The following is a 45,359-nucleotide window of genomic DNA, read 5'->3' on the forward strand; positions in this document are numbered from 1 at the left end:
GTGCAGCTTGAGCAGCCGGATCAGCGGCGTCAGGGTCAGGCCCTGCACGACCAGCGTCGCCAGCACCACGCCGAAGGCGGCGAGCAGGATCATGTCGCGCGCCGGAAAATCGGCGGGCAGGGCGAAGGCGGTCGCCATCGTCACCAGCCCACGCATGCCGCACCAGCCGATCACGATGCTCTGCGCCAGGCTCGGCGCCTTCAGGGGGCCGCGGATCGCCGCAAAATGTCGCGCGAGCCGGTTGTAGAGCACTACCCACGCGATACGGGTCACGACGACGCCCGCGACGACCAGCCCCGCGAACTTCAGCGCCTCCTGCAATCGCTCCGGCCGCATGTCGCCGACGATCTCGCGGACCTGCATGCCCATCAGCAGGAAGGCGAGCACGTTGAGCAGGAACACCACGCCGCCCCACACCGCGAAGGACTGGATGCGGTTGCGCGCGCTGGCGCGCACGATCGGGGAACTGGCGAGGTACATCGCCATCGCGACCACGCACAGCACGGCGGACAGGCCGAGCCGGTCGGCGATGATCCACACCAGGAAGGTGTTGACGAACTCGAGCAGGTTTCCGCCGAGCGTTCCGCGCGTGTACGGCACGACAAAGCGATGGACCCAGCCGCAGGCGATGCCGAGCGCGATGCCGCCCGGCACCGCCAGGCCCAGGCGCAGCGCCACGCCGCCGTCGATCCCGCCATGGCTCTGGACCGCGAGCGCGGCACTGAACAGCAGCAGCGCGGTCGCATCGTTGAGCAGGCTTTCGCCGGTCAGCACCTCGACCGTGCGGCGCGGCAGCTTGGCGGATCGCAGCACCGTGGTCGCGGCCGCGGCATCGGGCGGCGCGACGATCGCGCCCAGCGTGATCGCCGCCGCGATCGGCAATCCGGCGAAGGTCCAGCCGATCCAGGCGACCACCGCGGTGGTCAACAGCACCGCGCCGACCGCCAGCGCGAGCAGCGGGCGCCACAAGGTGCGGATCGCGGCGAGCGGAAAATCGAACGCGGCGTCGACCAGCACCGGCGCGATGAACAGCGCCAGCGCGGTATGTCCGTCGAGGCGAATCACCGGGCTGCCCGGAATCAGCGCGACGATCACCCCCGCGGCGGCCAGCATGGTCGGATAGGGAATCCAGGTGCGCCGCGCCACCTGCAGGAGCAGGATCGCCATCAGCAGCAGCGCGATCAGGCTTTCGAAAAAGGTCACGGCGCAATCCTAACCCGCTCGAGGCGCTATCGTCCAACCCTGGATTGGTTCCAGTTCGGGTGTGGGAAAATCCTTGTCTGCGCTGTCCCGATATCGGACTCGGGTTCACCAAATTCGGGGCTGGCGCGAATCGTAAACGCGGCGTTAACTGTTCCGCATGGCCCAGCATCTCGCCCTTGCGGCTACCGCCGCCCGTCACCCGTTCCGCCGCCGGCTCGTCTCGGCACAGCCGGCGAGTCCGTCGCGACCGCGCAACGACGATCAGGATCTGAAGCTGTTCGCGCTGAGCTTCACGGCCTTCTTCATCTGTATCTACACCTTCATCTTCTGAAGGCCGGCGCGGCACGATCACGCATCGATTCAAAGAAGACGGCGATCGTCGCAGCATGATGGTGGATCGCGCTCGTGGCGCCAACCCGCTGTTTCTCATCGCTGGCGAAGACGGATTTCGCTGTTATGCGCGGATGAATTCCCTGTTATCGGGTAACAGGGAATTGGCATTAACGCTCTGAAAAAAATAGAAAATGTCGAAGAAAGCCGGCTAAAACGGTCGAGAAAAATGAAAATTCCCTGTTAATTCCCTGTTACCGGGCAGTAACAGGGAATTTCGGCGATCCGGGAACGACCGGCCTAGTCGCAGGCCAGATGGAGCTTCTGCGCCAGCCAGGCCGAGACCAGGCACATGCCGGCGACCACGAACAGCATGTTGTCGGGCGTGACGCCGAGCGCCGACGCGCCCAGCACCAGCAGCGTCCCGACCACCATCGCGCCTGAATTGACGACATTGTTGGCAGCGACGGTGCGCGCCGTCTGGTCCTTGGTCACCGTGGTGGTGAGGAAGGTGTAGAGCGGAACCACGAACATGCCACCAGTGATCGCGATGCCCATCAACACCAGTACGAGCGGGATCGCGCGGGGGATCTGGAAGAAGGCGACCCAGTCGTACAGCGTGCCCGCCGGCGCGGCCGGCCAGGCGCGGATCATCAGCGAGAAGACGACCACCATTCCCCCCATCGCGATCACGGAGGCCGGGGCGTATTTTGCCGATACCCGCCCCTTGAGCAGGGTATTGATGACGATCGATCCGATCGCGATCCCGATCGAGAACAGCGCGATGACGATGCTGGAGACCTGCGGATCGGCGGTAAGGACGTTCTTCACCAGCGGCGGGAAAGTGACGATCAGCACCGCACCGATCGTCCAGAAGAAACTGATCGCGCAGATCGCGAGGAACAGGCGCGGGATGTGCATTGTGGCGTTGATCAGCCGCCAGGAGGCAGTGAAGGGATTGTAGTTGATCGAGAGGACCGCGCCCGCGCGCGGTGCCGCGGGGATCATTCGCGCCGTGAACCAGCCGACCAGCGCGACGCAGATGCCCATGATCGCCGCGCCCTCGACGGACAGCACGCCGGCGAAGATCGTGCCCAGCAGGATGGCGAGATAGGTGGCCGCCTCGACCAGGCCGGTACCGCCCAGCACTTCGTCCGACTTCAGATGCTGCGGCAGGATCGCGTATTTGATCGGCCCGAAAAAGGTCGAGTGCGCGCCGAGGCAGAGCACGGCACCAAGCATCAGCCCGAGTCCGAGTGTCCAGAATCCGGCCCGCGCCACCATCAACCCGGCCGCGCCGAGGAGCATGATGGCGATTTCCGCGGTCTTCACGATCCGGATGATCTTCGCCTTGTCGGTCGTGTCGGCGAGCTGCCCCGCCAGGGCGGACAATATGAAGAAGGGCAGGATCGCCAGCCCGGTGGCGAGCGCATTGAAGCTCTGTTCGACCTTGGGGTCGTTGAAGACCTGGTAGGTCGCGAACAGCACCATCGAAGTCTTGAAGAGATTGTCGTTGAAGGCACCGAGGAACTGGGTGACGAAAAGCGGCATGAACCGGCGCTCTTTCAGCAAGCCGAGCGCATTGAGCATGATGGGAAACGGCCTCACATGTGGCGAAATAGGGGCATCGCATAGCCGACCCGGAGACGAGGCGGCAACCGAATAGTCGGTAACCGCCGTGCCGGCCCCTGGCTGTGGCCCTTTCTCGAGGCCCGACTCCAGCTTGCGGGGGAGGGCGCCGGCTCCTAGGGTCGGTGGCGATGCTGACCCTGCCCAATATCCTCACCCTCTCGCGGATTCTCGCGGTGCCGCTGCTCGTCGGCTTCCTGTGGTGGCCGGCTTGGCCGGCGGGCTATGCGATCGCCTTCGCGCTCTATTGCTTGATGGGCATCACCGATTATTTCGACGGCTATCTCGCCCGGTCGAAGGGCACCGTCTCGAAGCTCGGCATCTTTCTCGATCCGATCGCCGACAAGATCATGATCGCGTCGGTGGTGCTGATGCTGGTCGCGACGCGCGACATCGCGGGCTGGTCGCTGATCGCCGGCATCATCATCCTGCTGCGCGAGATCGCCATTTCGGGCCTGCGGGAGTTCCTGGCCCAGCTACAGGTCTCGGTGCCGGTGTCGAAGCTGGCCAAATGGAAGACGACCTTGCAGCTCGTCTCGCTCGGCGGGCTGATCCTCGCCGGCGCCTTGCCCGCCTTTCCCTGGATCCAGACCTTCAGCATCGCCGCCCTCTGGGGCGCCGCGGTACTGACCCTGGTCACTGGCTGGGACTATCTGCGGGTCGGCCTGAAGCACATGGACTGAACGCCGTCATGGCGATCGACCTGCTCTATTTCTCCTGGGTGCGCGAAGCGATCGGCACCGGCAGCGAAACGGTGAACCCACCCGAAGGACTGGCGCGGGTCACGGATCTGATCGACTGGCTGGCGACGCGCAGCGACGGCCATGCCCAAGCCCTGGCCGATCGCGGCCGGCTGCGCGCCGCCGTGGACCAGGTTTTTGTCGGCCTCGATTCCCCGCTCGGGACTCCGCGCGAAGTGGCGATCTTCCCGCCGGTGACCGGGGGATGATCCGCGTCGCCGTCCAGCACGAGCCGATCGACCAGTCCGCCGAATTCGCTGCGATCACCGCGGCGGGCGTCGGCGGGATCGCCACCTTTGCCGGCGTGGTGCGCGCCGATGACGGCGTCACCACGCTGGAGCTCGAACATTATCCCGGGGCGACCGAAGCCGCGCTGCGCAGTCTCGCGGAGGAAGCGGCCGGCCGATGGGGCCTTGCCGCGGCAAGCGTGGTGCACCGGGTGGGCGTGATGCGACCGGGCGAGCTGGTGGTGTTCGTCGGCACGGCGGCGGCGCATCGCGGCGCGGCGCTCGAATCCTGCGCCTTCCTGATCGATCGCCTGAAGACCGAGGCGCCCTTCTGGAAGCGCGAGACGCGCGGTGACGAAGCGCGTTGGGTGGAACCGCGCGACGGCGACACGCATGCCGCCGCGCGATGGGACAAGCCCTAGCCCAGCTCAGCCCAGCTTGGGCAGCAGCACGCCGTTGACGACATGCACCACGCCGTTCGACTGGCGGACATCGGGCACTTCGACATAGCTCTTGTTGCCGTTGACGTCGGTGATCTGGATCGCGCCATTGAGATCGGTGACGGTCAGGGGCTCGCCCTCGACGGTGGTCAGCTTCGCGGTGCCGCCGCCGGCGGTCATCTGCTGCTTGAGCTGCTCGAGCGTGATCGCGCCGGGCACGACATGATAGCTGAGCACCTTGACCAGCGTGGCCTTGTTCTCGGGCTTCATCAGCGTGTCGACGGTGCCGGGCGCGAGCCGGCCGAACGCGTCATTGGTCGGCGCGAACACGGTGAAGGGGCCGGGGCCGGCCAGAGTCGCGTCGAGGCCCGCTGCCTTTGTGGCGCTGACCAGGGTGGTCAGGTTCGGCGCGGCAGCGGCGTTTTCCGGGATCGGCTTGGCTGCGTCCATCGCGGCGCCGCCGACGGCGGGGTTCGGAGCCGCCTCGGCCGCGGGAGCTGCCGGCGCGGCGGGGGCAGGGGCCGCCTGAGGGGGACGCGCTTCAGCGGACGCGACCATCAACAGGCCGGATATCGCCACAACCGGAAGCTTGGTGGAAAATTTCATCAGTCTCTCCAGCTAATCGAATGCGCGCAGAGGTGACGCACAGGACAAGATACGGTCCGGCGGCTGATTGGTTTCACAAACCGCAGGCTACTGCGCCTCGGCAAGTACCTCCGCGAGCAGGTGGAAATCCTTTTCGCGGGGGGAGGCACGGCGCCACACCAGCGCGATACGGCGTGCAGGATTTGCGGCATCCAGTGGCCGTGCGGTGAGTCCCGTGTGGTCGAGGATGCCCGCCTTCAGCGCCATCTCGGGCAGCAACGTCACGCCAAGCCCGTTGTCGACCATCTGGACGATGGTGTGCAGCGAGGTGCCCATCATCGTCGCCTCCGCGCGCAGCTCGGGCCGGTTGCAGGCCGCGAGGGCATGGTCCTTCAGGCAATGCCCGTCCTCGAGCAGCAACAGCCGGTCCTCATTGATGTCATCGGCATGCATTGCCCCGGTCGCGCTGCCGATCTCGCCTTCGGGGCCGGCGACGAACAGGCGGTCGTCGAACAGGAATTGCGACGCCACCTCGCCGCACGCATAGGGCAGGGCCAGCAGCACGCAGTCGGTGCGGCCATTGTGTAGCCCCTCGCACGCCGCCCCGCTCGGCTCCTCGCGCAGGAACAGCTTCAGGTCGGGATAGTCGCGGCGGAGCCGCGGCAGGATACGCGGCAGCATGAAGGGCGCGATGGTCGGGATCACGCTCATCCGCATCTCGCCCGACAGCGGCCGCCCGGCGGCGCGGGCCAGGTCGCCCAGTTCCTCCGCCTCGCGCAGCACCCGGCGCGCCTTGTCGGCGATGCGGTCGCCCAGCGGCGTGAAGCGCACCACGCGGCGCGTGCGCTCGACCAGGGTGACGCCGATCAGCGTCTCCAGCTCGCGGATGCCGGCGGACAGGGTCGACTGGGTAACGAAGCACGCATCCGCCGCCCGGCCGAAATGACCATGGTCCTTCAGCGCCACGAGATATTGCAGCTGTTTCAAGGTCGGCAGGTAAGTGGCCATAATCGCCTCAATCGATCAACACGGCCTAAATAACCTGTTGGATCGATCAAACGCCAGCCTTATATGCACTTCAGCACAGACGGCGAATCAATCGCCGCGTCGCGAGGATGCCGAAGGCCGACCCATTTCTTGAGGAGGCCAATATGCTTACTGTCGGTGACAAGCTCCCCGAATTCACCGTTCCCGTCCAGCAGGGCATCGACGCGCTTCCCGCCGGCGAGACGCTCAGCCAGGATGCGTTTCCGGGCCGCTGGAAGATCCTGTTCTACTGGCCGAAGGACTTCACCTTCGTCTGCCCGACCGAGATCGTCGGTTATGCCGCGCTCAAGGACGATTTTGCCGATCGCGACGCCGTGCTGATCGGCGCGTCGACCGACACCGCGCACGTTCATCTGGCCTGGCGCAAGTCGGATCCGGATCTGGCCGCTGCCGACTTCCCCTGGCTGGCGGATAATGGCGCGGTCCTCGCGTCGAAGCTCGGTATCCTCGATGCCAACGAGCATGTCGCTTACCGCGCGACCTTCATCATCGACCCGGACAATGTCATCCAGGCGGTGCAGGTCAACGGTCTGAACGTCGGCCGCAACCCCGCCGAGACGCTCCGCGTGCTCGACGCGCTGCAGACCGACGAGCTCTGCCCGTGCAACTGGAACAAGGGCGACGACGTCCTCCAGGTTGCCGCGTAATTGGCGAACGTTGAAGGGGCGYGGGGCCAGCGGCCCCGCGCCCCTTCGCTTGATTGGAGTACATCATGTCGCTCAAGGAATTCGCCGCCACGCTGCCCGATTTCGCCAAGGATATCCGGCTGAATGTCGGCTCGCTGCTCAACGAGGCGCATCTGCCCGACCAGCAGAAATACGGCCTGCTGCTCACCTGCGCGCACGGCTCGGGCTACAAGCCTTTGGTCGATGCGACGGAGGCCGAAGTCGCCGACAAGCTTTCGCCCGAGGCAGCCAATGCGGCCCGCGCGGCGGCGGCGGTGATGGCGATGAACAATGTCTATTACCGGTTCACCCATCTCGCCGGGAACAAGGAATATCTCACCATGCCGGCCAAGCTGCGCATGAACGTGATCGGCGCGCCGGGCATCGACAAGGTCGATTTCGAGCTGTTCAGCCTCGCCGTCTCGGCGATGAATGGCTGCGGCATGTGTATCGACGCGCATGAGAATGTGCTGAAGAAAGCTGGCGCCACCGCCGAGGCGATCCAGACCGCCGTGCGTATCGGCGCGGTGATGACGGCGGTCGCGACCGTGCATGCAGCAGTGAACTGACTTCCCTATAAAGCCCCTCCCCTGAAGGGGAGGGGAGCAAGAAGTTACTTCATCACCGCCGCCCAGATCGTATAGGCACTGGTCAGCGTCAGCAGCACGCCGACCATCGCCATCAGCAGCCGTGCCGGTACCCGCTTTGCCAGCAGCCCGCCGAACGGCGCCGCGATCAGTCCGCCGATCAGCAGGCCCACCGTCTGCAAGGTGAAGGCCGCGAACCCCATGGTCGCGATGAACGTCGCGGAGATGGTCGCGGTCAGGAAGAATTCCGATGTGTTGACCGTGCCGATCGTGCTGCGCGGGCTCGCGCCCTGAACCAGCAGGTTGGACGTCACCACCGGCCCCCAGCCGCCGCCGCCCGCCGCATCGAGGAAGCCGCCGACCAGGCCGAGCGGCTCGATGATCTTCGGCTCGCGCGGCTCGACCCGGCCACGCCAGGCACGAAAGAGCAGGTACAGGCCGATCGAGGCGAGATAGGCCATCACGAACGGCTTCGCGACCGCGGCATCGACATTGCTCAGCACATAGGCGCCGAGCGCCCCGCCGATGACGCCGGGGATGACGAGGCGGCGGAACAGCTTCCAGTTGACGTTCTTGTGGAAGATATGGCTCGCGCCCGATGCCGCGGTGGTGAAGGTCTCCACCGCATGCACGCTGGCGGAGGCGAGCGCGGGGGGTACGCCGAGAAAGCTCACCAGCAGCGTGTTGTTGATCACGCCAAAGGCCATGCCCAATGCCCCGTCGACCATCTGCGCGGCAAAGCCGACCGCGATATAGGGCAGCACGGTTTCCACGGTCGCGAGCGTTACGTCGAACATCAGGGCAAACTCTCCGACCGATTTGCGCCGAATTCGCCGTTCCTGCCAAATCCTACAAGCAAGATAGGGTTTATGCCTCGAAAGTTAGCGGCAGTCCGGTCCTTTAATTCGCCGTATTGAGCGCCTAGATACGGGCGCTGCAAAGGGGACGCGAGATGATGGAGCGATTGATCGCCTATCTCGATTCGATCAAGGCGCGCGATCCCGCGCCTCGGTCTCGACTGGAAATTCTGACCTATCCGGGCGTGTGGGCGCTTGCCTGGCACCGCGTCGCGCATCGCCTGTATGGCGCGCGATTCTATTTCCTCGCCCGGCTGGTGAATCATTTCTCGCGCGCCTTCACCGCGATCGACATCCATCCAGGCGCGAAGATCGGGCGCAATTTCTTCATCGATCACGGCTTCGTCGTGATCGGCGAGACGGCGGAGATCGGCGACAACGTCACCATCTATCAATGCGTCACGCTCGGCGGCACCAGCCCCGACAATGGTGTTGCGGGCAAGCGCCATCCGACCATCATGGAGGGCGCGATCATCGGATCGGGCGCTCAGGTGCTCGGGCCGATCACCGTCGGCCGCGGCTCGCGTATCGGCGCGAACGCGGTGGTGACGCGCGACGTGGCCGAAGGCGCGGTCATGGTCGGGATCCCCGCGCGCGCGACGATGATCGAGGGCGGGCAGAAACCGCAGGAATTCCTCGCTTACGGCACGCCGTGCAAGGACATGTTCGATCCGCAGACCCAGAAGCTGGAACTGCTGCGCTGCGAACTGGAGACCATGCGCAAGCGGCTCGATGCTCTGCTCGCCGAGTCCGAACCCAAGCGCAAGAACGTGCGCGATCGTGCCTGACGGCCAGGGCGCCAACGCCTGATGGGGACGGTAACCCCTTTTCCGCTGCCGCAGGGACGCGCCGGCCAGGTCGGCTTCGAACGCCTCGAACTCACTCGCATCCTCGATCTCTATGGCCGGATGGTCGCCGCCGGCCATTGGCGCGACTATGCAATCGAACTGGGCAGCGACGCGGCGATCTTCGCTGCCTTCCGCCGCGCGGCCGAGCGGCCGGAATACCGCATCCAGAAACATCCCGCCCAGCGCAACCGCCAGGGCATGTGGTCGCTGGTCAACGAAGCGGGTGTCGTCTTGAAGCGCGGGCACGAACTCGCGCCCGTACTGGCGCCGCTTGAGCGGCGGCTGATGAAGCTCGTGGATCTGTAAAAAAGAACCCCCGGCGGCCCAAGGGCTGCCGGGGGCAGTTTGGCTTGGCGGGTTCTTGCGTCAGGCGGTGGCCATTGCCCCGACTGGCGGAAGTTTTTCACTCAGGCTGCCCAGCGTGCCGACGACGAGCCGGCGCATCGGGTGCCAGAAGGCGGAGAGCGTCAGCAGCGCCGAGCCGATCACCAGCGCGGTGAAGGCCCAGGCCAGTTCTACCGCGCCCGCCGTAAGGAACAGCGAGTACATCGCGTACAGCACATAGGCGAGGCTGGAGACCAGCAGCGCGCGACGGTCGACCGCGAGCGCGACGAAGGCGAAGACGAGGTAGAGCACGAGCACGATGGCCGCGATGTCGAGCGTGATGGTCTCGTTGAACACGCCGAGCATGTGGAACACCGGATGCGCGATCAGCGGTGCAGCGGCGAGATGCAGCCAGAAGGCGACGTCCGAGCGGCGCGTGCGGCGCTCCCGGTCCGACATGTCCCACCACATTGCGAGCGCGAACACGGCAAGGCCGCCGGCGAGCAGGATCGGATAGATCGCGTCCTTCGCCGCCGGAATCGCCGCGAGTGTCAGCGCCACCGCGACCGCGACCAAGGCGGCCGCGCCGGCCGCGACGGTGATCGGCACCATGAAGCGCTTCCAGTGCACCCATGCCGCGCCGGCGGCGACCAGGCCGATGCCGGCGCCGATCACTGCATTGGTACGGTCCGAGAGGTCCGGGTCGATTTCCACCATGACGCCGATCAGGGTCGCGGCGACGCCGCCGACAAAGGCGATCAGCAGCAGGATGCTGGGCAGGGCCATGCGGCGCTGCCGGGTGAAATATTCCGCGAGCCCCCACGCGGCGATGGCAACGAGTGCGCCGGCGAGCGGCTTGAAGACCGACTGACCGATCCAGGCCAGCGCGACGAGCACGAGCCCGACCGCGATGGCGACGAAGATGTCGTTGAACCCGCTGAGAAGCTTGAAATGCTCCTCGTCCACCGCCGGTGCCGAATGGCTCCGGGCGACATGGCTGCGCAGGGCCGCGGCAGCTTCGCGGGAGATGGCCCCCGCCGCTACCGCGTCATCAAGATCGCTCTCGCTGTACATGGCATTCCTCCTGTTGTTGCGGGAGGAATATCACGAGTGTATTGCCATGGCAATACAGTGCTACAGCTCAGCCGCCCTGAAGCTTCCTCAGGATCGACATGGCCTGTTCGCCACCGGATTGCGGGGTCATCTCGCCGGTGCGATCGACGATCTCGCTCCAGTGCGCCGCGATGCCTTCGGGGCTGAGCTCGTCGCCGGTCAGCAGCTTGCCCTGGGTCAGGGTGACATAGGCCGCCTGGAACACGCCCGCGCCCGCGCCGACGATCATGTTGGTCGGCGCATCCTCGGACACGAGATAGAGCGCGGCGGGAACGACCTTTTCCGGGGCGAAGGCCTGGAAGGCCTCGGGCGGAAACAGGTCCTCGGTCATGCGCGTGCCTGCGGTCGGGGCGATCGTGTTGACCTTGATGTTGTTCTTGGCGCCTTCGAGATAAAGCGTCTTGGCGAAGCCGGCGAGGCCGAGCTTGGCGGCGCCGTAATTGGTCTGGCCGAAATTGCCGTACAGTCCGGTTGACGAGGCGGTCATCAGGATGCGGCCGTAATTCTGCTCGCGCATCGTCTCCCACACGGCCTTGGTGACATTGGCGGAACCGATCAGGTGGACGTCGACGACGAACTTGAAATCGGCCGGCTCCATCTTCGCGAAGCTCTTGTCGCGCAGCACGCCGGCATTGTTGAGCAGGACGTGGACGCCGCCCCATTTCTCCTTCGTCTTGGCGACGAGTTCGACCATGTGATCATATTCGGTGACGCTGCCGCCATCGGACATGGCTTCGCCGCCGGCCGCCTCGATCTCGGCGACGACCTTCAGCGCTGCGTCGGAATGGCCGGTGCCGTCGCGCGACCCGCCCAGATCGTTGACGACGACCTTTGCGCCGCGCTTCGCCAGTTCGAGCGCATAGGCGCGGCCCAGGCCGCCGCCTGCGCCGGTGACGATCGCGACACGGTCCTTGAAACTGATGGTCATGCGGGCGCTCCCAAAGATGATGGAGCGCTTCCTATTCTATCGCACCGTCAAGGCAAGTGGTGGCGGGCGCTTCCTAGCGCCCGCCCGACATATCAGCGTCCGCCGCGCTGCATGCACTTGTCGAACTGGCCGCGCTTGCAGATCGGGTATTTCGCCAGCGGCGGGGGCGCGGGGAAGGCCTGGTCGGGCGAAGGCGCCTGGACGAAGGTCGGCTTCACGCCCGGCTGCGGCGTGCCCGACAATGCCGGCTGGCTGGGCTGATAGCCGCCGACCGGATCGGGTGTCGTCGCCGCATCGGTGGTGGCTGCCGTCTGCGGGGCGGGCGTTTCCTGCGCCACCGCCGGCATTGCGACCGCAAGAGCGGCCAAGAGCATGAGTTTCATCACTGTCTCCTGCATTTTCAAGCGCAGGCTGTCGCCCACGCCCGCCCCAAACGCGCGGGCGGGCGCATGGCTCCACTGTTTCGCACCCGATTCGACGCTGGCCTAGGCCCCCGAATCCAGTGCGTAGCCGGCAGACCGGACGGTCCGGATAATATCCGGACGGTTCGTCCCATTAATCGCCTTGCGCAGGCGGCGGATGTGCACGTCGACAGTGCGCGATTCGATGTCCGAATCATGCCCCCACACCGCATCGAGCAGGCGCTCGCGCGAGAAGACCCAGCCCGGATGCTCGAGGAAATGCTTGAGCAGGCGGAACTCGGTCGGKCCGAGCGGCACGACTTCGCCCGCGCGGCGGACCTTGTGGCCGACCGTGTCCATCTCGACATCACCATAGGTGAGCTGCTCGCCCGCCAGCGCCGGCCGCACGCGGCGCAGCACCGCGCCGACCCGCGCCACCAGCTCGCGCGGCGAGAAGGGCTTGGTCACATAATCGTCGGCGCCGGTCTCGAGCCCGCGCACACGATCCTCTTCCTCGCCGCGTGCGGTGAGCATGATGATCGGCACGTTCGCCGTCTCGGGCATGCGGCGCAGGCGGCGGCACACTTCGATCCCCGAAAGCCCCTCGACCATCCAGTCGAGCAGCACGATATCGGGGGTCTGTTCCTTGGCGAGCAGCAGGGCTTCCTCGCCATCCGGGGTCTGCTTGACCTCGAAATCCTCGCGCTTGAAATGATAGATCAGGAGTTCGGCAAGCGCCGCATCATCCTCTACCAGCAGCATTTTCGCTCGGGCCATCGGTCTTGCTCCTTCAGATCGTTTCGATCGTCGCGCGGTCACGCTCGGCCATGTGCGTGCCCGTTGCGGCATAATATACCATTTCGGCAACATTGGTCGCGTGGTCGCCGACACGCTCCAGATTCTTGGCAATGAACAGCAGGTGGGCGACCTGGCCGATCGTCTTCGGGTTCTCCATCATGTGCGTCACGAGCACCCGGAAGAGACTGTTGTAGAAATCGTCGACTGCCTTGTCGCGCTCGCACACCGAGACCGCAGCCTCGGCATCGCGCGCGGCAAAGGCGTCGAGCACGTCATGGACGAGGGCGGCGGCGAGCGTGGCCATCGCCGGCAGCACCGATAGCGGCTCGATCTCGCCATGGCTGTCGATCAGCGGCACGCGCTTGGCGATGTTCTTGGCGTAATCGCCGATCCGCTCGACCACGCCGGCAATCTTCAGCGCCGCGACTACCTCGCGCAGGTCGACCGCCATCGGCGCGCGCAGCGCAATGATGCGCACGGCAAGCTGCTCGACCTGCATTTCCAGCGCGTCGATCTTCTTGTCGTCGGCGACGATCTTCGCGGCGCCTTCCAGGTCGTGCCGCTGCAGCGCCTCGATCGCCGAGCCGATCGCCTGTTCGGCGAGCCCGCCCATCTCCGCGATCAGGCCGCGGAGCTGCCCGATATCGTCGTCGAAAGCCTTTACCGTATGTTCGCTCACTGAATATGTCCCGTGGCTCAGCCGTACCGGCCGGTGATATAGTCCCTGGTGCGCTCCTCGCGCGGGTTGGTGAAGATGTCGGACGTCGCACCATATTCGATCAGCGTGCCGAGATGGAAAAACGCCGTGCGCTGCGACACGCGCGCCGCCTGCTGCATGTTGTGCGTCACGATCACGATGGCGTAGCGGCCCTTCAATTCGTGGATCAGCTCCTCGATCTTGGCGGTGGCGATCGGATCGAGCGCCGAGCAGGGCTCGTCCATCAGGATCACTTCTGGGTCGACGGCGATGGCGCGGGCGATGCACAGCCGCTGCTGCTGGCCGCCCGATAGCGCCGTGCCGCTGTCCTGCAGCCGGTCCTTCACTTCCTCCCACAGGCCGGCGCGCTTCAGCGACTGCTCGACGATGCCGGTAAGCTGGCTCTTGTTCGATGCGAGGCCGTGGATGCGCGGGCCATAGGCCACATTCTCGAAGATCGACTTGGGGAAGGGGTTGGGTTTCTGGAACACCATGCCGACCCGGGCGCGAAGCTGCACCACGTCCATTTCGGGCGCATAGATGTCCTCGCCGTCAAGCCGGATGTCGCCGGTCACCTTCGCGCTGGCCACGGTGTCATTCATCCGGTTGAGCGTGCGCAGGAAGGTCGATTTGCCGCAGCCCGACGGGCCGATGAACGCCGTCACGAGATCCTGGTCGATGTCGATCGACACGTCGTTGATCGCCTGCTTCTTGCCGTAGAAGACGTTGACGTGGTTGGCCGTCATCTTGAGATGTTGAGTCATTACCAGCGGGTCTCGAATTTGTTGCGGAGGTAGATCGCGACGCCGTTCATCGCGAGCAGGAAGACGAGCAGCACGATGATCGCCGCGCTGGTCTTCTCGACGAAACCGCGATTGACCTGATCGGACCAGAGGAAGATCTGCACCGGCAGCACCGTCGCGGGATCGGTCAGCCGGTCGGGCGGGGAAGCGATGAAGGCGCGCATGCCGATCATCAGCAGCGGCGCGGTCTCGCCGAGCGCGCGCGCCATGCCGATGATCGTGCCGGTCAGGATGCCGGGCAAAGCGAGCGGCAGCACATGGTGGAACACCACCTGCACCGGCGAGGCGCCGACCGCGAGCGCGGCATCGCGGATCGAGGGCGGCACGCTCTTGATCGCGTTGCGCCCGGCGATGACGATCACCGGCATCGTCATCAGCGCAAGCGTGAGGCCCCCGACGATCGCCGCCGAGCGCGGCAGATGGAAGGTGTTGAGGAACACTGCCAGGCCAAGCAGGCCGAAGATGATCGACGGCACCGCCGCAAGGTTGTTGATCGAGACTTCGATCAGGTCGGTCCAGCGATTCTGCGGCGCATATTCCTCGAGATAGAGCGCGGAGAGCACGCCGATCGGGAAGGCCAGCAACAGGGTGACGATCATCGTGTAGATCGATCCCTTCAGCGCGCCCCAGATGCCGACCATGGTCGGGTCGGTCGAATCCGCTTCGCGCAGGAAGGACAGGTTGAAGCCGGTGGTCAGCACACCGGCCGCCTTCAGCTTCGCCACCTGCGCCTCGGCCTCGGGGAATCCTTCACCCTTGGCGGCGATGTCGATCGCGTCCGAGGCGGGCACCGCGATCGTCGCCCGGCCGCGCAGCAGCGTCGGATCGGCCTTCACTGCGGCGCGGACACTCAACCATGCGCCGTCGGAGATCAGCCGGTCGCCGTCCTTGCCGAAGGCGGCGATCGCCGCGCCATCGGTCGCGCCCTGAATGCCGGCCCCGGCCAGCGCCAGGTCGGCACCCGGACCCGACAGCCGCGTCGCATCAAGCGTCAGGCCGGCTTTGGGAAAGTCGACCGGCAGCTTGATCTCGGTGCGGCTGAAGCCGCCAATGCCATTCGCCAGCATCGTGGCGAGCAGGAAGACGAGGAAGCCCGCCGACAGCAGCACGGCCGCGAGCCCGAGCAGCTTGAACCGGCGTTCGGACCGATAGCGGCGGCGGATGCGGCGCTGCATTGCCTCGGCACGCCAGTCGGTCGGTGCCTTTTCGGGCAGGAGACTATTCATTCATAGGCCTCCCGATACCGTTTCACGACCGTGAGCGCGACGATGTTGAGCAACAGCGTCACGATGAATAGCGTCAGTCCCAGCGCAAAGGCGGCGAGCGTCTTGGGGCTGTCGAACTCGGCCTCGCCGGTCAGCAGGTCGACGATCTGCTTGGTCACGGTCGTCGCGCTGGCGAAGGGGTTGAGCGTCATGGTGGCGACGCCCGAGGCGGCCATCACCACGATCATCGTCTCGCCGATCGCCCGGCTGACCGCAAGCAGGACGCCGCCGACAACGCCGGGCAGCGCGGCGGGCAACAGCACCCGGCGGATCGTCTCGGACGAGGTCGCGCCCATGGCGAGGCTGCCGTCGCGCATCGAGGAGGGCACGGCCGCGATCGAATCGTCGGCCATGGAGGAGACGAAGGGGATGATCATCACCCCCATCACCAGACCGGCAGCGAGCGCGCTTTCCGACGACGCCCAGGTCACGCCGAGCGACACGGCGAGATCGCGCACCGCGGGCGCCACGGTCAACGCGGCGAAATAGCCGTAAACGACGGTCGGCACGCCCGCCAGGATCTCGAGGGTCGGCTTCATCCAGGCGCGCACGCGCGGCGCGGCATATTGAGTCAGATAGATCGCGCTCATCAGCCCGAACGGGATCGCAACGATCATCGCGATCACCGCGCCGATGAAGAAAGTGCCCCAGAACAAGGGCACCGCGCCGAGCGCCGAGCCGGGATCGTTGGCCGGGATCACCTGCGGGCTCCAGTGCGTGCCGAACAGGAAATCGCCGATCGGCACCATGCGGAAGAAGCGCGCCGATTCGAACAGCAGCGACGCGACGATGCCGAGCGTCGTTAGGATCGCGATCAGCGATGCGGCGAGCAGCAGCACCATCACCACCCGCTCGATCTGGGTCCGCGCGCGAAAGGCCGGGCGAATGCGCGTAAAGGCCCAGGCGCCTGCCGCGAACGCCAGCAGCAGGGCGGCGGCGCTGCCGATCCAGTCATAACGCTTCTGCGCCGAGGCATAGGCCGGCGCGAGCGTTTGCGAGAGCGGGTTGAAGGTACCGAAGCTCCGCCCGGCGGCGAGATTGCGCGCCTCGGACAGGACCGACGCGCGCTCGAACCGGTTGGCCGGCAATTGCGCCGCGGCGGGCGTTTCCAGCACCGCGTCAGTGACGAGCGCCGGGGAAACCGACGACCAGATCGCGAGAAACAGGGCGGCCGGCAGCACCGTCCACATCGCGACATAGGTGCCATGATGCGACGGCAGCGAACTGAACCGCGCGCTGCTGTCGCGCCGGAAGCTCACGGCGCGGACGCGCGCGGTCAGCCAGCCGATCAGCCCCAGCCCGGCGATCAGGAAAAGAAGGGCGAGGGCCGACATCTAGTGGAGCTTGCTCGGGTCGAGCAGAGTCTCGTGCTTGATGATCGATACCGATTGCGCGCGAACCTCTGGCGGGGAGGCAATCAGCCCGCGCCTCACCAGTGGTCCGCTCGGGTTCCACAGCTTCGAATATTCGACGAGGAAGCGGCGCAGGCCGGGGATCGCGTTGAGGTGCGCCTTCTTGACGTACAGGAACAACGGACGCGATCCGGGATAGCGATCCTGCGCGATCGTCTCATAGGTCGGTTCGATGCCGTTCAGCGGCACGCCGTTCACCTCGTCGCGATTTTCCTCGAGATAGGAATAGCCGAAGATGCCGATCGCGCTCGGGTTGGACTGCAGCTTCTGGACGATCAGATTGTCGTTCTCGCCGGCATCGATATAGGCGCCGTCCTCGCGCACCCGGCTGCAGACCTTGTCGTAAGCGTCCTTGTCCGTCTCTTTCAGCGGCTTCATCGCGGGCATCGCGGTTTCGCAGCCCTTGTTGAGGATCAGCTCGGTCAGCGCATCGCGCGTGCCGCTGGTTGCGGGCGGACCGTAGATCTGGATCGGCGTCGCCGGCAGCGCCGGATTCACCTCGCGCCAGGTGCGCGCGCTGTTCTTCGCTCCCATCGGGCTGGCCGCCATCGCCTTGAACAGGTCGACCGGGGTCAGCTGGAATTTGGGGCCATTGTTTGCCTCGGCAAAGGCGATGCCGTCGAGCCCGACCTGGATTTCCAGCAGGTCGCCGGCACCGTTCGCCTTGCAGGTCGCATATTCGGACGCCTTCATGCGGCGTGATGCCGCCTCGATATCGGGATGCGCGGCGCCGATGCCGGCGCAGAACAGCTTCATGCCCGCGCCCGTGCCGGTCGATTCGATCACCGGCGTCCGGGCGTTGGGGCTCGAGTTGATGAATTGCTCGGCCACCAGGGTGGTGAAGGGAAAGACGGTCGACGATCCCACCGCCCTGATCTGATCGCGCGAACCCGCGCCGCCGCCATTCGCCTGGTCCTCACAGGCCGAGAGGGCGAGCGCGCTGAGAGCGAGAATCAGGGTGGTCCGTGTCACGTGGAGCGTTTCCTCGGGAGCAATTCCTGAGTCGCGCTAGCAGCGCGATCAACGCGCCTGTGTGACAGTTGCGTTACCGTTTGATGACACCCGCTCCGTGAGCGGGAAGCAGCACGGTCACGGTAGTGCCCTTGCCGACGATACTGGCGATATCGAGGCGTCCGCGATGCCGCTCGACGATATGCTTGACGATCGCCAGACCCAGGCCGGTGCCGCCCGCCGCGCGGCTGCGCCCGGCGTCGACCCGGTAGAATCGTTCGGTCAGCCGGGGGATATGCTCGGGCGCGATGCCGTCGCCTTCGTCGGCCACGCTGATCCGCACCATGCCCGTCTGGTCACGCCACAGCCGGACCGACACCGGCGCGCCGGGCCGGCCATATTTGATCGCATTGCCGATCAGATTGTGGAGCACCTGGCTCAGCTGCGCGCGGTCGCCGGCGACGGCCGGCACGTCCGCGGCGATATCCGCCACGATCTCGTTGCCGCGCGCATCGCGCGCGTCGAGCAGTTCAGTCCGCACTTCGCCGATCAGATCGCGCAGGTCGACCGCGCTGTCCGGCAGCCGGTATTTCTCCGCCTCGATCCGGCTGAGCGAGATCAGATCCTCGACCAGCCGCTGCATCCGCCGCGATTCGTCGAACATGATCTTCAGGAAGCGGCTGCGCACGGCCCTGTCGGCGCCGGCCTCTTCCTCGAGGGTTTCGATATAGCCGAGGATCGAGGCGAGTGGCGTGCGAAGTTCGTGGCTGGCATTGGCAACGAAATCGACGCGCATGCGCTCGGCGGCATAATTTCCCGTCTGGTCGATCAGATGGACGATGCGCTGGCCGCCCGCGGCGCGCCCGACATGCATTTGCCAACGCTGATCGAGCGTGCCGAGCCCGACAAGGTCGATCGGTCCCTGCGGCACGCTGCCGGCCGGGCCGGCAAGCCGTTCCGCGGCGGCAGGATGACGGATCGCAAGGCGTACATCCTCGCCAACGATATGTCCGCCAAGCAGCGCACGCGCCGACATGTTCGCATGAGTGACGCGGCCCTGGTTGATGATCAGCACCGGCTCGACGACCGCCTCGATCACCTCGATGATCTCCGGCACCGCGGGGGCCGTCGGGTCGGTCTTGGCGTTCGATGCCTCGGTCGTTTCGTCGCCCGCGCCGGCCGCGAGCAATGCGGCGGCGATGCCGCCGACCAGGGTGACGAGCGTCGCCGGGACGTCCGACGAGATCAACAACACCGCGCCCGCCGCGACGATGGCGATGACGATGGCAGTGACTGTACGATGGCCGAACCCGGTGAGCATTGTCGCTCCTCTACCCATTCCTCTCCGGCCCGGCCAGCCTTGCTCGCCGCGTCATTCGGTCATGCGCGATGGCGGCGCGGTCATGTTGGCGTCATCCAGCTTTCACCGGGCAGGCTTACCTCACTCACGGCGCGGCGACGACTCGCGCCCGGAGGGACGCGGCAATGCAGCTATCAGCGATGCCGCCCAAGCCGCGCTTTGCGCGAGACGCGATCCGATGAACGAGATCCCCTCCTTTCGACGCCGTAACGTCGCGCTCAGTGAAGAGATCGCGCTGCGCGAGGGGCTGAGCCGCTTCATCGGAAATCGCCTGCGCGACCAGGATGCGCGCGAGGACATCGTCCAGGAAACCTATCTGCGCTATTATGTCTATGCCGAGCGCCGATCGGTCGCGAACGTGGCGGCGCTGTGTTACGCGATCGCGCGCAACCTGATGCATGATCATTTTCGCCGCATGCGCGCGGCACCGCCCTCGGCGGCGCTGTGCGATACGATTGCCTGCGACTATCCGCGCGCGGATTCGGTGCTCGATTACCGGCAGCGGGTGACGATTCTCGTCCAGGCGTTGCGCGCGATGCCGCCGCTGCGCCGCGAAATCTTTCTGCGCCGCCGGTTGGACGACATGCCGATCGCGATCATCGCCGCCGACCTGGAGATGAGTCGCGCCGCGATCGAGAAGCATTGCACGCGCGCGGTTGCCGATCTGCGTTTCGCGCTAGAACAGCGGGGCCTGCCGGCCGGGGCGCGGCCGTAACCTGACTCGCCGGCGGCGCGACATGCCGCGCCGCGCGAGAAATCTCTGTCCGGATCGTCGCGCTTTTCCGTCTTCTCCTGTGAGGACGCGCGGTGCCGGTGCCCAGCGACCATGAGAATTTCCAGACTCGCCTTCCGCGACATTTTCGACCGCGGAAGTGAGTGCGTGCGGTGTGCGTATCACCTTTCTGCAACGGGAGATTGTATGGGAAGCCTATTTCAAACGGCATGCGGATCGCATGACAAAAGGTCGCGAGGGCGCATCGCTGCCTCGCCGGTTCGGGCCTGGTTGGGCGCAGCCATCGGGGCTTTCATGCTGCTGAACGCCGGATCGGCACTGGCGCAGGGATGGCCGGCGCCGGTCGCGCCGCTGCCGGCACTGGCAACCGCGCTGGACAAGCGGTTTCAGCCCGCGGTCGATTTCGATACGGACGTCTGCTTCAACGTTTCGGCCGTCAACAGTTCGGGCGGCATCAGCGCGGGCGCTTCCACCTACGCCACCCGGCCGCCGGCGTCGTGCCGCAACGCCAATTATCTCAGCCAGAGCAACGTGTATTCGCGAAGCCGCTGCAACAACGGCTTTTGCGCGCGTGTCTACAGCTATTTCTGGCAGTCGGACTTTTCGCACGCCTATGATTGGGAATCGGTTATCGTCTGGACCACCGACCAGGGCACCGGCAGCACCGTGGTGGGTGTCACGCGCGGCGATCATGGCGGGTGGGACACCCGCGCCACGAGCGGCGGCCAGCTGCGCTTCGTCAGCGATTCCAGCGGCCAGCACGTCAAGATGGTCTATCATTACGAGACCTGGGGCTTTTCCCATCTCTGGCGCTTTTCCAAGACCGACAATGGCGACGAGCCGCCCGAGAACGGCACGGGCAGCTGGGTGATCCAGCCGCTGGTGAGCTGGAAGGGCTATCCCTCGATCAGCGTCCGCGACACCGTGTCGAACTATAATTTCGCCGGCACGAATTTCGACAACAAGGAGTCCCGCTTCTCGGGCGTCCTGGCGGCTGCGTTGAACACGAGCATCACGCCCGGGTTCAATCCCAACCTCGATTCCGGCACCGATTCCCCGGGCTGCCCGTCCGGATCGACCATCTGCTAACCTGGTTCGCCCCGCGCTTGATCCGGCGCGGGGCGGATCCCCCACGCTCCAACGGAGTTCGCATGCGACAGGACGGCGAGAAGACGAGGCGGGGATGGTCGCCATTATATGGGCTGATCGCGGCCGTGCTCGCGATGGCGGCCTTCTGGTGCGTCCGACAGACTTTCGAGACCGGCCGGGCGCCCGTGCCCGAAGGCGTCGTCGTGGTCCAGGCGCCGACTCCGGCGCCCGGCATTGCCGCGCCGTCACCAAGGGCAGTTCAGGCGCATGCGCTCGATCTTCCTGCGGCGCGCGAGATAGCGGTCGCGCATGTGCGCCAGGCCTATCCCAAGCTTTTGGATGTGGCGCTGGGATGCGGTGTCGACGAGTGCGCGCTGACGGCAACGATTCCGCCGCCGACCGGCGATGACGATGTGAAAAAGCGGGAGGAGCTGTTGCTCGGCGGGCTCGCAGCCACCCTCAGTGCCGATGGATACAGGATGCTCGGGCCGGTTCGGATGGACGAGATCGACGACAGTAAATTCCGTATTCGGGCATCGATACCGCTGGAGGCGAAACCGGCGGGACACATCGGACAAGGTTCGTAGTTCCAACGGGCCTCGGCTTGATGCGAAGGCCGCGCTGATAACCCGGATCAGCGTCACTGCGGCGATCAGGAAGGAGTGCCGGAGCAGCCGGATCGACGAGATGGGCACGCGACGCCGCGGGTTCGAAGGGGTCGGCGAAATATTGCGTTTCCCGGGCGACCAGGCCCTTGTCGAACTCCATGATACTGACGGCATAGGAGGGAATGCCATCATAGCTGAGCATGAATTCCGTAACCCATAGATCCCCGTCGCCGACGATCCGGTTGACGGTGAATCGTTTCCTGTTCGGCTGAAGATATCGGCTCTCCCGGATATTGCGCCGACCGCGAATGCGCTCGCCCGATTGGGGATAATGCAGCACCGCGTCTTCGTGATAGATATCGTGCTCGGCCTCGAAATCGCCGGCGTCCGAAGCCTCCCAATGGCGCTCCAGCGCGAGGCGCAGGCTTCGATCCGTCATCTCAAACTCCCCTGTGCTCTTGGCGGCCAGCTGAGAGATGTGGGCGCAATGCCGGCGTGACTCAATCCTGTCGGGAAAGCGTGGACGGTGTGGAATCGGCCGGCCCGGATTCCGTATCGTAGAGTACGAGGCTGGTATAAACCGGTTGGGACACGGAGGACTCTGCATGGCAGCCTGGATCGCCTACAATCTTCTCGCAGGCGTGGTCGCCTATTTGTGCGGCGCGATTCCTAAGGGATATTGGCTGGGGAAGCTGCTTCGGGGCATCGATATTCGAGAACATGGTTCCGGATCGACGGGTGCCACGAATGTCCTGCGAACCCTGGGCAAAACGCCGGCCCTGGCCGCGTTGGTGATCGACCTGCTCAAGGGCTTCGCCGCCGTCGCCTTTGGCTATTGGCTCTACTCGTTGCCGGCAGTCATGGCCGCCAAGGCGCCCGCTATCGAGATGAGCGCCTGGCTGCCTTGGGCGATCATGGCCGTGGCGCTGCTCGCCATTGTCGGACACAGCCGGTCAATCTTCATCCGATTTACCGGTGGCAAGTCGGCGGCGACCGGCCTTGGCGTGCTGCTGGCCATATCATGGCAGGTAGGGCTTGGCGCGGCGATCGTCTTCGCCGTCGTGCTGGCGCTGTCGCGGATTGTGTCGCTGAGCTCAATCCTGGCGGCACTTGCCGCATTCGTCCTCATGCAGGTGTTTCACCAGCCGGTGGCCTATATTCTCCTGGTGGCGACAGGCGCGGCGTACGTCATCTGGCGTCACCGGGCGAATATCGGCCGCCTTCTGGCGGGCACGGAGCCACGATTGGGCATGCGGAAGCCGGTTTGAAAACGCGAAGCGGCTCGAGGATATGTCTCGGGCTATAGCGGAAAAATCTGGTGATTCCGCTTGGCGATGGCGCGTCGGACGGGTGCTGCGAGAAGGAGCACCAGGATGACGATCATGGTATCCGCGATCCAGTCCTTGATGTCGCAATCGCGGTGCAGCGCCGGGATCGATTGCACCAGCTCGATCATCGCGCCGAAGAAGGACAGGCGTTCGGCGATCCGCAACAGCGGCGTCTGGAGATAGCCGGCAGCGGCGAGCGCGGCGAGCGTGCCGAAGGCCAGCATATGTTCGAACTTGTCGCCGAACTGATCGATCGGTGTGTGCGGCGGTTTGGGCAATACCGCCATGACCACCGCGAACAGCAACGCCCCCCAAAAGGCCAGCCGCGCCAGCATTTCGCGATCGATCAACGGGCCATCCTTTCAAGTGTGGGAATCAGGTCCGCATAGCTGTCGATGATCGCATCCGCACCCAGATCCTCGACAGGTCCCAGCAGGAAACCGAAGCTGACCGCAATGCCCGGCACCCCGGCATTTTTCGCTGCCTGGATGTCGTAGCTCGTATCGCCGACAAATGCGGCGCGGCCGCCGCCGAGGCGCCGGATCATCTCGTCGATCGGGGCGCGGTGCGGCTTGGCCAGGCCCTTGCCCATCGTGTCACCGCCGATCAGCGTATCGAACCGGTCGCGCAGGCCGAGTTGGTCCAGCAGCTTTTCCGCCAGCCCTTCGAACTTGTTGGTGACGATGGCGGTCTTCACGCCCATCGCCCGCAATGCCTCGATCGCCTCGACCGCGCCGGGGAAGGGCCGGCTCTCCACCGCGATATGCGCTTCGTAATAAGCGAGCAGCAGCTTGTAGAGGTGGCGGAACTCCTCCTCGCTGCACCCGCCGGTCGCCGCCAGCGTTCGCTCCAGCATGATCTTCGCGCCGGCGCCGATCATCGGCTTGACTTGCTCGATGGTCAGCGGCTCTCGCCCGGCCGCGGCCAGCGTATGGTTCACCGCCGCGCGCAGATCGCCGATCGTGTCCAGGAAGGTTCCGTCCAGGTCGAAACCGACGATATCGAATGAAAACTTCGTCATGCCAGCCGCGCCTGCCAGCGGCACTATGGAATTGGCAAGACAATCATGGCAGGGCCGGCCGGGTAATGCCGTTTTTTCGTTCCGGCTCGACGGAATAGGGTTCAGGTACCGTGACCAATCGACCCATCGCTGCCATCATCCTTGCCGCCGGCAAGGGCACGCGCATGAAATCCGACCTGCACAAGGTGCTCCATCCGATCGCCGGGCGGCCGATGCTGCTGCACCTGATCGATAGCGCCGCGGCACTGAAGCCTGAGCGCACGGTGGTGGTGACGGGTGCTGGCCGCGAGCAGGTCGAGGCGGCGGTTTCGCCGCTCGGCGTGATGACCGTGGTGCAGGGCGAGCAGCTCGGCACCGGCCATGCCGTGCACCAGGCCGAGGAAGCGATAGGGGGTTTCGCCGGCGATATCCTGATCCTCTATGGCGACGTGCCGCTCGTCACCACTGCGACGATGGCGCGCATGCTCGAACGCCTGCACGGCGCCGATCAGCCGGCGACCGTGGTGCTCGGCTTCCGCCCCGCCGATCCCGCCGCTTATGGCCGGGTGATCGCCGATGGCGATGGCCGCATCGAGAAGATGGTCGAATATAAGGACGCGACCCCCGAGGAGCGCGCCGAGACCCTGTGCAATTCCGGCCTGATGGCCGTGCGCGGCGAGGATCTGTTCGCGCTGCTCGCTCTGGTCGGCAACGACAATGCCGCGGGCGAATTCTATCTGCCCGACATCGTCATGCTCGCAGCCGAGGATGGGCGCGTCTCGGCGGTGATCGAGACCGATGCGGCCGAGGTTGCCGGCGTCAACAGCCGGGGCGAGCTGGCCGCGGTCGAAGCGAGCTGGCAGCATAGCCGCCGGGCGCGCGCCATGGCGGAGGGCGCCACCCTGATCGCGCCAGAGACGGTGTGGTTCGCCTATGACACGCAGATCGGCCGCGACGTGGTGATCGAACCCAATGTGTTTTTCGGCCCCGGCACCAGCATCGCCGATGGCGCGACGATCCACGGCTTCAGCCATATCGAGGGCGCGACCGTAGGGCCCAAAGCCGAGGTCGGCCCGTTCGCCCGCCTGCGCCCGGGCGCGGTGATGGGCGAGAAGTCGAAGGTCGGCAATTTCGTCGAGATGAAAAAGGCCGTGCTCGGCCCCGGCGCAAAGGCCAGCCACCTGACCTATCTCGGCGATGCGGAGGTCGGTGCGGGCGCGAACATCGGCGCCGGCACGATCACCTGCAATTATGACGGTTATTTCAAGTACAAGACCATCATCGGCGAAGGCGCGTTCATCGGATCGAACAGCGCGCTGGTCGCCCCGGTGACGATCGGCGCCGGCGCGATGGTCGGCGCCGGATCGGTCATCACCGCGGATGTCGAGGCCGATGCGCTGGCGGTCGCGCGCGCGAAACAGGAGGCCCGGCCGGGCCGGGCGAAGCGATTCCGCGAGGCGATGGCCGCGCGCAAAGCCGCGAAGACATGAGCGATCGTTATGCCGGCAAACCCTTTCTGAAGCTGCTCGATTGCTATGTGCTCGAGGCGATCGGCGCGCTCGACCCCGCATCGCAATCGATGATGACGGCGATGGAGCCGAAGCTGCAGGAAATCTACCAGCGGCCCGGCACCTGGCTGGAGATCGTCGAGGCTGAAATGGAGTTCCCCGAGACGATGCCGGATGAGATCCACCGGATCTGGGAAAAGGGGCGGCCTGCTTTTGTTGCGGCGAACGGCAACGAGCCCGACCCGCTGATATTTACATGGACGTTCGTCGACACCAACTTCGCGAACTGAGCTCTGTCTAAAGGTACTCTCTATGTGCGGAATCGTCGGAATCGTCGGCAAGGACGCGGTCACGGACCGGCTGCTCGACGGGCTCAAGCGGCTCGAATATCGCGGCTATGATTCAGCCGGCATCGCGACCGTGCATGACGGCGTGATCGATCGCCGCCGCGCCTCGGGCAAGCTGGTCAATCTCGTGAATGTACTGGCCGAGGAGCCGCTGCCGGGCCGGACCGGCATCGCGCATACCCGCTGGGCGACGCATGGCGGGCCGACCACCAACAACGCGCATCCACACGCGACGAACGAAGTTGCGCTGGTCCACAACGGCATCATCGAGAATTTCAAGGCGCTGCGCGACGAGCTGATCGCGCGGGGCCGCCATTTCGACAGCGAGACGGATACCGAGGTCGTCGCCCATCTCGTCAGCGAGAAGGTCGAAAACGGGATGAAGCCGACCGAGGCGGTCGCCGAAGTGCTGCCGCGGCTGCACGGCGCCTTTGCGCTCGCCATCCTGTTCCGCCAGCATCCCGAGCTGCTGATCGGCGCGCGCCTCGGTTCGCCGCTGGTCGTGGGCTATGGCGACGGGGAGACCTATCTGGGGTCCGACGCGCTCGCGCTCGCGCCGCTCACGCAGCGCATCTCCTATCTCGAGGAAGGCGACTGGGTCGTCATCACGCGCGAGGGCGCGCAAATCTACGACCGCGACAATGAGGCGGTGGAGCGGCCCATCACCATTTCGGGCGTCACCGGCGAGCTCGTGTCCAAGGGCAACCACCGGCATTACATGCTCAAGGAGATTTACGAGCAGCCGATCGTCGTCGCCCAGACCCTGCGCTCCTATCTCCAGCGCATGGAGGACCGGGTGACGCTGCCGATCCCGGAATTCGACCTGAGCACGATCAAGCGAGTCACCATCGTCGCCTGCGGCACCAGCTTCTACGCCGGCATGGTCGCCAAATACTGGTTCGAGCAGTTCGCGCGCGTGCCGGTCGACCTCGATGTCGCATCGGAATTCCGCTACCGCGAACCAGTGATGGAGGAGGGCGGCCTTGCCCTCTTCATCAGCCAGTCGGGCGAGACGGCGGATACGCTCGCGGCGCTGCGTCACGCCCGGGTCGAAGGGCAGACGATCGCGGTGGTCGTCAACGTGCCGACCAGTTCGATGGCGCGCGAGGCCGACCTGTTGCTGCCGACTCATGCCGGGCCGGAGATCGGCGTGGCCTCGACCAAGGCCTTTACCTGCCAGCTTGCGGTGCTTGCCGCGTTCGCCGCCAATCTGGCGCGCGCGAAGGGCAAGCTCGATGCGGCGGCCGAGAAGGCGATCGTCAAGCATCTTGCCGAAGCGCCCGCTGCGCTGAATGGGGCGCTCGCCTATGACGAGTCGATCGAGGCCATGGCGCATGTCATCGCTGGTGCGCGCGACGTGCTCTATCTGGGGCGCGGCACGGATTATCCGCTCGCGCTGGAGGGCGCGCTGAAGCTCAAGGAAATCAGCTACATCCATGCCGAAGGCTATGCCGCGGGCGAGATGAAGCACGGGCCGATCGCGCTGATCGACGAGAATGTGCCGGTGATCGTGATCGCCCCGTCGGGCCCGTTGTTCGAAAAGACCGTGTCGAACATGCAGGAAGTACAGGCGCGCGGTGGCAAGGTCGTGCTGATCTCGGACTATGACGGTGTCGCCGCGGCCGGCGAGGGGTGCATGGCAACCATCACCATGCCCAAGGTCCACCCGCTGATCGCGCCGTTGGTCTATGCGGTGCCGGTGCAATTGCTCGCCTATCATGTGGCGGTGGCCAAGGGCACGGATGTCGACCAGCCGCGTAATCTCGCGAAATCGGTGACCGTCGAATAGAGGGACTCGTCCGCCAACCCACTGCTTCCCCGGCGAAGGCCGGGGTCCAGTTGGGGGACGATTATGGTTGGCGTTGCGCGCCGTTACATCAATCCTTCCAACTGGGCCCCGGCCTCCGCCGGGGAGGCAGAAGGGGAGGCGCCGGCCTATCGCGCTACAACGACACCTTCCCGCGGAACACACTGACGCAGCGCCCGCCGACGCTGGCGCGTATGCCGTCGGCGGCGCGCCAGGCGCGCAGCGACAGCCGGCTTTCCCGCCCCATCTCGACGCCCTGCACCGCCTCATAGGCAAGCGTCTCCTCGCCCGAGAGCGACAGGCGGAGCGCCGCCAGCGTGGCATTGGCGCTGCCCGTCGCCGGGTCCTCCCAGGTGCCGGCGAGGGGCGCGAACATCCGTGCGCGCACGCCCGCACCGGACAGCGCATAGAGGAAGATGGACAGCCGGCCCTCAAGCTCCGGCCGCGCATCGGCCAGGCGCCGATAAGCGGCGATATCGGGTATGGCTTTGGCCAGCACTTCCGGTTCCACGGCGACGATCACGAAATCGACGCCGACGCTCGCGCGGATCGGCGGATGCTCCGCCAGCACGATCGCTTCCCTGGCCAGGGAAAGGCACGCGGCGATCTCCGCCGCCGGCAATTCGCCTTTCAGGCTCAGCGGCTGCGGCGCGTCGATCTCCGCGCCGCTGTCGCCCGTCAGGCGAACCTCCACCAGTCCGGCAATCTCCTCGAACCGCAAGATCGGCCCCGTCGCCAGCCCGAGTTGCGCCAGGACATAGGCCGTCCCGACATTGGGGTGGCCGGCAAAGGGCATCTCCGCCGTCCGGTTGAAGATGCGGACCTGCGCCGTATTGGCCGGGTCGGCCGGCGGCAGGACGAACGAAGTCTCGCTGTAATTCATCTCGGCCGCGAGCGCCTGCATGGTGGCGGTGTCGAGTCCCGCGGCCGCGGGGAACACCGCGAGCGGATTACCGCCGAAGCGCTGGTCCGTGAACACGTCCACGGTGCAATAGTCGTAGTCCGCCATGGGAAATCCCGTTCGTCGCTGTCGATGAAACCGCCGCTAGCCGGATTTCCCGATCTTGTCCTGGCTGCGAAGCGCGTTGCAGGCGCCATCCGAACCGCTATCCTCCGGCACGCCGCATCGAGGAATCACCATGAAACGCAAAAAGTTGTTGATCGGTGTTTCGGTGATCGCGTTGATCGCGGCGAGCGCGACCTTCTACGCGCTGCCGCTTGCCGCCGACCCGGTCGGCGCCAAGGATTGCGGGGATATCCTGCCACCGCTTCCCGCGCTGAAGGGCAATGCGGCCAACGTCCCCGAGCCGACCTGGGCGCAGCGCGGCGGCACTGTCAACGACGCGAGCTGCCTCAGCCGCACCCCGGTGGCGGGCGTGGTCGCGGTACGGCGCGAGCAGGACGTGGCCGGCGCGATCGCCTATGCCCGCGCGCATGGCCTAACCGTTTCGCCCGCAGGCATGAAGCACAGCATGGGCGGCCATGCCTTTCGCCGTGGCGGAGTGGTGCTCGACATGAAGGGCCTGAACCGCATCGCGCTCGACCCGGCGACGCAGACGGTCACGGTGGGGGCCGGCGCGACCTGGCACGATATCCAGAAGGCGATCCATCCGCGCTTCGCGGTCAAGGCGATGCAATCGACCGACATCTTCACCGTCGGCGGCTCGATCTCCGTCAACGCGCACGGCATGGACCACCGGGCGGGGGCAGTGATGCGCTCGATCCGCAGCCTGCGCGTGATGCTGGCGGACGGCCGGATCGTCACCGCGTCCCGCGCCGAGAATCCCGATCTGTTCAGCCATATCGTCGGCGGTTATGGCCTGTTCGGCGTGCTGCTCTCGGCGGTGCTCGATGTCGTGCCCAACGATGTCTACCGCTCCGAACGCGCGATGATCGACTATCGCGCGTTTCCAAAGACCTTCACAACGCTCGAGGCCGATCCGGCGGTCGGACTGACCTACACCCATCTCTCGACCGCGCCCGGCTCGCTGCTGCGCGAGGCTTTGGTGTATAGCTACCGCAAGGTATCGGAAGACCAGAACCTCACCCGCGCGCCGCTGACCGAGGTGAGCTCGACCAGGTTGCGCCGCCTCACCGTCAATCTCGCCAAGCGCAGCAGCTTCTTCGCCTCGGCCAAATGGTGGTCCGAAAAACATATCGAGCACCGGCTGGAGACCTGCACCATCACTCGCGCCCAGGCGATGGGGGATGGGGAGGCGTGCCTCGTCTCGCGCAACGATCCGATGCACGACAGCGTCGCCTATCTGCGCAACGCCTTGCCGGCCGAGACCGACATCCTCCACGAATATTTCATCCCGCGCGACCGGATCGTCCCGTTCATCGATGCGATGCGCACACTATTCCAGCAACAGCATGCGAACCTGGTCAATGCTTCGATCCGCGCGGTCGACACCGAAAGCAATGCGCTGAGCTATGCGCCCGCGCCCGCCTTCTCGGTTGTGCTGTATCTCAACCAGAAGACCGATGCCGAGGGCACGAAGGCGATGGCGAAGCTGACCAGCGACCTGATCGACCTGACGGTGAAGCAGGGCGGGCGCTTCTTCCTGCCCTATCAGCTTCACTATACGCCGGCGCAGCTCCAGCGCTCCTATCCGCAGATCGGCGCCTTTTTCGCGGAGAAGCGGCGCTGGGATCCGGACGGGCTGTTCAGCAACAGCTGGTATGCGCGCTACGCGCCGGCGTTCAGCCCGCCTTTGTCGCGGGGCTGAAGCAGCCCGCGCCGATCCGCCCCTCGATCACCAGCCGCGCGCCGTTGCGATAGAGCGCGGCGACGAAACCGGGCCTGTCGGACCGGGCCAGGATGGCCCCGTCGCGCACCTCCACCACCCTCCCGCCCGCGGCGGCGATGGCGCGGAGTGCCCGCGCCCGGTCCCCGACCACCGCGACCTGCCGCGCCGGCCCGACAAAGGGCATGGCGAGCATGATCACCGTCCAGCCGCCCAGCACCAGCGCGACCTTCGCCGCGATGCGGAGCAGGTTTCTGGGAGTGCTTACAGCCACGGTGTCATGGCCGCGCGAAGCTACCCGTTGTGCTCCCGCGAAGGCGGGAGCCCAGACTGGGTCCCCGCCTTCGCGGGGACACAAGGAGGCTTTGTTTAACGGGGCCCCGAAATATCCGGTTCGCTTCAGCCCTAATAATCATACACATGCTCGACCGTCCCGCCGCGCGCCTTGATCGCGCGCAGCAGCGCGAGCAGCTTCGGGACCCTGGTCGAGATGCCATAGCGGCTCCAGCCGGGCCGATCGGCCAGCGGTTGGGAAATGAGCACGGTACCTTCCTCCGGCTTCGGCCCGGCCGAGGCGGGAGCAAGGATAGTGACCAGGACGTCGTCATTGCCGGAAATCTCGACGATCCCGATCCGCGAGGCGGCGAGCTTGCCCAGCAGATCGGTGAATTGCGCATAACGCGGCGCCTCGACCACCGTCATTCCGCCCGCCGCGCGGATCGGCTTGAGGCGCGGGTCGATCGCCCGGATCGCCGCCGGCGTGCCCGTCGCCACGAACCGCAGCGTGGGCGCCGCCGGGTCCATCGTCGCGCCCGCCGCCGATCCGATAAGTTTCGCATAGCCCGCCTTCACGCCATATTCGGCGCTGAGCGCAAAGCGGCGCTCATAATGCCGGAGCCGGTTCCTGCTGTCCGCCGTCCGCCATTCCCCGCTCAACGCCCTGCCGAACGGGAATTTGTACCAGGGCGTCTCGTGCATGAACCAGCCATATTCGCGCTGAACGCCGGCCGCGTAAAGGTCGTCGGCACTGCGCCAGCCGCCGGTCCATTCGAAGAATTGTCCGATCAGCCGCTCATAGGCCGCCTTGACCAGCATCTCGACGGTATAGCTGATGCCGATCGTGTAGATCATCATCTTGGCGTCGCCCGCATCGCCGTCCGCCGTCGCGCGGTTGAGCGCGCAATAGCTCGACCAGAAACCGCCGATATCGCTGCCGAACGCATAGCTGCTCGGTCGCTGGCCCGCGGTCAGATGCCGGCCATAGCTCTCCGCCGAATAGACGATGTGCCATTCGGGATAGGTCAGGAAGGTCCGCGCCTCGGGCCGCCGCTCGGCGGGCGACAGGATCGGCTTGTACGGGGCGCCCGGGTCGAACCCGGCGATCGGCGACCGGCAACCGACCTCGATATAGGCCATCGGAATCAGGATCGTCGCGGCCACCACGCCGCCGATACCGATCGCGATCTTCCAGCGCCGTTTCATGCCGCCGCGGCAGGCCGCCGCGCGAGGACATAGCCCGTATAGATCGCGAATCCGCCGATCAGCAGATGCGGCAGGTTGGCGAAGAACCGGATCGTCAGCGACAGGTCGAGCGGCCCGTAGAGGAAGATGCCCCCGTCGAGATAACCGCTGCCGGTGATCAGGCCGAGCACGCCGTCGAGAAAATAGAGCGGCCCGAACAGCCGGAAATAGCCGCGCGACGCCCGGTAGGAGAGCCATGCGGCAACACCGGCCCAGATGCCGGAGGCAAGGTGCAGGCTGTCGTCGTAGAGATCGAGCTTGAACAGCCCGAAGAGATTGCCGTCCGCGTCATGGAAGCCCGGCACATAGCCGATCGCGACCACCGCGATGAAGCCGGCGAAATAGCCCCATGCGATCTTGCGTACTCGATCCATCACATCCTCCCGGCAGCGATTGTCCTATCCTGCCGTGAAGAGCGCGCGAAAGCGAACGGGAAATGACGTGAAATCGGGCGCTTATTCGATTGCCGGCAGGATATATCGGGGCGTGTAGATCTCCTGCGGCAGGTACATCACCTTGTCGCTGTAATTGCCACCGAAGATCGCGACGACGAGATCGAGCGCGGGCACGACCATCACCACCTGCCCGCCATTGCCCGCGGCATAATACGCCGGCAGCGTCCTGCCCTTGTAAGGAAGGTCGATGCCCCACCAGAAATAGCCGTAATGAAGCCCGCGCATCTCGCGGATCGGGGCAGTGGAACGCTTCGCCCAGTCAGCGCTCACGATGCGCTTTCCGTGCCAGGTCCCGCCGTCGAGCATCATCTGGCCGAGCTTCATGAAGTCGCGTGGCATGAACTGCGCGCCGCCGCCCATATAGGGCTCGCCGGTCGGCTGGACGTTGAGGGCGTAGCGGCCGAACTGCAGCGGCCGGGCGATCAGCCGGTCGAAACTGTCCTCCAGCCGCACGCCGGTCGCCCTGGCCAGAACGCCGCCCGTAAGGTTCGGGTTGGTGCTGCAATAGATCGCGGCCTCGCCCGGCGCCGAGGCCATGGGCAGGTCGAGCGCATAGCGATACCAGTCGGGCTGCGCGTCCTGGTTCTGCATCACATCCTCGTTGCCCGGCGCCTTCGGATCGCGATCGTCGCAATGCAGACCCGACGACATGGTCAGCAGATGCTCGAGCGTCATCGCGCGTTTGCGCGGCTCCAGGCCAGTGGGGAAGGTGCCCCCGTTCATCAGGCTGTAGACCGGCGTGGCAGGACTCAGTTTCGCACCATCCTGAATCGCCGCGCCGATCATCACCGCGATCAGGCTCTTCGCCGCCGACCTCGTGTCGTGCAGCTGGCTGCCATCCTGCCCGTGGAAATATTCTTCGAGCACGAGCTTGCCGTGCCGCGCGATCAGCACGCTGTGGATGTCCTGCGCGTGGACCGAATCGATCGGCGTATCGATCACCATCTGCACGAAGCGCTCGATCGCCGGCACCGACATGCCCACGGCGCCGAGCGTCGCCACCGGCCAGCCATCGTCCCGGACCAGCGGCGGGCGATAGGCATAGGGCGCCTTGCCCGGCCGGGGATGGAAATCGCTCTCCTCGCCCGCCCGCTCGAAATCATAGGTACCACCGCGCCCCGGGATGAAGACCAAGAGTATCTCATTCTCGGCGTCGTAGCTGCCGCTGGAGATCTGCACTTCCTTGTCCGCGCCGCCGGGCTTGCCGAGTAGCGTAATCTTGTCCCCGTCCCGCGTGATGTGCTGCAGGTCGACGGACCGGCCGATATTGCGATCCGGATTGCGCAGGAAGACGCGCGCGCTGCCATCGGGATGGGCATCGATCTTGAGATATAGCGTGAAGCTGTCGTCCAGCGGTCGGACCTCACCACGCCACTGGCCCGCTCCCCGTGCGACCAGCTCGACCGGGGTCAGATAGGCGGTGCCGCTCGTCACGGTGCGTTGCTGGAGCCAATGGCCGCGAATGCGCTTGCCGCCGTCAATCAGCCTGCCCCGGAAACTGCCTTCGCCGTTCGCCAGCGAGAAGGTGAGGGTATTTCCGTCCAGGGTGGCGATCGCATCGCGGCCGGCGATCTGCGCACGCCATGTCGTGCCGTCGCGGACAAGAGTGAGTTCGCCGCGCACGTCCGGGCCGAACCGCTTCTTCGCTTGCCACAGGCCGGCCAGCGCGCTCGCCTTGCCGGAATCGGCGGGGTCGGCGAGCGCCGGGGTGGCCAGCAGGGCGGTGAGGATCATGGTCGAGGCAATGGTCTTGATGATACGCATGACGGGTTCCGGACAGAAAGGGTCGCCGATCCCTGCATGGATCGCAGCACCTCAGTCTTGTATCCGCGCAACATCGCGCTCGCGACGCCAAGCCAGCGGCGTGCTGCGAAAGGCCGACCGGAAGGCGCGGCTGAAATGTGCCTGGTCGGCAAAACCGGTGGCGCAGGCGACATCGGCTAGCGACGCGTGCGGTGCCCCGAGCATCGCCGCCGCGCGCTCCAGCCGCCGTCCGCGCAGATATTCGCCGGGCGAGCAGCCGAGATAGCGTTTGAACACCCGGGCGAGATGCACCGGATGCACACCCGCCTCGGTCGCCATGTCGGCGACGCTCAGCTCGCTATCGTTGGCGGTGAAACTCATCTCGAACGCCCGGCGCAGCCAGGATGGCGGTTCCGCGGAGTCGGGCGCTTCGTCCGAAGTCGATGGCATAACGCTCGCGACAAGCTGATGCGCCCGCCCGTCGAGGCCGAGTGCCGGCAGCGTGGCGTCCTCCAGCTCCCGCGCAAGGCGATGCGCGGTCCAGATCGCATAGGGATCGAGCACCGTGATCGCCTGTCCCTCGTCGTTCGCCGGGCCGCCCGACACCGCGAGGAAACTGCCCTGGCCGCGATAGAAACGGTCGCGGTGGGTGGTGCCCGCCGGATTGAACACTAGCAGCGGCGTGGACGACGCTAACGGCGCGCCTTTGGCGGAGGACATATACCGCCCGCCGAGCACGAGCACGAAATGTGCTTCGTCATGACTATGGGTTTCCACCTCTTTCTCGGGCGCGGTCGCGTCGAGGCGGTGGAAGGTGAAACCGGCGGCTTCGCGATAGGCCGGCCCGGAACCCCAGAATTCATGCCGCGCGCGTCGAATGGCCAAGAATTGCCTCCATCTGTGTTATTCAGCTAACACAGATGGAGAGCAGGCGAAAGCGCGATCGCCTTGCTCGAGTGTTATCGCAGCGCGAAACCCAGCTCACCCAGCACCGTCCGCAGTACATGCCGCCCCGCCATCGAGTCCGGCCCGCGCGTCCGTTCCCCGGCCAATTCGGTCCAGCCGCGCTCCGCCATGCCCTGCTCGCGCTGAAAGCTGCGCAGGCGCTCGTCATAGGCATGCGCGCCGTCATGCTGCCGGTCGGTCCAGGCATAGGTCTCATGGAACAGCACGGACGATTGCGGCAGGCGCGGTTTGATCGAGGCCGGGCGTGCCGGATCCGGCACGCCGACCACCAGGCCGAACAGCGGGAACATCCGCGGCGGCAGGTCGAGTTCCGCCGCGACCTCGGCAGGCCGGTTGCGGATCCCGCCGATATAGACCGATCCCAGCCCCAGCGATTCCAGCGCGACCACCGCATTCTGCGCCGCCAGCGACGTGTCCACCGATCCGAGCAGGAAGGTTTCGGTATAGTCGAGCGCCTCGGCCGGCACGCCGCGCGCGGTCGCCAATTGAGTCAGCCGGTCGAAATCGATCAGCCACACGAGCAGCAAGGGCGCCTCGACGATATGCTTCTGCGATCCGGCCAGCGCCGCCAGCCGCGCCTTGCGTTCGGGGTCCTGCACCGCGACCACGCTCCACACCTGAAGGTTGGAGGAGGATGCGGCCGATTGCGCTGCGGCAACCAGGGTCTCGATCGTGCCCTCGGGCAGCGGGTCGGGCAGATAGGCTCGCACCGATCGATGCCCAATCAGCAGGTCGATCGCGGGGTTGCGGTGGATCGCTGCGCCGCCGTCATGGCGATAGCGCGCCTGAAGTGCCTCGCTCACGATGCCTCCGCCACGGCAGCCGCGCGCCCTGCGAAGCTGTTCACCGGCCGCCTGAGCCCGAGATTCTCACGCAACGTCTTGCCCTCATACTCCTCGCGGAACAGCCCGCGGCGCTGAAGGATCGGCACGACCTGATCGACGAAATCGGTTAGCCCGGTCGGCAGGATCGGCGGCATCACGTTGAAGCCGTCAGCCGCGCCGGTCTCGAACCAGGTCTGGATCAGGTCGGCGACCTGCTCGGGCGTGCCGACCGTGGTCAGATGGCCGCGCGCGGTCGAGACCTGGCGATAGAGCTGGCGCAAGGTCGGCCGCTCGCGCTCGACCAGGTCCGAGACCAGCTTCAGCCGGCTCTTGCTGCCATTGGTGTCGTTGGGCAGCGGCGGCGCGACATCGTCGAGCGTATAGCTCGACAGGTCGACGCCCTGATAATGCCGGTTCAAAATGCCCCAGGCGATCGCCGGGTGTACCAGCGACTGCAGCTCTTCGTACTTTGCCTGCGCCTCGGTCTCGGTACCGCCCAGCACCGCGAAGATGCCCGGCATCACCAGCAGATCCTCGCGCCGTCGGCCATATTTGCTGAGCCGCGCCTTCACATCGCCGTAAAATTCCTGCGCATCCTCCAGCAGCAGATTGGCGGTAAAAATCACTTCGGCCGTCCGCGCCGCCAGTTCCCGGCCCGGCTCGGACGCGCCGGCCTGGACGATCACCGGATAGCCCTGCGGCGGACGCCCGATATTGAGCGGCCCGCGGACCTGGAAATGCTCGCCCTGATGGCCGAGCACATGGAATTTCTCCGTGTCGAGGAAGACGCCGGACGCGCGATCGCGCACGAACGCGTCGTCCTCGTAACTGTCCCACAGGCCCTTCACGACATCGATATATTCCTCGGCGCGTTCGTAGCGCTTCGAATGCTCGAGATGCTCGGTGCGGCTGAAATTGGCCGACACGTCGGCGCCGGTGGTGACGACGTTCCATGCCGCGCGTCCGCCGGTGATCCAGTCGAGCGAGGCGAATTTCCGCGCCGTGGTATAGGGGTCTTCATATGTGGTGGTGGAGGTGGCGGCGAAACCGACGCGCTCGGTCACCTGCGACAATGCCGCCCAGAGCGTCACCGGCTCGAAATGCGCTGCCTTGGCATTTTGGCGAAAGGTCGCCTCGTCGGTGAAATCGGCATAGCCGCCGGGGCTGTCGGCGACGAACACCAGGTCGAACTTGCCGCGCTCCGCCGCGCGCGCGAGATTCCTGTAATGCTCCAGATTATGCCCCGCATCCGCATCGGTGTCGGGATGCAGCCAGGCCGAGACATGATGGCCGGTCGCCTGGAGAAAGGCGCCGAGACGAAGTTTCCGATCGGTGCTCATGCGGGAATCCTTTCGCTGCGGGCATAGGGAGAGGTGGCGGCATCGACCGCGACGCCGAGCAGGCCGAGCAGCTCGTGCTGAAGCGCGGCGGTCCGTTCGCGCCGGGCCACGCCATCGGGTGGGAGGGCGACGCGGATGTCGGCGACGATCTTGCCATCGTCGAGCACGACCACCCGGTCGGACAGTTCGATCGCCTCGTCGACGTCATGCGTGACGAGCAGGACTGCGGGATTATAGACTTCGGACAGGCGCCGGAGCAGCGCGTGCATGCGGATTCGCGTCAGCGCATCGAGCGCGCCGAACGGCTCGTCGGCCAGCAGCAACGCCGGTCCGCGCACCAGCGACCGCGCCAGCGCCACGCGCTGCTGTTCGCCGCCGGAAAGCTCGTACGGCCAGCTATTCTCACGCCCGGCCAGCCCGACTTCGTCGAGCGCCTTCAGCCCGCGCGCGCGCCGATCCGCGCCCGTCAGCCCAAGCAGGACATTGTCGAGCACGCGCTTCCACGGCAGCAGCCGCGCGTCCTGGAACACGACCGACAAGCGTTCCGGCACCAGGATCGTGCCCGTTCCTTCCGCTTCGTGATCTAGCCCGGCGAGCGCGCGGAGCAGGGTGCTCTTGCCCGATCCGCTGCGGCCGAGCAGCGCGACGAACTCGCCGGCGGCGATGTCGAGATCGATGCCTTCGAGCACGCCTTTCCGGGTGAAGCGGCGAACGAGCCCGCGGACCTGCACGACGGCGCTCACGACGCGAGCGTCCGGCGCCAGCGCAGCGCGCGCTGTTGGATCAGCCGCACCACGGCGTCCGAGGTCAGGCCGAGCAGGGCGTAGACGACCAGCCCGACCAGCATGATGTCGGTCTGCGCATAGTTGCGCGCGAGCGTGATCATATAGCCGATCCCGCTCGTCGCATTGAGCTGCTCGACCACGACCAGCGCCAGCCATGACGCGGTCACGCCGAAGCGCAGGCCGGTAAGCAGGCCCGGCAGCGCGCCGGGCAGCACGACATGGCGGATGAAGCCCCATCGGCTCAGTTCGAGCGTCTCGGCCAGCTCGACCTGCTTCAGGTCGATCGCCCGCAATGCCGTGTGAGTCTGGATATAGACCGGCGCGAACACCGTGACGGCAATCACCGTCACCTTCATGCCTTCGCCGACGCCGAACCACAGCACCATGAACGGGATAAGCGCGAGCACCGGGATGCCGCGTTTCAGCTGCACCAGCCCATCGATCACATAGCCGCCGAGCAGGGTCAGGCCGGACAGCAAGGCAAGCACGACCCCGACGGTCGTGCCGAACACCAGCCCCTGTCCCGCGCGCCAGGCCGACACCGCGAGATTGTCCTGAAGACGCCCGTCGCGGATCAGCTCGATCGCCGTCTCGACCGCGGTCCAGGGCGCCGGCAGCACGCGGGGGTCAAGCCATCCGGTCGCCGACAACACGGACCAGTAGAGTAGCAGTAGCCCGGGCCCGAGGATCCAGCCCCAGGCGAGCGGTGCGCCGAGGCCCAGCCGGCGCACCCCCGATTGCTGGCTTCGCGCGACCTGCGCCGGGGCGAAATGCTTGGGCGGCGCGACCACCAATTGGGGGAAGGGAGCGTTCATGACACCTCCGGTCATTTGGAACTGGCTGCGGAGAAGCCGTCAGCGGCGAGCTTCTCGAAACGGCGGTCGAACAGCGTGCCGGCCTCGAAGCGTGGATTGCCCAGCTCAGGCGCGAGGATGTCGATCGAGGCCTGCTGATACCGGATCGCGTCGGTCCATTCGGCCGGGATGTCGGGCCTGCCCGCCGCAGTGACGATCAGCCGCGCATCCTCCAGCTTCAGCCCCTGCTCGCCGACATAATAGCCGCGCGCCAGCTCCTCCGGATGAGTCTGGCGCCACGCCCATGCCCGGCCCCACAAGACAACGAACTGCTTGAGCGCGGCGGCCTTGGCCGGGTTTTCCAGGACCTCGACCGGTACATAGGCGAAGACGGGATCGTCGCGGAAATCGGGATGCTTCAGGACAGTGGCGCCGTCGTCGCCATATTTGCGCAGATAGCGCTCGGCGACGATCCCGCCGCCGATCGGCGCCATGTCGACCGCGTCGCTGGCCAGCGCGCTGGTATAGACGTCGCCGCCGATGTTGGACGGAAGCTCGACCAGAGTGACTTCGCTCTTGGCGATGCCCGCGCTCTTCAAGGTCTGGAGGACGATCTGCCCCTGCACCTGGCTCGGGCTGATCGCGATCCTCTTGCCGCGCAGATCGGCGATTGTCCGGATATTGGCCTTGGGCGCGATGCCCAGCACGAAGGCGGGGTGGTTCAGCGGGTCGTGTCGATAGGCGGTGGCGATGATCTTGACCGGCAGGCCGACCCAGGTCGCATGGATCGGCGGCACGTTCGCGCCCAGGCCGACATCGAGCGCCTTGGCGTGGAACGCCTCGGTCACGTCGGGCCCGCCGGTGATCTGCACCCATTTGATCCGGAACGGCAGGTCCTTGTCCCAGCCATTATGGTGGACCACCCATTCCGTCACGGGATCGCCGACCGTCAGCAGCGTGCCGTCCGGCACGGTGTCGGGCAAGGGCGCCGACAGCGCCAGCCCGCCCGCCGCCTTGGCCTGTCGGTTGGGTGCGAACAGCACCAGCAGGCCGATCGTGACCGCGACGAACGCGGCCAGAGCGATAACACCCCATGGCTTCGATCTGGCCGCGACCGGCATCAGCCGAGCACGTTGAACAGCGCGCCCTCGAGCTGCTGCGAGACGAAGCCGTCGGGCCCGCGGGTCAGTTCGCCCGCGACGGTGATGCGGCGCACCGCGCGCGCCAGGTCGAAATGGGCATAGTCGATCGGCCCGGCATGGGCCGTCGCCTGATTGTCCCACACCACGAGCGATTTGGGCCGCCAGTGGAACCGGACCTGATATTCGGGTCGGGTGACCTCATAGAAGAGCAGGTCGAGCAGCGCCTTGCTCTCCGGCTCCTTCAATCCGACGATATGGCTGATCGTGCCCGGGTTGAGGAACAGCAGCTTCTCGCCCGTCTCGGGATGAATCCGGACCAGTGGGTGGAGCGCGACGAACGGGCCCTTGGTGCGGCCATCACGGCGTGGCTCGCGGGTGCCGCCATCATAATCCGTGGTGCGGTGGACTGCCTGCAATCCGTCGATCAACGTACGGATCGGCGCCGACAGGCCTTCATAGGCGGCCACGAGATTGGCGAAGAGCGTGTCGCCCCCATAAGGCGGGATTTCGACGCCGTGCAGGATCGAATAGCGGTTCGGGTTCGCGACGAAGGTGATGTCGATATGCCATCCCTTGTAATCGCGCGGCGGCTCGCGGCCGGGGGGGAGGGTGGTGTTGCGTTCGTGCCGGGCGCGATATTCGGCGACCGATCGTTCCCAGATTTCCGGATGGTCGAGCAGCCCTTCCGCGATCGGATGTGCCGGCGTCAGCGGGCCGAACGCCCGGCCGAACGCCTTCAGCTGATCGTTGCTGATGTCCTGATCGCGGAAGAACACGACGCGCCAATCGTGCAGTGCGCGCTGGATGTCGGCGGCGATCTCGGGCGTGATCGGCTCGCGCAGGTCGACGCCTGAAATCTCGGCACCGATCGTCGGCGTCACCGCCTCCACGGTGATATGGTCATAGGTGAAGCGGTCGCGGTTGGTTTCGGGGCGAAGTGCGGTGACGGCGTTCATGGCGGCTCCTTCAGCTTTTCGTTCAGGCGGCAACGGGCTCGGGCGGGACGAGCCGGAGCGCCTCGGCCGGGTAGCGGGCGCCGGCGGTAGCGCCCCGGGGGAACGCCGCTTCGAGCGCGACGAGCGATTCGGGATCGAGCTCGAGATGATTGGCCGCCCAATTGGCCTCGAGATGGTTGATGTGCCGCGTGCCGGGGATCGGCACGACGTCCTTGGACAGCACCCAGGCCAGGCTCACCTGCGCCACCGTCGCCCCGACGCGCCTGGCGACCTGCTCGATCGTCGCGCGGCGCAGGCTGTTCGCGGCGACCGCGTCGGGCTGGAATCGGGGATGGTGCCGACGTCGATCGTCGGGATCGCTGATCTCCGCGCCCGCCAGGAAGCCGCGCCCCAGTGGGCTATAGGCGACAAAGCCGATCCCCAGCTCGCGAACGGCCGGCAGGATCTCGACCTCGACGTCGCGGGTCCATAGCGAATATTCGCTCTGCAAGGCGGTCAGGGGATGAGTCGCATGCGCTCGGCGCACGCCGTCGGCCGAGGCTTCCGACACGCCGACGCCGCCGATCTTGCCCTCATCGACCAGCCGGGCGAGGTCGCCGATCGATTCCTCGATGGGAATGCCGGGGTCGACGCGGTGCAGGTAATAAAGATCGATATGGTCGAGCCCGAGCCGGGTCAGGCTTGCCTCGACCGCGTCGCGCGCCTTGACCGCGGGCACTGCGACGCCGCCGCCGTTCGGGCGGGGCACGAACTTGCTGGCGATGACCAGGCCGTCGCGCCTGTCCCTGATCGCCTTGCCCAGCAGCTCTTCATTGTGCCCCGGGCCATAGCCCGTGGCGGTGTCGAAAAAAGTGACCCCAAGGTCGATCGCGCGGTGCAGCGTCTTGATCGAACTGGCGTCGTCGGCCTGTCCGTAGACATGCGACAGGCCCATCGCTCCAAAGCCCTGGCGGCTGAAGTCTAGATTCCCAATAGTCGGCATCTGCGGGTTCCCGAACGAAGAGTTGAAACCGAAGACTGCCTGCGGGCGGCCGATCGGCGAACGTAGGATATCTTTCCTTCGTCGTAGAATCCATATCTTATTGATGGGAATTAAAGCGGGGAACCGTTCGATGGCTCGCGCGTCCGCGCGCGCCGTCTTTCATGGCAGAATGCCGAGATAAGATACTGATACATAATGGATATGATCGACAGAAAATCGCCGGAGCGACTGGCGAAGCGGGGCGCCTTTAGAAAAACTTCGAGCCCCAGAAGAATCAATTCCCATTGACTTGGTAGGAATTAAGAATCAGCCTTGCGCCTTCGATCTGGGGCGGATCGGGCCGTCCCGCGGCATGCAGCGAAGCATGGCGTCGAGAGATGGCCGGCCTCGTTCAGAGCCGTCCGGAGAGGGGCGGCCGAGACCCGTCGATCGACGATTTACCGGGGCAAGGGAGGCCATCATGAACACGTTCCGCCAGTCACTTCTGCTGTCATCGATCATCGCGGGCATGGGGCTCGCCCAGCCGGCCTTCGCGCACGGCGCGGGGCCGGAGGGGGAGGATGCCGTCGCGAAGGCAGGGGCAGCGGTCGCCGCTGCGGCGGCGTCCGATCCCACCACAACCTCCGATGAGGGCGCCGATGTCGTGGTCACCGCGCGCCGCACTTCGGAGCGCGCGCAGGACGTGCCGATCGCCCTTTCGGTGGTCTCGGGCGAGACGCTGGAGCGTAAGGGCGGCTACACGCTGACGGACGTCCAGTTCCAGACGCCCAGCCTGACCGCCTATAATTCCAACCCGCGCAATTCCTCGATCGGCATTCGCGGCATCGGCGTTTCCTCCGCATCGGACGGGCTCGATACTTCGGTCGGCGTCTATATCGACGGTGTCTATCTCGGCCGCCCCGGCATGGCGCTGTCGGACCTGATCGATGTCGACCGAGTCGAGGTGCTGCGCGGCCCGCAGGGGACGCTGTTCGGGCGCAACAATTCGGCCGGCGTGCTCAACATCACGACGCGGGGGCCGGAATTCGAGTTCAAGGGCACGGCGGAAATCTCCGGCGGCACGTATAATTACAACCAGGAGCGCGTGAGCGTGACCGGCCCGATCATCGACGGACTGCTCGCTTTCCGCGTCACGGGGTTCAACACTCACCGCGACGGCGTGCTCGACAATATCAAGACCGGGGTGAATGCGAACAGCGTCGGGCGCAGCGGCGCGCGCGTCCAGCTTCTCGCCACGCCCGCCAGCAACCTCACCCTGCGGCTGATCGGCGATTATTCGATCGAGGACGATACCTGCTGCGTCAGCGCGACCAAACTGGTCCTGCCCGCAAGCCTCAGCGCGACCACCGGCCGCACGCTCCAGGCGCTCGCCGCGCTCGGGTACGTGCCGAAACGGAGCCTCGACTACACCCAGAACAATTCGCTTCAGAACATGAAGACCGACCAGAAGGGCGTGTCGCTGCAGGCCGATTGGGATCTCGGCCCGGTCACGCTGACGTCGATCAGCGCGTGGCGCTATTGGCACTTCGCGCCGTTGCAGGACAGCGACGGCACGCCGCTCGACGTCATCCAGGTCAATGTCGCCCAGACCAAGGACGATCAGTTCTCGCAGGAAATCCGCCTTGCCTCACAACCCGGGCGATTCACCTGGCAGGTCGGCGGTTACCTGTTCCACCAGGTGCTGCGCGATCATTTCATCCTCAACCAGTTCGGCACGGACGCGAGCAATTTCTACACCACCTATGCCCGGCTCGCGAACCCGGCGGCGGCGGCGATCAACATCGCCCCCGGCTCGCAATATCTCGACGACGTCCGCACCACGGTCGACAGCGTCGCGGTGTTCGGCCAGGCGAACTACTCGGTCACGGATCGGCTGACGCTCACCGCCGGCATCCGCTACACGCACGACAAGCGCTGGGGCCGGTCCGATACCTCGACCGTGGGCACGCCCAATCCGGCGACCTCGATCCCCTTCCACTACAACACGTCGGTGACGGGCGACAATGTCTCGTACCTCGCCAGCATCGCCTACAAGATCGCGCCCGATGTGCTGGTCTACGGGTCCTATTCGACCGGCTACAAGGGTTCGGGCCTGAACCTCAACGCCGCCGTCTCGGCGGGAACGCCGCTGGTTCTGGAGCCCGAGGACGTGAAGAATTGGGAGATCGGCCTTAAGACCCAGTTCTTCGATCGCCGCCTGACCTTCAACCTCAGCGCCTTCTCGACTGACCTGTCCGGGCTTCAGGCCAATATCGTGCCCACCAATGGCAACCGCTCCTATCTTGCCAATGTCGGCGACGTACGGGCGCGCGGCGTCGAGGTGGATGCGTCGCTGAAGGTGACCAATAACCTGACGATCGACGCCAATGGCTCGTACAACGACGCCAAGTACAAGAGCTATGCCAATGCGCCGTGCCCGGTCGGGGTCACCGGCGTATGCGACCTCACCGGCAAGCCCCTGTTCCAGGCGCCGGAATGGGTCGCCAATGCGTCGATCGACTATCATGTCCAGCTCGCGAACGGCGTGCGACCCTATGCGATCGGCCAGTTCAGCTATCGCTCCAGCACGTTCGGCACCGCCGATGCCGGGCCCTATAGCCGGATCGACCCCTATGCCCTGTTCAACTTCCGCGTCGGTACGTCCTTCCGCGACGGACAGTTCGACGTGTCGGCCTGGGTCAACAACGCGTTCGACAAGAAATACTTCCAGAACCTGTCGACCACCGCGATCGTCGGCACTTCGCCCTTTGCCTATGCCGGCCAGCTCGGCACGCCCCGCACGGCAGGGGCGACCTTCCGGGTCAATTTCTGAGACAGGATTTCTGAGACAGGGAGGGGACGTGGCCGGGAAGTCCCCCCGGCCACGTCAAACCCTCAGAAGAACAGCTTCCGGATGCTGACCCGTACGCTCCGCCCCAGCGGATCGAGATAATCGGGCTGATAGCTGACCGGCGTGATCCCGGCGGCATTGGTCACGCGCTGCTTGCCGTCGAAGATGTTGGTCACCCCGATCGTCAGGCGGGTGCCGCGCAGCCAGGGGTGCTTCTTGACCAGATCGAGCCGCTGGCCGAAATCGGCGAACAGCCTCAGGTCGAGCGTGCCGAGCCCCGAAAAATCCAGCCGCTGCGGCGCGGCCGGCGTGCCGCCATTCACTTCGGTACCGGTGCGGTAATTGCCCGACAGGCGGAACCCCACGCCGTTGTTCGTGTACCCGGCCTGCGCCTCGAATTCGTGGCGTGACTGCCCGCCGCTGCCGCTGGTCGCGTCGCCATTGAGCAGGTCGAGCCGCGGCCCGCCATTCTGGACCAGCACTTCCTCCTTGAAATGCCAGGTGTGGTAGAGCGCGAAGTTCAGCCGCCCGCCGCCCTGGCCGCCGCCGCCGAATCCGCCGCCACGCCCRCCAAAACCACCGCCGCCGGGGCCGCGTCCGCCGAAACCGCCCGGACGTGGGCCGCCGTCGCCGGCGCCGGGTCC

47 protein-coding genes and 1 pseudogene (1 of these 48 cut by a window edge) are annotated in these 45,359 nt (G+C 65.9%); 16 read left to right on the plus strand and 32 right to left on the minus strand.

Features of this window, described 5'->3' with window-relative positions; translation table 11 throughout:
* A protein-coding gene (locus AC1DX5_RS17015; RefSeq protein ID WP_465172660.1) for a cation:proton antiporter crosses the window boundary here: on the minus strand, nt 1-1,203 show its 5' portion. Its footprint begins 339 nt before the window's first position; the window shows 1,203 of its 1,542 coding nt (coding positions 1-1,203); its start codon is at nt 1,201-1,203; the stop codon falls past the left edge of the window.
* 157 nt (nt 1,204-1,360) lie between these two features.
* Here AC1DX5_RS17015 and AC1DX5_RS17020 point away from each other — a divergent pair, with 157 nt between their 5' ends.
* On the plus strand, nt 1,361-1,534 hold the full coding sequence (locus AC1DX5_RS17020; RefSeq protein ID WP_465172661.1) for a hypothetical protein: 174 nt from the start codon (nt 1,361-1,363) through the stop codon (nt 1,532-1,534).
* 299 nt (nt 1,535-1,833) lie between these two features.
* Here AC1DX5_RS17020 and AC1DX5_RS17025 read toward each other — a convergent pair whose 3' ends face one another.
* Entirely contained in the window at nt 1,834-3,123 is a 1,290-nt protein-coding gene (locus tag AC1DX5_RS17025; RefSeq protein ID WP_465177109.1) for an MFS transporter, read from the minus strand.
* A 170-nt stretch (nt 3,124-3,293) separates the two neighbouring features.
* On the opposite strand from AC1DX5_RS17025, the gene pgsA reads away from it, so the two are divergent.
* From pgsA to AC1DX5_RS17040, 3 genes are read left to right on the plus strand one after another with little or no spacing between them, the layout of a single operon-like run.
* Nucleotides 3,294-3,845, plus strand: coding sequence for a CDP-diacylglycerol--glycerol-3-phosphate 3-phosphatidyltransferase (gene pgsA / locus AC1DX5_RS17030; RefSeq protein WP_465172662.1), 552 nt, complete (start codon nt 3,294-3,296; stop codon nt 3,843-3,845).
* Between the two features lie 8 nt (nt 3,846-3,853).
* Nucleotides 3,854-4,111 (plus strand): MoaD/ThiS family protein, encoded by a 258-nt coding sequence (locus tag AC1DX5_RS17035; protein WP_465176238.1) that lies wholly within the window; start codon nt 3,854-3,856, stop codon nt 4,109-4,111.
* Complete coding sequence (locus AC1DX5_RS17040) at nt 4,108-4,551, plus strand: molybdenum cofactor biosynthesis protein MoaE (RefSeq protein ID WP_465172664.1); 444 nt, start codon at nt 4,108-4,110, stop codon at nt 4,549-4,551. Before AC1DX5_RS17035 ends, AC1DX5_RS17040 begins: the two co-directional genes overlap by 4 nt.
* Nucleotides 4,552-4,557: 6 nt before the next feature.
* Here the strand turns inward: AC1DX5_RS17040 and AC1DX5_RS17045 are convergent, their stop codons facing one another.
* Together AC1DX5_RS17045 and AC1DX5_RS17050 are read right to left on the minus strand one after the other, a co-directional pair.
* Nucleotides 4,558-5,175, minus strand: a complete 618-nt coding sequence (locus AC1DX5_RS17045; protein WP_478016475.1) for a fasciclin domain-containing protein — start codon at nt 5,173-5,175, stop codon at nt 4,558-4,560.
* A gap of 87 nt (nt 5,176-5,262) precedes the next feature.
* On the minus strand, nt 5,263-6,162 hold the full coding sequence (locus tag AC1DX5_RS17050; protein WP_465172666.1) for a hydrogen peroxide-inducible genes activator: 900 nt from the start codon (nt 6,160-6,162) through the stop codon (nt 5,263-5,265).
* 143 nt (nt 6,163-6,305) lie between these two features.
* Here AC1DX5_RS17050 and AC1DX5_RS17055 point away from each other — a divergent pair, with 143 nt between their 5' ends.
* Both AC1DX5_RS17055 and ahpD read left to right on the plus strand, forming a co-directional pair.
* Entirely contained in the window at nt 6,306-6,848 is a 543-nt protein-coding gene (locus AC1DX5_RS17055) for a peroxiredoxin (protein ID WP_465172667.1), read from the plus strand.
* Nucleotides 6,849-6,913: 65 nt separating this feature from the next.
* Nucleotides 6,914-7,435, plus strand: coding sequence for an alkylhydroperoxidase, AhpD family (ahpD, locus tag AC1DX5_RS17060; protein WP_465172668.1), 522 nt, complete (start codon nt 6,914-6,916; stop codon nt 7,433-7,435).
* Between the two features lie 44 nt (nt 7,436-7,479).
* Here ahpD and AC1DX5_RS17065 read toward each other — a convergent pair whose 3' ends face one another.
* Nucleotides 7,480-8,250, minus strand: a complete 771-nt coding sequence (locus AC1DX5_RS17065) for a sulfite exporter TauE/SafE family protein (protein ID WP_478016476.1) — start codon at nt 8,248-8,250, stop codon at nt 7,480-7,482.
* 155 nt (nt 8,251-8,405) lie between these two features.
* Between AC1DX5_RS17065 and epsC the strand changes: the two genes are divergently transcribed.
* Together epsC and AC1DX5_RS17075 are read left to right on the plus strand one after the other, a co-directional pair.
* Nucleotides 8,406-9,098, plus strand: coding sequence for a serine O-acetyltransferase EpsC (gene epsC / locus AC1DX5_RS17070; protein WP_465172670.1), 693 nt, complete (start codon nt 8,406-8,408; stop codon nt 9,096-9,098).
* 21 nt (nt 9,099-9,119) lie between these two features.
* Nucleotides 9,120-9,464 (plus strand): DUF2794 domain-containing protein, encoded by a 345-nt coding sequence (locus AC1DX5_RS17075; protein WP_465172671.1) that lies wholly within the window; start codon nt 9,120-9,122, stop codon nt 9,462-9,464.
* A gap of 60 nt (nt 9,465-9,524) precedes the next feature.
* Here AC1DX5_RS17075 and AC1DX5_RS17080 read toward each other — a convergent pair whose 3' ends face one another.
* The 10 genes from AC1DX5_RS17080 to AC1DX5_RS17125 all read right to left on the minus strand — a co-directional run bounded on the left by AC1DX5_RS17080 (nt 9,525) and on the right by AC1DX5_RS17125 (nt 19,171).
* Nucleotides 9,525-10,556 carry a hypothetical protein gene (locus AC1DX5_RS17080; RefSeq protein ID WP_465172672.1) on the minus strand — a complete coding sequence of 344 codons (1,032 nt, stop codon included), beginning with the start codon at nt 10,554-10,556 and terminating at the stop codon, nt 9,525-9,527.
* Between the two features lie 67 nt (nt 10,557-10,623).
* Nucleotides 10,624-11,523 (minus strand): SDR family NAD(P)-dependent oxidoreductase, encoded by a 900-nt coding sequence (locus AC1DX5_RS17085; RefSeq protein ID WP_465172673.1) that lies wholly within the window; start codon nt 11,521-11,523, stop codon nt 10,624-10,626.
* 92 nt (nt 11,524-11,615) lie between these two features.
* A complete protein-coding gene (locus tag AC1DX5_RS17090; RefSeq protein ID WP_465172674.1) occupies nt 11,616-11,906 on the minus strand; it encodes a hypothetical protein in 291 nt (96 codons plus the stop codon).
* 102 nt (nt 11,907-12,008) lie between these two features.
* Nucleotides 12,009-12,701, minus strand: coding sequence for a phosphate regulon transcriptional regulator PhoB (gene phoB / locus AC1DX5_RS17095; protein ID WP_372852268.1), 693 nt, complete (start codon nt 12,699-12,701; stop codon nt 12,009-12,011).
* Nucleotides 12,702-12,714: 13 nt separating this feature from the next.
* Nucleotides 12,715-13,401, minus strand: coding sequence for a phosphate signaling complex protein PhoU (gene phoU / locus AC1DX5_RS17100; RefSeq protein ID WP_465172675.1), 687 nt, complete (start codon nt 13,399-13,401; stop codon nt 12,715-12,717).
* A 17-nt stretch (nt 13,402-13,418) separates the two neighbouring features.
* Nucleotides 13,419-14,183, minus strand: a complete 765-nt coding sequence (pstB, locus tag AC1DX5_RS17105; protein ID WP_465172676.1) for a phosphate ABC transporter ATP-binding protein PstB — start codon at nt 14,181-14,183, stop codon at nt 13,419-13,421.
* Nucleotides 14,183-15,448 (minus strand): phosphate ABC transporter permease PstA, encoded by a 1,266-nt coding sequence (gene pstA / locus AC1DX5_RS17110; RefSeq protein ID WP_478016477.1) that lies wholly within the window; start codon nt 15,446-15,448, stop codon nt 14,183-14,185. The genes pstB and pstA overlap by 1 nt, the downstream gene beginning before the upstream one ends.
* The gene (pstC, locus tag AC1DX5_RS17115) at nt 15,445-16,821 is read right to left on the minus strand and encodes a phosphate ABC transporter permease subunit PstC (RefSeq protein WP_465172678.1); all 1,377 of its coding nucleotides are present in this window, start codon (nt 16,819-16,821) and stop codon (nt 15,445-15,447) included. The genes pstA and pstC overlap by 4 nt, the downstream gene beginning before the upstream one ends.
* On the minus strand, nt 16,822-17,871 hold the full coding sequence (locus tag AC1DX5_RS17120; protein ID WP_478016478.1) for a substrate-binding domain-containing protein: 1,050 nt from the start codon (nt 17,869-17,871) through the stop codon (nt 16,822-16,824).
* Between the two features lie 73 nt (nt 17,872-17,944).
* A complete protein-coding gene (locus tag AC1DX5_RS17125; protein WP_465172680.1) occupies nt 17,945-19,171 on the minus strand; it encodes an ATP-binding protein in 1,227 nt (408 codons plus the stop codon).
* A 217-nt stretch (nt 19,172-19,388) separates the two neighbouring features.
* Between AC1DX5_RS17125 and AC1DX5_RS17130 the strand changes: the two genes are divergently transcribed.
* Both AC1DX5_RS17130 and AC1DX5_RS17135 read left to right on the plus strand, forming a co-directional pair.
* The gene (locus AC1DX5_RS17130; RefSeq protein WP_465172681.1) at nt 19,389-19,925 is read left to right on the plus strand and encodes an RNA polymerase sigma factor; all 537 of its coding nucleotides are present in this window, start codon (nt 19,389-19,391) and stop codon (nt 19,923-19,925) included.
* A gap of 312 nt (nt 19,926-20,237) precedes the next feature.
* Nucleotides 20,238-21,032 (plus strand): NPP1 family protein, encoded by a 795-nt coding sequence (locus AC1DX5_RS17135; protein WP_478016479.1) that lies wholly within the window; start codon nt 20,238-20,240, stop codon nt 21,030-21,032.
* 459 nt (nt 21,033-21,491) lie between these two features.
* On the opposite strand, the gene AC1DX5_RS17140 is transcribed toward AC1DX5_RS17135, so the two are convergent.
* Nucleotides 21,492-22,079 carry a nuclear transport factor 2 family protein gene (locus AC1DX5_RS17140; protein ID WP_478016480.1) on the minus strand — a complete coding sequence of 196 codons (588 nt, stop codon included), beginning with the start codon at nt 22,077-22,079 and terminating at the stop codon, nt 21,492-21,494.
* Nucleotides 22,080-22,245: 166 nt separating this feature from the next.
* Here AC1DX5_RS17140 and plsY point away from each other — a divergent pair, with 166 nt between their 5' ends.
* Nucleotides 22,246-22,908: a glycerol-3-phosphate 1-O-acyltransferase PlsY gene (plsY, locus tag AC1DX5_RS17145; RefSeq protein ID WP_478016481.1), complete on the plus strand. Its 663-nt coding sequence runs from the start codon at nt 22,246-22,248 to the stop codon at nt 22,906-22,908.
* Between the two features lie 32 nt (nt 22,909-22,940).
* Here plsY and AC1DX5_RS17150 read toward each other — a convergent pair whose 3' ends face one another.
* Nucleotides 22,941-23,318, minus strand: coding sequence for a hypothetical protein (locus tag AC1DX5_RS17150; protein WP_465172686.1), 378 nt, complete (start codon nt 23,316-23,318; stop codon nt 22,941-22,943).
* Nucleotides 23,315-23,989, minus strand: a complete 675-nt coding sequence (locus AC1DX5_RS17155; protein WP_478016482.1) for an HAD-IA family hydrolase — start codon at nt 23,987-23,989, stop codon at nt 23,315-23,317. Before AC1DX5_RS17155 ends, AC1DX5_RS17150 begins: the two co-directional genes overlap by 4 nt.
* 110 nt (nt 23,990-24,099) lie before the next feature.
* On the opposite strand from AC1DX5_RS17155, the gene glmU reads away from it, so the two are divergent.
* Genes glmU through glmS form a run of 3 tightly spaced genes read left to right on the plus strand, consistent with a single transcriptional unit; the run spans nt 24,100 to nt 27,612 of the window.
* Entirely contained in the window at nt 24,100-25,458 is a 1,359-nt protein-coding gene (gene glmU / locus AC1DX5_RS17160) for a bifunctional UDP-N-acetylglucosamine diphosphorylase/glucosamine-1-phosphate N-acetyltransferase GlmU (RefSeq protein WP_478016483.1), read from the plus strand.
* Nucleotides 25,455-25,766 (plus strand): hypothetical protein, encoded by a 312-nt coding sequence (locus AC1DX5_RS17165; RefSeq protein WP_478016484.1) that lies wholly within the window; start codon nt 25,455-25,457, stop codon nt 25,764-25,766. The genes glmU and AC1DX5_RS17165 overlap by 4 nt, the downstream gene beginning before the upstream one ends.
* A gap of 22 nt (nt 25,767-25,788) precedes the next feature.
* The gene (glmS, locus tag AC1DX5_RS17170) at nt 25,789-27,612 is read left to right on the plus strand and encodes a glutamine--fructose-6-phosphate transaminase (isomerizing) (protein ID WP_478016485.1); all 1,824 of its coding nucleotides are present in this window, start codon (nt 25,789-25,791) and stop codon (nt 27,610-27,612) included.
* A gap of 154 nt (nt 27,613-27,766) precedes the next feature.
* Here the strand turns inward: glmS and AC1DX5_RS17175 are convergent, their stop codons facing one another.
* Nucleotides 27,767-28,639, minus strand: a complete 873-nt coding sequence (locus AC1DX5_RS17175; RefSeq protein WP_478016486.1) for a PhzF family phenazine biosynthesis protein — start codon at nt 28,637-28,639, stop codon at nt 27,767-27,769.
* Between the two features lie 130 nt (nt 28,640-28,769).
* Between AC1DX5_RS17175 and AC1DX5_RS17180 the strand changes: the two genes are divergently transcribed.
* Nucleotides 28,770-30,359: an FAD-binding oxidoreductase gene (locus AC1DX5_RS17180; protein ID WP_465172692.1), complete on the plus strand. Its 1,590-nt coding sequence runs from the start codon at nt 28,770-28,772 to the stop codon at nt 30,357-30,359.
* Here the strand turns inward: AC1DX5_RS17180 and AC1DX5_RS17185 are convergent.
* The 12 genes from AC1DX5_RS17185 to AC1DX5_RS17240 all read right to left on the minus strand — a co-directional run bounded on the left by AC1DX5_RS17185 (nt 30,334) and on the right by AC1DX5_RS17240 (nt 41,885).
* Nucleotides 30,334-30,651 carry a hypothetical protein gene (locus AC1DX5_RS17185; protein WP_465172693.1) on the minus strand — a complete coding sequence of 106 codons (318 nt, stop codon included), beginning with the start codon at nt 30,649-30,651 and terminating at the stop codon, nt 30,334-30,336. The two genes, AC1DX5_RS17180 and AC1DX5_RS17185, sit on opposite strands and share 26 nt — an antisense overlap.
* A 131-nt stretch (nt 30,652-30,782) precedes the next feature.
* On the minus strand, nt 30,783-31,859 hold the full coding sequence (locus AC1DX5_RS17190; protein WP_478016487.1) for a hypothetical protein: 1,077 nt from the start codon (nt 31,857-31,859) through the stop codon (nt 30,783-30,785).
* Entirely contained in the window at nt 31,856-32,272 is a 417-nt protein-coding gene (locus AC1DX5_RS17195) for a DUF4383 domain-containing protein (protein WP_465172695.1), read from the minus strand. Before AC1DX5_RS17195 ends, AC1DX5_RS17190 begins: the two co-directional genes overlap by 4 nt.
* A gap of 81 nt (nt 32,273-32,353) precedes the next feature.
* A complete protein-coding gene (locus tag AC1DX5_RS17200) occupies nt 32,354-34,117 on the minus strand; it encodes a serine hydrolase domain-containing protein (RefSeq protein ID WP_478016488.1) in 1,764 nt (587 codons plus the stop codon).
* A 51-nt stretch (nt 34,118-34,168) separates the two neighbouring features.
* Complete coding sequence (locus tag AC1DX5_RS17205) at nt 34,169-34,981, minus strand: helix-turn-helix transcriptional regulator (protein ID WP_478016489.1); 813 nt, start codon at nt 34,979-34,981, stop codon at nt 34,169-34,171.
* Nucleotides 34,982-35,055: 74 nt separating this feature from the next.
* On the minus strand, nt 35,056-35,865 hold the full coding sequence (locus tag AC1DX5_RS17210; RefSeq protein ID WP_465172698.1) for an NADPH-dependent oxidoreductase: 810 nt from the start codon (nt 35,863-35,865) through the stop codon (nt 35,056-35,058).
* Complete coding sequence (locus AC1DX5_RS17215) at nt 35,862-37,226, minus strand: LLM class flavin-dependent oxidoreductase (protein WP_478016490.1); 1,365 nt, start codon at nt 37,224-37,226, stop codon at nt 35,862-35,864. The genes AC1DX5_RS17210 and AC1DX5_RS17215 overlap by 4 nt, the downstream gene beginning before the upstream one ends.
* A complete protein-coding gene (locus tag AC1DX5_RS17220; protein ID WP_478016491.1) occupies nt 37,223-37,969 on the minus strand; it encodes an ABC transporter ATP-binding protein in 747 nt (248 codons plus the stop codon). The genes AC1DX5_RS17215 and AC1DX5_RS17220 overlap by 4 nt, the downstream gene beginning before the upstream one ends.
* Nucleotides 37,966-38,826 carry an ABC transporter permease gene (locus AC1DX5_RS17225; protein WP_478016492.1) on the minus strand — a complete coding sequence of 287 codons (861 nt, stop codon included), beginning with the start codon at nt 38,824-38,826 and terminating at the stop codon, nt 37,966-37,968. The genes AC1DX5_RS17220 and AC1DX5_RS17225 overlap by 4 nt, the downstream gene beginning before the upstream one ends.
* An 11-nt stretch (nt 38,827-38,837) precedes the next feature.
* Nucleotides 38,838-39,926, minus strand: a complete 1,089-nt coding sequence (locus tag AC1DX5_RS17230) for an ABC transporter substrate-binding protein (protein ID WP_478016493.1) — start codon at nt 39,924-39,926, stop codon at nt 38,838-38,840.
* The gene (locus AC1DX5_RS17235) at nt 39,926-40,903 is read right to left on the minus strand and encodes a TauD/TfdA dioxygenase family protein (protein WP_478016494.1); all 978 of its coding nucleotides are present in this window, start codon (nt 40,901-40,903) and stop codon (nt 39,926-39,928) included. The genes AC1DX5_RS17230 and AC1DX5_RS17235 overlap by 1 nt, the downstream gene beginning before the upstream one ends.
* A 22-nt stretch (nt 40,904-40,925) precedes the next feature.
* Nucleotides 40,926-41,885: an aldo/keto reductase gene (locus AC1DX5_RS17240; protein ID WP_478016495.1), complete on the minus strand. Its 960-nt coding sequence runs from the start codon at nt 41,883-41,885 to the stop codon at nt 40,926-40,928.
* 460 nt (nt 41,886-42,345) lie between these two features.
* Here AC1DX5_RS17240 and AC1DX5_RS17245 point away from each other — a divergent pair, with 460 nt between their 5' ends.
* The gene (locus AC1DX5_RS17245; protein ID WP_478016496.1) at nt 42,346-44,697 is read left to right on the plus strand and encodes a TonB-dependent receptor; all 2,352 of its coding nucleotides are present in this window, start codon (nt 42,346-42,348) and stop codon (nt 44,695-44,697) included.
* 62 nt (nt 44,698-44,759) lie between these two features.
* Here the strand turns inward: AC1DX5_RS17245 and AC1DX5_RS17250 are convergent.
* Nucleotides 44,760-45,359: pseudogene (locus AC1DX5_RS17250) on the minus strand (TonB-dependent receptor); the annotation flags it as partial.

The organism is Sphingomonas sp. P2_B6 (genome assembly GCF_056404755.1).

Coding starts and splice junctions, on each gene's coding strand:
- pstC (WP_465172678.1), bottom strand. CDS start 16,821: ATGTCGGCCCTCGCCCTTCTTTTCCTGATCGCCGGGCTGGGGCTGATC.
- glmS (WP_478016485.1), top strand. CDS start 25,789: ATGTGCGGAATCGTCGGAATCGTCGGCAAGGACGCGGTCACGGACCGG.
- ahpD (WP_465172668.1), top strand. CDS start 6,914: ATGTCGCTCAAGGAATTCGCCGCCACGCTGCCCGATTTCGCCAAGGAT.
- AC1DX5_RS17075 (WP_465172671.1), top strand. CDS start 9,120: ATGGGGACGGTAACCCCTTTTCCGCTGCCGCAGGGACGCGCCGGCCAG.
- AC1DX5_RS17135 (WP_478016479.1), top strand. CDS start 20,238: ATGCTGCTGAACGCCGGATCGGCACTGGCGCAGGGATGGCCGGCGCCG.
- AC1DX5_RS17195 (WP_465172695.1), bottom strand. CDS start 32,272: ATGGATCGAGTACGCAAGATCGCATGGGGCTATTTCGCCGGCTTCATC.
- AC1DX5_RS17130 (WP_465172681.1), top strand. CDS start 19,389: ATGAACGAGATCCCCTCCTTTCGACGCCGTAACGTCGCGCTCAGTGAA.
- AC1DX5_RS17155 (WP_478016482.1), bottom strand. CDS start 23,989: ATGACGAAGTTTTCATTCGATATCGTCGGTTTCGACCTGGACGGAACC.
- AC1DX5_RS17165 (WP_478016484.1), top strand. CDS start 25,455: ATGAGCGATCGTTATGCCGGCAAACCCTTTCTGAAGCTGCTCGATTGC.
- AC1DX5_RS17235 (WP_478016494.1), bottom strand. CDS start 40,903: ATGAACGCCGTCACCGCACTTCGCCCCGAAACCAACCGCGACCGCTTC.
- AC1DX5_RS17035 (WP_465176238.1), top strand. CDS start 3,854: ATGGCGATCGACCTGCTCTATTTCTCCTGGGTGCGCGAAGCGATCGGC.
- pstB (WP_465172676.1), bottom strand. CDS start 14,183: ATGACTCAACATCTCAAGATGACGGCCAACCACGTCAACGTCTTCTAC.
- epsC (WP_465172670.1), top strand. CDS start 8,406: ATGATGGAGCGATTGATCGCCTATCTCGATTCGATCAAGGCGCGCGAT.
- AC1DX5_RS17245 (WP_478016496.1), top strand. CDS start 42,346: ATGAACACGTTCCGCCAGTCACTTCTGCTGTCATCGATCATCGCGGGC.
- AC1DX5_RS17025 (WP_465177109.1), bottom strand. CDS start 3,123: ATGCTCAATGCGCTCGGCTTGCTGAAAGAGCGCCGGTTCATGCCGCTT.
- AC1DX5_RS17050 (WP_465172666.1), bottom strand. CDS start 6,162: ATGGCCACTTACCTGCCGACCTTGAAACAGCTGCAATATCTCGTGGCG.
- AC1DX5_RS17240 (WP_478016495.1), bottom strand. CDS start 41,885: ATGCCGACTATTGGGAATCTAGACTTCAGCCGCCAGGGCTTTGGAGCG.
- AC1DX5_RS17065 (WP_478016476.1), bottom strand. CDS start 8,250: ATGTTCGACGTAACGCTCGCGACCGTGGAAACCGTGCTGCCCTATATC.
- AC1DX5_RS17090 (WP_465172674.1), bottom strand. CDS start 11,906: ATGAAACTCATGCTCTTGGCCGCTCTTGCGGTCGCAATGCCGGCGGTG.
- pstA (WP_478016477.1), bottom strand. CDS start 15,448: ATGAATAGTCTCCTGCCCGAAAAGGCACCGACCGACTGGCGTGCCGAG.
- AC1DX5_RS17055 (WP_465172667.1), top strand. CDS start 6,306: ATGCTTACTGTCGGTGACAAGCTCCCCGAATTCACCGTTCCCGTCCAG.
- AC1DX5_RS17020 (WP_465172661.1), top strand. CDS start 1,361: ATGGCCCAGCATCTCGCCCTTGCGGCTACCGCCGCCCGTCACCCGTTC.
- AC1DX5_RS17085 (WP_465172673.1), bottom strand. CDS start 11,523: ATGACCATCAGTTTCAAGGACCGTGTCGCGATCGTCACCGGCGCAGGC.
- AC1DX5_RS17215 (WP_478016490.1), bottom strand. CDS start 37,226: ATGAGCACCGATCGGAAACTTCGTCTCGGCGCCTTTCTCCAGGCGACC.
- AC1DX5_RS17180 (WP_465172692.1), top strand. CDS start 28,770: ATGAAACGCAAAAAGTTGTTGATCGGTGTTTCGGTGATCGCGTTGATC.
- AC1DX5_RS17040 (WP_465172664.1), top strand. CDS start 4,108: ATGATCCGCGTCGCCGTCCAGCACGAGCCGATCGACCAGTCCGCCGAA.
- AC1DX5_RS17230 (WP_478016493.1), bottom strand. CDS start 39,926: ATGCCGGTCGCGGCCAGATCGAAGCCATGGGGTGTTATCGCTCTGGCC.
- AC1DX5_RS17080 (WP_465172672.1), bottom strand. CDS start 10,556: ATGTACAGCGAGAGCGATCTTGATGACGCGGTAGCGGCGGGGGCCATC.
- AC1DX5_RS17175 (WP_478016486.1), bottom strand. CDS start 28,639: ATGGCGGACTACGACTATTGCACCGTGGACGTGTTCACGGACCAGCGC.
- AC1DX5_RS17200 (WP_478016488.1), bottom strand. CDS start 34,117: ATGCGTATCATCAAGACCATTGCCTCGACCATGATCCTCACCGCCCTG.
- AC1DX5_RS17190 (WP_478016487.1), bottom strand. CDS start 31,859: ATGAAACGGCGCTGGAAGATCGCGATCGGTATCGGCGGCGTGGTGGCC.
- AC1DX5_RS17140 (WP_478016480.1), bottom strand. CDS start 22,079: ATGACGGATCGAAGCCTGCGCCTCGCGCTGGAGCGCCATTGGGAGGCT.
- AC1DX5_RS17045 (WP_478016475.1), bottom strand. CDS start 5,175: ATGAAATTTTCCACCAAGCTTCCGGTTGTGGCGATATCCGGCCTGTTG.
- plsY (WP_478016481.1), top strand. CDS start 22,246: ATGGCAGCCTGGATCGCCTACAATCTTCTCGCAGGCGTGGTCGCCTAT.
- AC1DX5_RS17225 (WP_478016492.1), bottom strand. CDS start 38,826: ATGAACGCTCCCTTCCCCCAATTGGTGGTCGCGCCGCCCAAGCATTTC.
- pgsA (WP_465172662.1), top strand. CDS start 3,294: ATGCTGACCCTGCCCAATATCCTCACCCTCTCGCGGATTCTCGCGGTG.
- AC1DX5_RS17125 (WP_465172680.1), bottom strand. CDS start 19,171: ATGCTCACCGGGTTCGGCCATCGTACAGTCACTGCCATCGTCATCGCC.